The sequence below is a fragment of the Nocardiopsis salina YIM 90010 genome (assembly GCF_000341025.1).
GTDB lineage: Bacteria > Actinomycetota > Actinomycetes > Streptosporangiales > Streptosporangiaceae > Nocardiopsis > Nocardiopsis salina.
Genome location: NZ_ANBF01000181.1, coordinates 1 through 56575, shown reverse-complemented (window position 1 = coordinate 56575; position 56575 = coordinate 1). Strand labels below are relative to the sequence as shown.

Annotated in this window: 60 protein-coding genes and 3 tRNA genes (1 of these 63 cut by a window edge); 6 read left to right on the top strand and 57 right to left on the bottom strand. The window is 68.6% G+C overall.

The annotated features are described in order from the left end of the window. Nucleotides 1–169, bottom strand: the 5' portion of a protein-coding gene (gene rplM / locus D474_RS0120720; protein ID WP_017615411.1) for a 50S ribosomal protein L13. The gene continues 281 nt to the left of window position 1, outside the view; 169 of the gene's 450 nt are visible here — the first part of the coding sequence; it begins with the start codon at nucleotides 167–169; its stop codon lies beyond the left edge, outside the window. 2022 nt (nucleotides 170–2191) lie between these two features. Between rplM and D474_RS0120710 the strand changes: the two genes are divergently transcribed. The 3 genes from D474_RS0120710 (at nucleotide 2192) to D474_RS0120700 (ending at nucleotide 4434) form a co-directional block, all read left to right on the top strand. After that, nucleotides 2192–3022: a hypothetical protein gene (locus tag D474_RS0120710; RefSeq protein WP_026118666.1), complete on the top strand. Its 831-nt coding sequence runs from the start codon at nucleotides 2192–2194 to the stop codon at nucleotides 3020–3022. A 240-nt stretch (nucleotides 3023–3262) separates the two neighbouring features. Further along, nucleotides 3263–3583 (top strand): transposase, encoded by a 321-nt coding sequence (locus tag D474_RS33580; RefSeq protein WP_017615409.1) that lies wholly within the window; start codon nucleotides 3263–3265, stop codon nucleotides 3581–3583. Nucleotides 3584–3594: 11 nt separating this feature from the next. After that, nucleotides 3595–4434 (top strand): IS3 family transposase, encoded by an 840-nt coding sequence (locus D474_RS0120700; RefSeq protein ID WP_017615408.1) that lies wholly within the window; start codon nucleotides 3595–3597, stop codon nucleotides 4432–4434. Nucleotides 4435–4518: 84 nt separating this feature from the next. Here D474_RS0120700 and D474_RS29475 read toward each other — a convergent pair whose 3' ends face one another. From D474_RS29475 to D474_RS30565, 38 genes are all read right to left on the bottom strand, one after another. Further along, nucleotides 4519–5505, bottom strand: a complete 987-nt coding sequence (locus D474_RS29475) for a phosphotransferase (protein ID WP_017615407.1) — start codon at nucleotides 5503–5505, stop codon at nucleotides 4519–4521. A gap of 86 nt (nucleotides 5506–5591) precedes the next feature. After that, nucleotides 5592–6437: a tRNA pseudouridine(38-40) synthase TruA gene (gene truA, locus D474_RS0120690; RefSeq protein WP_017615406.1), complete on the bottom strand. Its 846-nt coding sequence runs from the start codon at nucleotides 6435–6437 to the stop codon at nucleotides 5592–5594. Nucleotides 6438–6539: 102 nt separating this feature from the next. Further along, nucleotides 6540–7025 (bottom strand): 50S ribosomal protein L17, encoded by a 486-nt coding sequence (gene rplQ, locus D474_RS0120685; protein WP_026118665.1) that lies wholly within the window; start codon nucleotides 7023–7025, stop codon nucleotides 6540–6542. Between the two features lie 66 nt (nucleotides 7026–7091). Then, nucleotides 7092–8114 (bottom strand): DNA-directed RNA polymerase subunit alpha, encoded by a 1023-nt coding sequence (locus D474_RS0120680; protein WP_017615404.1) that lies wholly within the window; start codon nucleotides 8112–8114, stop codon nucleotides 7092–7094. Between the two features lie 175 nt (nucleotides 8115–8289). Continuing rightward, nucleotides 8290–8694 carry a 30S ribosomal protein S11 gene (gene rpsK, locus D474_RS0120675; protein ID WP_017615403.1) on the bottom strand — a complete coding sequence of 135 codons (405 nt, stop codon included), beginning with the start codon at nucleotides 8692–8694 and terminating at the stop codon, nucleotides 8290–8292. 66 nt (nucleotides 8695–8760) lie between these two features. Further along, nucleotides 8761–9141, bottom strand: a complete 381-nt coding sequence (rpsM, locus tag D474_RS0120670) for a 30S ribosomal protein S13 (protein ID WP_017615402.1) — start codon at nucleotides 9139–9141, stop codon at nucleotides 8761–8763. 221 nt (nucleotides 9142–9362) lie between these two features. Further along, nucleotides 9363–9476 carry a 50S ribosomal protein L36 gene (rpmJ, locus tag D474_RS0120665; RefSeq protein WP_013156136.1) on the bottom strand — a complete coding sequence of 38 codons (114 nt, stop codon included), beginning with the start codon at nucleotides 9474–9476 and terminating at the stop codon, nucleotides 9363–9365. A 51-nt stretch (nucleotides 9477–9527) separates the two neighbouring features. Continuing rightward, nucleotides 9528–9749 (bottom strand): translation initiation factor IF-1, encoded by a 222-nt coding sequence (gene infA / locus D474_RS0120660; RefSeq protein WP_013156135.1) that lies wholly within the window; start codon nucleotides 9747–9749, stop codon nucleotides 9528–9530. A gap of 359 nt (nucleotides 9750–10108) precedes the next feature. Next, complete coding sequence (locus tag D474_RS0120655) at nucleotides 10109–10573, bottom strand: DUF1707 domain-containing protein (RefSeq protein ID WP_017615401.1); 465 nt, start codon at nucleotides 10571–10573, stop codon at nucleotides 10109–10111. Nucleotides 10574–10649: 76 nt separating this feature from the next. Then, the gene (gene map / locus D474_RS0120650) at nucleotides 10650–11447 is read right to left on the bottom strand and encodes a type I methionyl aminopeptidase (RefSeq protein WP_017615400.1); all 798 of its coding nucleotides are present in this window, start codon (nucleotides 11445–11447) and stop codon (nucleotides 10650–10652) included. After that, complete coding sequence (locus tag D474_RS0120645) at nucleotides 11447–12103, bottom strand: adenylate kinase (RefSeq protein ID WP_193374033.1); 657 nt, start codon at nucleotides 12101–12103, stop codon at nucleotides 11447–11449. Before D474_RS0120645 ends, map begins: the two co-directional genes overlap by 1 nt. Further along, entirely contained in the window at nucleotides 12104–13417 is a 1314-nt protein-coding gene (gene secY / locus D474_RS0120640) for a preprotein translocase subunit SecY (protein ID WP_017615398.1), read from the bottom strand. 294 nt (nucleotides 13418–13711) lie between these two features. After that, a complete protein-coding gene (gene rplO / locus D474_RS0120635; protein ID WP_017615397.1) occupies nucleotides 13712–14176 on the bottom strand; it encodes a 50S ribosomal protein L15 in 465 nt (154 codons plus the stop codon). Further along, nucleotides 14173–14358, bottom strand: coding sequence for a 50S ribosomal protein L30 (rpmD, locus tag D474_RS0120630; RefSeq protein WP_017615396.1), 186 nt, complete (start codon nucleotides 14356–14358; stop codon nucleotides 14173–14175). The genes rplO and rpmD overlap by 4 nt, the downstream gene beginning before the upstream one ends. 1 nt (nucleotide 14359) lies before the next feature. Continuing rightward, nucleotides 14360–14962: a 30S ribosomal protein S5 gene (gene rpsE, locus D474_RS0120625; RefSeq protein WP_017615395.1), complete on the bottom strand. Its 603-nt coding sequence runs from the start codon at nucleotides 14960–14962 to the stop codon at nucleotides 14360–14362. Between the two features lie 45 nt (nucleotides 14963–15007). Beyond that, a complete protein-coding gene (gene rplR / locus D474_RS0120620; RefSeq protein WP_017615394.1) occupies nucleotides 15008–15388 on the bottom strand; it encodes a 50S ribosomal protein L18 in 381 nt (126 codons plus the stop codon). A 2-nt stretch (nucleotides 15389–15390) separates the two neighbouring features. Further along, on the bottom strand, nucleotides 15391–15930 hold the full coding sequence (gene rplF, locus D474_RS0120615; RefSeq protein WP_017615393.1) for a 50S ribosomal protein L6: 540 nt from the start codon (nucleotides 15928–15930) through the stop codon (nucleotides 15391–15393). Nucleotides 15931–15948: 18 nt separating this feature from the next. Further along, nucleotides 15949–16347 (bottom strand): 30S ribosomal protein S8, encoded by a 399-nt coding sequence (gene rpsH / locus D474_RS0120610; RefSeq protein WP_017615392.1) that lies wholly within the window; start codon nucleotides 16345–16347, stop codon nucleotides 15949–15951. Between the two features lie 297 nt (nucleotides 16348–16644). Next, complete coding sequence (locus D474_RS0120605; RefSeq protein ID WP_017615391.1) at nucleotides 16645–16830, bottom strand: type Z 30S ribosomal protein S14; 186 nt, start codon at nucleotides 16828–16830, stop codon at nucleotides 16645–16647. Nucleotides 16831–16840: 10 nt separating this feature from the next. After that, on the bottom strand, nucleotides 16841–17416 hold the full coding sequence (gene rplE, locus D474_RS0120600) for a 50S ribosomal protein L5 (RefSeq protein WP_017615390.1): 576 nt from the start codon (nucleotides 17414–17416) through the stop codon (nucleotides 16841–16843). Further along, entirely contained in the window at nucleotides 17416–17730 is a 315-nt protein-coding gene (rplX, locus tag D474_RS0120595) for a 50S ribosomal protein L24 (RefSeq protein ID WP_017615389.1), read from the bottom strand. Before rplX ends, rplE begins: the two co-directional genes overlap by 1 nt. Nucleotides 17731–17733: 3 nt before the next feature. Continuing rightward, the gene (rplN, locus tag D474_RS0120590; protein WP_017615388.1) at nucleotides 17734–18102 is read right to left on the bottom strand and encodes a 50S ribosomal protein L14; all 369 of its coding nucleotides are present in this window, start codon (nucleotides 18100–18102) and stop codon (nucleotides 17734–17736) included. Nucleotides 18103–18207: 105 nt separating this feature from the next. Next, nucleotides 18208–18486, bottom strand: a complete 279-nt coding sequence (rpsQ, locus tag D474_RS0120585) for a 30S ribosomal protein S17 (protein ID WP_017615387.1) — start codon at nucleotides 18484–18486, stop codon at nucleotides 18208–18210. Next, on the bottom strand, nucleotides 18483–18737 hold the full coding sequence (rpmC, locus tag D474_RS0120580) for a 50S ribosomal protein L29 (protein ID WP_017615386.1): 255 nt from the start codon (nucleotides 18735–18737) through the stop codon (nucleotides 18483–18485). Before rpmC ends, rpsQ begins: the two co-directional genes overlap by 4 nt. After that, on the bottom strand, nucleotides 18737–19156 hold the full coding sequence (gene rplP, locus D474_RS0120575; RefSeq protein WP_017615385.1) for a 50S ribosomal protein L16: 420 nt from the start codon (nucleotides 19154–19156) through the stop codon (nucleotides 18737–18739). The genes rpmC and rplP overlap by 1 nt, the downstream gene beginning before the upstream one ends. A 3-nt stretch (nucleotides 19157–19159) precedes the next feature. Next, the gene (gene rpsC / locus D474_RS0120570; protein ID WP_017615384.1) at nucleotides 19160–19933 is read right to left on the bottom strand and encodes a 30S ribosomal protein S3; all 774 of its coding nucleotides are present in this window, start codon (nucleotides 19931–19933) and stop codon (nucleotides 19160–19162) included. Continuing rightward, nucleotides 19933–20301, bottom strand: a complete 369-nt coding sequence (gene rplV, locus D474_RS0120565) for a 50S ribosomal protein L22 (RefSeq protein ID WP_017615383.1) — start codon at nucleotides 20299–20301, stop codon at nucleotides 19933–19935. Before rplV ends, rpsC begins: the two co-directional genes overlap by 1 nt. Before the next feature lie 74 nt (nucleotides 20302–20375). Next, the gene (gene rpsS, locus D474_RS0120560; RefSeq protein WP_017615382.1) at nucleotides 20376–20654 is read right to left on the bottom strand and encodes a 30S ribosomal protein S19; all 279 of its coding nucleotides are present in this window, start codon (nucleotides 20652–20654) and stop codon (nucleotides 20376–20378) included. A 12-nt stretch (nucleotides 20655–20666) separates the two neighbouring features. Further along, nucleotides 20667–21506: a 50S ribosomal protein L2 gene (rplB, locus tag D474_RS0120555; RefSeq protein ID WP_026118664.1), complete on the bottom strand. Its 840-nt coding sequence runs from the start codon at nucleotides 21504–21506 to the stop codon at nucleotides 20667–20669. 59 nt (nucleotides 21507–21565) lie between these two features. Further along, a complete protein-coding gene (gene rplW / locus D474_RS0120550) occupies nucleotides 21566–21856 on the bottom strand; it encodes a 50S ribosomal protein L23 (protein WP_017615380.1) in 291 nt (96 codons plus the stop codon). Next, nucleotides 21853–22524: a 50S ribosomal protein L4 gene (gene rplD / locus D474_RS0120545; protein ID WP_017615379.1), complete on the bottom strand. Its 672-nt coding sequence runs from the start codon at nucleotides 22522–22524 to the stop codon at nucleotides 21853–21855. The genes rplW and rplD overlap by 4 nt, the downstream gene beginning before the upstream one ends. Before the next feature lie 3 nt (nucleotides 22525–22527). Next, nucleotides 22528–23178, bottom strand: a complete 651-nt coding sequence (gene rplC / locus D474_RS0120540; protein WP_017615378.1) for a 50S ribosomal protein L3 — start codon at nucleotides 23176–23178, stop codon at nucleotides 22528–22530. A 12-nt stretch (nucleotides 23179–23190) separates the two neighbouring features. Further along, nucleotides 23191–23499: a 30S ribosomal protein S10 gene (gene rpsJ, locus D474_RS0120535; RefSeq protein ID WP_014908366.1), complete on the bottom strand. Its 309-nt coding sequence runs from the start codon at nucleotides 23497–23499 to the stop codon at nucleotides 23191–23193. A 259-nt stretch (nucleotides 23500–23758) separates the two neighbouring features. After that, nucleotides 23759–24952, bottom strand: coding sequence for an elongation factor Tu (gene tuf, locus D474_RS0120530; RefSeq protein ID WP_017615377.1), 1194 nt, complete (start codon nucleotides 24950–24952; stop codon nucleotides 23759–23761). Nucleotides 24953–25035: 83 nt separating this feature from the next. After that, nucleotides 25036–27150 carry an elongation factor G gene (fusA, locus tag D474_RS0120525; protein ID WP_040704081.1) on the bottom strand — a complete coding sequence of 705 codons (2115 nt, stop codon included), beginning with the start codon at nucleotides 27148–27150 and terminating at the stop codon, nucleotides 25036–25038. Nucleotides 27151–27184: 34 nt separating this feature from the next. Continuing rightward, on the bottom strand, nucleotides 27185–27655 hold the full coding sequence (gene rpsG, locus D474_RS0120520) for a 30S ribosomal protein S7 (protein WP_017615375.1): 471 nt from the start codon (nucleotides 27653–27655) through the stop codon (nucleotides 27185–27187). Between the two features lie 2 nt (nucleotides 27656–27657). Continuing rightward, complete coding sequence (gene rpsL / locus D474_RS0120515) at nucleotides 27658–28029, bottom strand: 30S ribosomal protein S12 (RefSeq protein ID WP_017538026.1); 372 nt, start codon at nucleotides 28027–28029, stop codon at nucleotides 27658–27660. Nucleotides 28030–28598: 569 nt separating this feature from the next. Beyond that, nucleotides 28599–29804 carry a hypothetical protein gene (locus D474_RS30565; protein ID WP_152476953.1) on the bottom strand — a complete coding sequence of 402 codons (1206 nt, stop codon included), beginning with the start codon at nucleotides 29802–29804 and terminating at the stop codon, nucleotides 28599–28601. A gap of 160 nt (nucleotides 29805–29964) precedes the next feature. On the opposite strand from D474_RS30565, the gene D474_RS0120505 reads away from it, so the two are divergent. Further along, nucleotides 29965–31356, top strand: a complete 1392-nt coding sequence (locus D474_RS0120505; RefSeq protein ID WP_152476951.1) for a hypothetical protein — start codon at nucleotides 29965–29967, stop codon at nucleotides 31354–31356. Between the two features lie 339 nt (nucleotides 31357–31695). Here the strand turns inward: D474_RS0120505 and D474_RS0120500 are convergent, their stop codons facing one another. The 9 genes from D474_RS0120500 to D474_RS0120460 form a co-directional block, all read right to left on the bottom strand. Then, entirely contained in the window at nucleotides 31696–35574 is a 3879-nt protein-coding gene (locus D474_RS0120500; RefSeq protein ID WP_017615373.1) for a DNA-directed RNA polymerase subunit beta', read from the bottom strand. Nucleotides 35575–35608: 34 nt separating this feature from the next. Next, nucleotides 35609–39076 (bottom strand): DNA-directed RNA polymerase subunit beta, encoded by a 3468-nt coding sequence (rpoB, locus tag D474_RS0120495; protein ID WP_017615372.1) that lies wholly within the window; start codon nucleotides 39074–39076, stop codon nucleotides 35609–35611. Nucleotides 39077–39829: 753 nt separating this feature from the next. Beyond that, the gene (gene rplL, locus D474_RS0120490; protein ID WP_017615371.1) at nucleotides 39830–40219 is read right to left on the bottom strand and encodes a 50S ribosomal protein L7/L12; all 390 of its coding nucleotides are present in this window, start codon (nucleotides 40217–40219) and stop codon (nucleotides 39830–39832) included. Nucleotides 40220–40313: 94 nt separating this feature from the next. Beyond that, nucleotides 40314–40841 carry a 50S ribosomal protein L10 gene (gene rplJ, locus D474_RS0120485; RefSeq protein ID WP_017615370.1) on the bottom strand — a complete coding sequence of 176 codons (528 nt, stop codon included), beginning with the start codon at nucleotides 40839–40841 and terminating at the stop codon, nucleotides 40314–40316. A gap of 417 nt (nucleotides 40842–41258) precedes the next feature. Continuing rightward, on the bottom strand, nucleotides 41259–41936 hold the full coding sequence (rplA, locus tag D474_RS0120480; protein WP_017615369.1) for a 50S ribosomal protein L1: 678 nt from the start codon (nucleotides 41934–41936) through the stop codon (nucleotides 41259–41261). Between the two features lie 119 nt (nucleotides 41937–42055). Continuing rightward, complete coding sequence (gene rplK / locus D474_RS0120475; protein WP_017615368.1) at nucleotides 42056–42487, bottom strand: 50S ribosomal protein L11; 432 nt, start codon at nucleotides 42485–42487, stop codon at nucleotides 42056–42058. Nucleotides 42488–42747: 260 nt separating this feature from the next. After that, nucleotides 42748–43566, bottom strand: a complete 819-nt coding sequence (nusG, locus tag D474_RS0120470) for a transcription termination/antitermination protein NusG (RefSeq protein WP_017615367.1) — start codon at nucleotides 43564–43566, stop codon at nucleotides 42748–42750. 151 nt (nucleotides 43567–43717) lie between these two features. Continuing rightward, nucleotides 43718–43999 (bottom strand): preprotein translocase subunit SecE, encoded by a 282-nt coding sequence (gene secE, locus D474_RS0120465; protein ID WP_017615366.1) that lies wholly within the window; start codon nucleotides 43997–43999, stop codon nucleotides 43718–43720. Between the two features lie 99 nt (nucleotides 44000–44098). After that, nucleotides 44099–44171 (bottom strand) — tRNA-Trp (locus tag D474_RS0120460). 224 nt (nucleotides 44172–44395) lie between these two features. Between D474_RS0120460 and D474_RS0120455 the strand changes: the two genes are divergently transcribed. Both D474_RS0120455 and D474_RS0120450 read left to right on the top strand, forming a co-directional pair. Next, a complete protein-coding gene (locus D474_RS0120455) occupies nucleotides 44396–45604 on the top strand; it encodes a pyridoxal phosphate-dependent aminotransferase (protein WP_017615365.1) in 1209 nt (402 codons plus the stop codon). A 112-nt stretch (nucleotides 45605–45716) separates the two neighbouring features. Next, nucleotides 45717–46727: an adenosine deaminase gene (locus D474_RS0120450; RefSeq protein ID WP_017615364.1), complete on the top strand. Its 1011-nt coding sequence runs from the start codon at nucleotides 45717–45719 to the stop codon at nucleotides 46725–46727. Between the two features lie 10 nt (nucleotides 46728–46737). Here the strand turns inward: D474_RS0120450 and D474_RS0120445 are convergent, their stop codons facing one another. The 9 genes from D474_RS0120445 to D474_RS0120405 all read right to left on the bottom strand — a co-directional run. Further along, entirely contained in the window at nucleotides 46738–47328 is a 591-nt protein-coding gene (locus D474_RS0120445) for a TMEM165/GDT1 family protein (RefSeq protein ID WP_026118662.1), read from the bottom strand. Between the two features lie 328 nt (nucleotides 47329–47656). Next, on the bottom strand, nucleotides 47657–48745 hold the full coding sequence (locus tag D474_RS0120440) for a UDP-N-acetylmuramate dehydrogenase (protein ID WP_017615362.1): 1089 nt from the start codon (nucleotides 48743–48745) through the stop codon (nucleotides 47657–47659). 23 nt (nucleotides 48746–48768) lie between these two features. Continuing rightward, on the bottom strand, nucleotides 48769–49197 hold the full coding sequence (locus D474_RS0120435; protein ID WP_017615361.1) for a MaoC family dehydratase: 429 nt from the start codon (nucleotides 49195–49197) through the stop codon (nucleotides 48769–48771). A gap of 44 nt (nucleotides 49198–49241) precedes the next feature. Then, a complete protein-coding gene (locus tag D474_RS0120430) occupies nucleotides 49242–49685 on the bottom strand; it encodes a MaoC family dehydratase N-terminal domain-containing protein (protein ID WP_026118661.1) in 444 nt (147 codons plus the stop codon). Nucleotides 49686–49880: 195 nt separating this feature from the next. Further along, nucleotides 49881–50045 (bottom strand): 50S ribosomal protein L33, encoded by a 165-nt coding sequence (gene rpmG / locus D474_RS0120425; protein ID WP_017615359.1) that lies wholly within the window; start codon nucleotides 50043–50045, stop codon nucleotides 49881–49883. Nucleotides 50046–50154: 109 nt separating this feature from the next. Beyond that, nucleotides 50155–50227 (bottom strand) — tRNA-Met (locus tag D474_RS0120420). A gap of 100 nt (nucleotides 50228–50327) precedes the next feature. Next, nucleotides 50328–50403: transfer RNA gene (locus D474_RS0120415), tRNA-Thr, on the bottom strand. A 245-nt stretch (nucleotides 50404–50648) separates the two neighbouring features. Then, a complete protein-coding gene (locus D474_RS0120410) occupies nucleotides 50649–52745 on the bottom strand; it encodes an AAA family ATPase (protein WP_017615358.1) in 2097 nt (698 codons plus the stop codon). A 144-nt stretch (nucleotides 52746–52889) separates the two neighbouring features. Then, nucleotides 52890–56575, bottom strand: a 3686-nt coding sequence (locus D474_RS0120405; protein ID WP_017615357.1) for a TIGR02680 family protein, incomplete at its 5' end; no start/stop codon positions are given.

Below are 56575 nucleotides of genomic sequence, written 5' to 3'. Positions count from 1 at the left end.
CGACGATCACGAAGTCGCCGGTGTCGATGTGGGGCGCGTAGTAGGGCTTGTGCTTGCCCCGAAGCAGCGTGGCAACCTGGCTGGCCATACGCCCGAGCACGAGATCGGTAGCGTCGACAACGTGCCACTGACGCTGGACATCGCTAGTTTTGGGGCTGTATGTGCGCACGATCGTTTGCCTTCGCTCTTCAGTCGGCTGCCCCATCCCCGTGAAGGGATGGTGGACTCGTTTACGGAACACCCCCGCGGGCGCGGGGCCGGGAACTCCCCGCGGTTGCGGGGCCGTCACTGGGCCGGATGTCCCATGCCATTTCAGGACGACCCGGTAATGAGTGCGCAGACGGTGGTGCGTGGATCGGCTCCCTGTGACGCAATGTCTGGGGCCCACGGCAACTCAACGCACAACGACGGAACATCCTACCCGGCTACCCGGATGCCGGTCAAAGCGGATCCAGGTGTCCCAGGCAGGACCACGTCCGCACTCCATGGTACGGACTCGGAGCCACGTCCGTGACCTCTCCGCCTTTTATTATGCCTGTCGTCAGAAGTGCTTCGTCCTGTCCCCGCCCGTGCGTTGGTTACCCTTGCACCGCAAGGCCGGTCTCCGCCCCGTTCGACGGGCGCTGACATCCCTTCGGAGACACCCGTCACGATCGCGCCCCTCGCCTGCGGTCGGACCGCACAGGCGCCTTCCGTCCCACCCTCGGAGACTTCGGAGACTCTCATCAGTACGCATCCGCAATCGCCGCGAAACGGTCCGGACGGACAGGACGACGGTGACGGCCGGGACCTGCTGGGCCCGGGACCCGAGTCACCGGTGGAGACCCCTGACGGGGACCCGCACCAGGATCGCACGGCCGACGGCCCCGGTGCATGGGGTTTCGGAACTCCGGACGCCGGCGGCCATGGAGAGCCCGGTCACAGCGGAACCGCGGCGGGCGGCCCCGAGGCCCACGGTCAGCAGACGGGCGCCCCGACCACCGGGGCCCCGGAGCACGTCGCAGGTTCGGAAGAGGGCCGGGACGGAGGACCGTTCGCACCTTCCGAGCACGCGCCATCGCGTGAGGAACGGTCAGAGCCGTACGGCGGCCCGCATGCACCGGGCCCGGACACCTACGGCGCACCCCGGCCCCCGTGGGCCGATGCCCCGCAGAGCCTCTCACCCGAGGCGCGCGGGCCGAGCGGGCCGCAGGCTCCGTGGGGCGGCGGTCAGGACGCGTCCCGGACGTCCGTGAGCCCTCACGGGGGCCCCTCCGGCACCGGTGGACACTCAGGTTCCGGTGAACCGCCCCGACCGGCCGGGCCCGGGGTCCCTGACCCCGCAGGCACCCCGGGTGGCCCCATCGCCGCCGACGACTCCGCCGGGCCCGCGGGCCACGACGCTCCGGCCGGTCCCGCCGACGCATCCGGAGCCCCCTATGGACGCATGTCTTCCGGGGGACACAATGGCCCCGGCAACCCCCACACCCCGAGCGGATCCCACCAACCCATGAACCCCAACGGCCCCACGGGCCCCGAGGGCCACGACGGCCCCAGCGGCCCGCACACCCCGCACGGCCCGAACGCTCCGACCCCGGACGGGCCCAACACCCCCGTTCCCCCGGGCGCGCCCAACGGCACAGAAGGTCCGTATCCCCCGAGCGGCCCCCAGCAACCCCCGGTGCCGCCGCACGGCGCCCCGAGCGGACCACACCGACCGACGCCCCCCAGTAGCCCCCAGGGACCCCCTGGACCGCAGGGCCCCGTCGGCCCGAACGGCCCCACGGGCCCCGGTGGCCCGCAAGGCGCCCCCGGACCGCACGCGCCCAATGGCCCCCAGCAGCCGCCGCACGCCGGCCCGCCCCCGGGACGTCCCCCCATGGGCCAGAGCGGTGGAGCCCCGCCCGGTCCCCCGCAGGGTCCCGGTGGCCCCGGAGGGCCCGGCGGACCGAACCACCCCATGGGCCCCGGAGGCCCGCGGGGGCCCGGCCGTCCCGGAGGCCCGCAGGTGCCGCCCGGAGCGCCCATGCCTCCGGGTGCCCCCCAGGGCCCGCCCCCCGGTGCTCCCGGCGGGCCGCCGCCCGTGCCCCACGGCGGGCCCCAAGGTGTGGGCCCTCCCGGCGGTCCCCCTCCTCAGGGTCCCCCCGGCCCCCAGGGGCCGCACGCTCCGGGTGAAAAGCCCCCCGAGGAACCGACGTTCCCTCCCGACGCCATGGGCTCCACCCACAGCCTCGCCGCCGTTCCGCCGGCAGGGCGCGGCGACGACCGTCCGCTCTTCCGGGACGAGGTGCCCGAGGACGCGGGTGCGGACACGGCCCAGTTCGACGTCCAGAGCATGGACGACTACGCGGACGAGGACCACGACAGCTACGACCCCGGAGCCCGCAAGCGCAAGGCCCTGCTGATCTCCGGGTTCGTGGTTCTGCTCATCGCGGCCTCCGGCGGCGCGTACTTCATCGCCTCCGACGGATCGATACCCGGCGGTGACGCACAGGCCGCGACCGTCGGGCACGAGGACGACGACCCCGACCCGCTCGACCCCGAGGCGCTCTTCCCGGAGTCGGTGTCGCTGGGCACCGAGGACTACGATGGAGACTTCGCCCGGGTGGCCGTCGACGACACCGAGCAGTGCGCCGACGGTGCGCACGGTGAGTACGGCGAGGTGCTGGCGGGCAACGACTGCCGGCAGCTGGTGCGCGCCTCGTACCTGAACGAGGACGACGGGCGCGCTGTGACCGTCGGAGTGGCCGCGATGCCCTCGGAGGAGCAGGCCGAAACCGTGCTGGAGGAGCAGGACCTGGTCGCCGCTCAGTGGTTCGCCGGGCTGGCCGGTGACGAGGGCACCCCGGCCGAGGGGCTCGGCCACGCAGGCGGGTTCGGCAACAGCGCCACGTGGGGGCGGTACGTGCTGTTCTCGCTCGGCACCGACGGCGCCGACGGCGCCGAGGCGGAGGACGGCTCGGAGGACGCGACGGAGCTGCGCAGCGTGAGCGACGGGTTCCTGGAAGAACTCCACGCGTCGATCCCCGAGGAGCGGTCCTAGCCAAGGGCCCGCTCCATCCTGAACTGCTCCCTGGAAGTTGGACTGGAAATCCAGTTCCATCGACCAGGGAGCAGTCCTATGAGAGCGAACAGCTCGCTCACCCCTGACCAACGCTGCGAGGCGATAGCGTTGTTCGAGCAAGGCAGGGCCGACAGCGCGGTGGCATGTTCACTGGGGGTGTCCCGGTGGCCGGTCCGGCGCTTGTATCAACGGTGGCGGATCCATGGCCCGGGAGCGCTGGTGGCCCAACAAGCGAAGAAGTCCTACTCCTTCGAGTTCAAGGTCGAGGCGGTGCACCGTCTCCTGGCAGGCGAGCCCAAGAGCGAACTGGCCGAGGAACTGGAACTGTCCTCACCCAAGCTGCTGGAATCCTGGGCACGCACCTACCGCGACCAGGGCTCGCAAGGGCTACGCCCCAAGCAGCGGGGACGCCCGCCCAAGAGCGCACCGTCAGGCTCGGAGTCGGAGTTGGAGCGACTGCGCCGCGAGAACGAGTACCTGCGTGCCCAGAACGCCTACCTGGGAAAATTGCGGGACTTGAGGGAGCAGGGGCACCAGTAAGAGCCGAAGCTGTGGCCACCCTCAAGGACCAGCACCCCCTGGCCGTGCTGTTGCAGGTCGCGGGCTTGGCCCGATCGACGTTCTTCTACCACCAGGTGCGGCTCCACGCCCCTGACCCCCACGCCGCGCTCAAGGCCGACATCGCCCAGCTCTTCGAGGCCAACAGGGGTCGTTACGGGCATCGCCGGATCCATGACCAGCTCGGTAAGAAGGGGTGGCGGGTGGCGAAGAAGACCGTGCTCAAGCTCATGAACCAGTTGGGACTGGTCTGCCGGGTACGCCGGAAGAAGCCCTACAGCTCCTACCGGGGCCAGGCAGGCGAGGTGGCGCCGAACCTGCTGGAGCGTGACTTCACCGCCCAGGGGCCGAACCAGAAATGGGTGACCGACGTGAGCGAGTTCGCCGTCGCCGGGCACAAGGTCTACCTGTCACCGGTGATGGACTTGTTCGATCGGCAGATCATCTCCTACACGGCGGGTGTGTCACCGAACCTGGAGTTGACCAACACCTCCTTGCGGGAGGCGTTGAAGGCTCTGGATCCCGGGCAGAGCCCGCTGATCCACTCCGACCAGGGGTTTCAGTACCAGCACGTGTCCTGGCGGCGTCTGATCGCGGGGGCCGGCGGCGTCCAGTCGATGTCGCGCAAGGGCAACTGCTTGGACAACGCGGTGATCGAGAGCTTCTTCGGTCACTTGAAGCAGGAGTTCTTTGCCCACTGCGAGTTCGAGAGCGTCGAGGCCTTCACCACGGAGCTGGAGGACTACATCGCCTGGTTCAACCACGAACGTGTCCATAGCTACCTTGAGGGCCTGAGCCCGGTGCAGTACCGAGCTCAGGCCCTGGCGGCCTAACCTTTAGTTAGCCGGTCCAACTATCGGGTACCAGTTCATCCCGAGCACGGCCGCGTGCGAGTGCCAGGGATGGAGCGGGGCCCGTCAGACCGCCGCACCCGGCGACGCCCCACGGCCTCGGTCCCACTGAATCGAGGCGAGGCGTTCGGCAGTGCCCAAGTACTGCCGGGCCATTTCATCGGCGCCGAGTTCCAACAGGTACAACCCGCTGGACACCCGTTCGATGAAGCCCCACTGCCAGATCGCGGCCGCGTCGAGGCCGGAACGGGACGCCAGCAGCCGGCAGTACCCACGGGCCTTCGCAACCGCATCAGCAGGGCTTCCCGACAGGAGTTCGGGGCACCACCCCCGAAGCACCACCCCCAGGTCGTAGGCGGGATCCGCGAGGAAACCGTCCGGGTCGACGAAGACGTGGCCCGCTCGCGCACCCGGGCGCGCAACCGGCACCTGCAGCGCGTTGTCGGGGTGCGGGTCGCCGTGGACCACGACCGCCCCCTCGAGCGTGGTGCCGGCTCGGCGCTGTTCGGCGTACTCCAGGGCAAGGCCCACCACGTGCTCCGAGCACGGCCGGTTCTGCCGGTCCCAGAGCGACGACACGAGTCCGCCCAGTTCCACCGCCTTCTGTTGGGCCTGATCCCGCGTGGCTGAGGCCGCACGGGGCACCTGCCAGGCCTGGGCCAGCAGGTCGCAGAGCACTTCCATCTGCCGCTCGGGGACCAGGCCCGCCCCGCTCAGAGGGCCGCCCAGCCCTTCGAGCAGGAGAGCGCGGTGCTGCACGTCATCGGCGAGCAACCGTACGTAGCCGCGCCCGCAGGCCGCGCGGAGGACGCGCACACGGTCGGACGTGCCCAGTTCAGGGTCGGGAGGATCGATCTTGAGGACGACGTCCCGACCCGCGGCGTCCCTGGCCCGGGCCACGTAGGCCGCCGATCCGCCTGCCATGGGCGGCCCCACCGTGATCGACCACCGCTGTTCGAGCTCGGCCACCAGGTCCTCGAGGCCGCTCAGCCAGGCTGTACCAGCGGCACCGAGCCGAGCCGCACGCCGGCGTACGAGATCCGGAAGGTTCATCCGGTCAGCATGCCTGGACGCCCAGCAGCGGTCCAAGCGATTTTCCCCCGATGGACCCGTGCGGGTGAGGGCGGCGCGAGACCCTCCTACGGCAGCTCCCGCACGCGACGGGTCGCCGACGCCCGCGACTCCAGTTCCTCGTCCGCCGGGTAGCGGACCTCCTCGAGGCTCAGCCCCTGAGGACCGACCACGTGCACCGAGGAATCGCGCACACCGGCCCGCAGCACCTCTCCGGGCCACTCGGTGCCGCGCCGGCCGTCCCCGACCGCGAGGAGCGCACCCACGAGCGCGCGCACCATGTTGTGGCAGAACGCGTCCGCCTGGATCGTCCCGTGCACCAGATCCCGGTCCACGCGCTCCCACGACAGGTGCAACAGCTCCCGGATCGTCGTCGCTCCGTCCCGCTTCTTGCAGTACGCCGCGAAGTCGTGCTCCCCCCGCAGGTGGTCCGCGGCGGCGTTCATCCGGTCCACGTCCAACGGGTGCCGGTGCCACAGCACGTCGCGCCGCCACAGCGGGTCCACGCCGTAGGGCGCATCGCTCACCCGGTACAGGTACCGCCGGAACAGGGGCGAGAACCGCGCGTCGAACCCCGGCGGCGCCACACGCGCATCGCTCACCCGCACGTCCTTGGGCAGCACCCCCGCGAGTCGGCGCAGCACCCGCTCGCCCTCGTTCTCCCACGTCTCCAGCGGTACATCGGCCTGGGCGACCTGACCACGCGCGTGCACACCCGAGTCCGTACGCCCGGCGCAGGTCAACGACACCGACGGCAGGCGCAGCACCTTGGCCAGCGCCTCCTCCAACACACCCTGGACCGTCCGCTGTGTCGGCTGCCTCGCCCACCCGGAGAAGTCGGTGCCGTCGTAGGCGATGTCGAAGCGCACCCGCACCAACTCGGGGCCCCCGACCGTCATCTCGTTCACGTCCATCGCACGATCCCCGTCCCGGATACGACGAGTGCCCGACCCCCGCGGGGATCGGGCACTCGCTGTGCGGTCCGTGTCCGGGCAGGCCCGGGCACGGCCTGACCACTACTTGCTGTCGGAGTCCTCGGCCTTGGCCTCGGTGGTCTCCTCGGCGGCGGCCTCCTCAGCGGGAGCCTCCTCCGCCTTCTCCTGGGCGGCGGGCTCGGCCGGAGCCGCCGGGGCGGCCGGCGCGGCCATGGCCTCGACCAGCTCGATCACGGCCATCGGGGCGTTGTCGCCCTTGCGCGGACCGATCTTGGTGATACGCGTGTAACCGCCGGGACGGTTCTCGAAGCGCGGGCCGATCTCCGTGAACAGCTCGTGCACGACGGCCTTGTCGGTGATCTTGGCGAGCACCTGGCGGCGGGCGTGCAGGTCACCGCGCTTGGCGAAGCTGATCAGCTTCTCCGCGTAGGGACGCAGGCGCTTGGCCTTGGTCTCAGTGGTGCGGATACGGCCGTGGGTGAACAGCGACGCGGCGAGGTTCGCCAGCATGTGCCGCTCGTGAGTGGGCCCGGAACCCAGACGGGCGCCCTTCGTAGGCGTGGGCATGGTGTCGTTCTCCTAGTGATGCGGTCCACGGCCGCACTCGGCCGGGGACCATTGGGCGACGAAGGTCTAGTACTGCTCCGTCTCGACGAAGGCGTCGCCCTCGTCGTCCTCGGAGCCGTAGGAATCGGCCGCGGAGCTGGGGTCGAATCCGGGAGGGGAGTCCTTCAGGGACAGACCCATGTCGACGAGCTTCTGCTTGACCTCGTCGATGGACTTGGCACCGAAGTTGCGGATGTCCAACAGGTCCTGCTCGGAGCGGGCAACCAGCTCACCGACGCTGTGGATGCCCTCCCTCTTGAGGCAGTTGTAGGACCGGACCGTGAGGTTGAGGTCCTCGATCGGCAGCGCCAGGTCGGCCGCCAGAGCGGCGTCCGTCGGCGACGGGCCCATGTCGATGCCCTCGGCGTCGACGTTGAGCTCGCGCGCCAGACCGAACAGCTCGACCAGGGTCTTGCCCGCGCTGGCCACGGCGTCACGGGGACGGATGGCCGGCTTGGTCTCGATGTCGACGATCAGGCGGTCGAAGTCGGTGCGCTGCTCGACACGAGTGGCCTCGACCTTGTACGTCACACGCAGCACCGGGGAGTAGATCGAGTCGATCGGGATGCGCCCGATCTCCTGACCCTGCTGCTTGTTCTGCGTCGCCGAGACGTAACCGCGGCCGCGCTCGACCGTCAGCTCCATCTCGAGCTTGCCCTTGCCGTTGAGCGTGGCGATGTGCAGGTCGGGGTTGTGAACCTCGACACCGGCCGGCGGAGCGATGTCCGCGGCGGTCACCACACCGGGGCCCTGCTTGCGCAGGTACATCAGCACGGGCTCGTCGTGCTCGGAACTGACGACCAGGCCCTTGAGGTTGAGGATCATCTCGGTGACGTCCTCCTTGACCCCGGGCACGGTGGTGAACTCGTGCTCGACGCCCTCGATGCGGATGCTCGTGACAGCCGCACCGGGGATGGAGGACAGCAACGTACGCCGGAGCGAGTTGCCGATGGTGTAGCCGAAGCCCGGCTCCAGCGGCTCGATGACGAACTTCGAGCGCAGGTCCGAGGCGACTTCCTCGGTGAGCGTGGGACGCTGTGCGATCAACATGGTCCGTGTCTTCCCTTCCACATGGCCGCCCGCTATTTGACGACCACCTGACGGGCACCACCGGACGGGTGCCCGTTGACCGGATTCCTACCCGGCTCGCGCCCCTGTCAGAGGAGCGCGGCCAACAAGCGCGGCACGGCGCCCGCGGGGCAGGATCGCGGGCGCCGGAGCCGGATCAGACCCGGCGGCGCTTGGGCGGACGGCAGCCGTTGTGCGGAACCGGGGTGACGTCCTGGATGGAGCCGACCTCCAGGCCGGTCGCCTGCAGCGAACGGATGGCGGTCTCCCGGCCCGACCCCGGGCCCTTGACGAACACGTCCACCTTGCGGACGCCGTGCTCCTGGGCACGGCGCGCGGCGGACTCGGCGGCCATCTGCGCGGCGTACGGGGTCGACTTACGCGAACCCTTGAAGCCGACCTGACCGGAGCTGGCCCACGAGATCACGGCACCGTTCGGGTCGGTGATGGTCACGACCGTGTTGTTGAACGTGCTCTTGATGTGAGCGTGCCCGTGGACAATGTTCTTCTTTTCCTTGCGGCGCACCTTGCGCGCGGCACCCTGACGGCCCTTAGGCGGCATTGGCGAAACTCCCAGAGATCATCGGTCCGTTGACAGTTGTCGGACTCGGTGGACGGTCCGAACGGACTACTTCTTGCCGGCCTTCTTCTTGCCGGCCACGGTCTTCTTCTTGCCCTTGCGGGTGCGCGCGTTGGTCTGCGTGCGCTGGCCGCGGACAGGCAGGCCACGACGGTGACGGTAGCCCTGGTAGCTGCCGATCTCCATCTTGCGACGGATGTCGGCCTGCACCTCGCGGCGGAGGTCACCCTCGACCTGATAGGTGTTCTCGATCCACTCGCGGAGCTTGACGAGGTCTTCCTCGGCGAGGTCGTAGATGCGGGTGTTGCCGTCAACACCGGTGTTCTTCAGGGTCTCGATCGCGCGTGTGCGGCCGACACCGTAGACGTACGTGAGGGCGATCTCCACCCGCTTGTCGCGGGGGAGGTCCACGCCGGCAATACGTGCCATGTGGGCGATACTCCATCCATGCTTTGCGGAGGTCTGCACCCGTCCCACCCTCTCGTCGCCCAATCGACGAGGCCCCGGCCTCCGACCGGGGGTGGTTCCCGGACCGCCACTGCGGTCGAACGGGAATCGGAACGGGCTCTGTTGTTTCTCAACCTCCCGGGGAAACCTCCCCCGGGCCGGGTTCTCGCGGTACGTGAATCCGCGTCAAGCCCGCCGGGTGCTTAGCCCTGGCGCTGCTTGTGGCGCGGGTCCGAGCAGATGACCATGATCCGGCCGTTACGGCGGATCACGCGGCACTTCGCGCAGATCTTCTTCACGCTCGGCTTGACCTTCATGGTGACTCCGAACTCATGCCGCCCTGTGGGCCCTGCGGCCCTCCGAGCCGGCTACTTGTAGCGGTAAACGATGCGCCCGCGCGTGAGGTCGTACGGGCTCAGCTCCACGACGACGCGGTCGTCGGGGAGAATGCGGATGTAGTTCATCCGCATCTTGCCGCTGATGTGGGCAAGGACCTGGTGCCCGTTGTCGAGCTCTACCTTGAACATAGCGTTGGGTAGGGACTCGACAACGGAGCCCTCGATCTCGATGGCGCCGTCTTTCTTGGCCATGTCCTTCTACGCCTCGCTCATCGATTGGTTGATCAGGACAACCCGACGCGACCCCAGTGGACCTGGCATGACACTACGGCCCCGGCGACGACTGGTCACAACCGTCACCGGCGCCAGAACTCACTGGAAGTTCGGGCCAACTGCAGAGCGTGCGTCGTGTTGGACGCGGCAAGAGAAGGCAGACTGACCCAACAGCCCGCGTGTGGGCAGTGTCAGTCTACCCCCGTGGGGCAAGTACTCCCGCCACCGGCCCCGAGCCCGTGCAACGGGTGCCTCACCCTCGCCGGCCCCGTACGTTCCCGGGATCGCCAACGATCCGGCCAACGCCGGGGCCTGCGGTTTTCTTCCCCCGGGGCGCGTCAGCCCCGCCCCGGACCAGGATCCTCGCCGCTGCGCTGTCCCCACAGCACACCGGCCGTCACCAGCCCCATGAGGATCCCCCACGGAAACATCACCCACAGGAACCAGGGATAAGAGTGGTCGGTCGTGAGGACCAGGATCAACCAGATGGTGAAACAGAGCACGTTGACCCCGGCCCACAGGGCCCACGGGATGATGATGGCCGGATCGCGCCAGGTCAGCGGCTGGACGGCGGTCTCCTCGGCCCCCCGGTCGGCGCCCTGCAGTTCGGCGAGATCGTGTTCGGGCAGGTCCTCGGTCACCCGGGTGAGCTCGCCCTCGGTGCGTGCCTTGTAGGCCGCCGAAAGGCGTTCGGTGAACTCCTCTTGATCCAGCCGCCCCTGGGCGAAGTGCTCCTGGAGAAGCTGGGCGACCCGGTCACGTTCGGAATCGGGGATCCGCATCGGCGGAGCCTGGTCGGACACTGCGCGCACCTCACAAGGAAGGGCCGGCGCCGCCCCGGGCTCCCCGGCCCCTGTGCGTCGGACCGAAACCGGGCCGTCACCAGCTCGGCTGGACGAATCCCATGTCCACGATCTTATCGCGGTTGTCCTCGCGGGCTGTCAGAACCATCGGCCCGTCGGCGGTGATCGCCACCGAGTGCTCGAAGTGCGCAGCCCGCCCGCCGTCACGGGTGACCACGGTCCACTCGTCGTCGAGAGTGACGACGTCGTGCCGGCGCATGGTGGTCATGGGCTCGATCGCCAGGCACATGCCCTCGACGAGCTTGACGCCCTTGCCCTTGCGTCCGTAGTTGAGCACGTGCGGATCCATGTGCATCTCGGTACCGATGCCGTGCCCACCGTNGTGCTGGGCGATGTGGCTGCCGATCGCATGGCTGATGTCGCCCAGGCGGCCGCCCGGCTTCATCTGGGCGATGCCCTTCCACATCGCCTCCTCGCACACGGCCATCATGCGCAGGTCCTCGTCGCGCGGGGTCCCGGCGACGATGGTGACGGCGGAGTCACCGTGCCATCCGTCGAGGATCGCACCGCAGTCGACGGAGACGATGTCACCGTCGGAGAGCACTCGCTCCGCGCTGGGGATGCCGTGCACGACCTCCTCGTTGACGGAGGCGCAGATCGATCCGGGGAAGCCGTAGTAGCCCTTGAACGAGGGCACCGCACCGGCGTCCCGGATGACCTTCTCCGCCACGGCGTCCAGCTCCAGCGTCGAGACGCCGGGACGCACCGCGCCCCGGACGGCATCGAGGGCGCGGGCCACGATGCGGCCCGCCGCCCTCATCAGCTCGATCTGTTCCGGGGTCTTGATCTGGACCGGATCAGCTCTGCGGATCATCAGGAGGAGGCCTTCTCCCGGATGGCCGCCATGGCGCGCTCGGACACCTCACCGACCGGGCCGGTCGCGGCGATGGTGGCGAGCAGACCCTCGTTCTCGTAGAACTCCACCAGAGGCGCGGTCTGGTCGCGGTAGACCTTCAGGCGGTGCCGGATGGTCTCCTCGCGGTCGTCCTCCCGCTGGTACAGCTCCGCGTTGTCGTCGTCGCACCGGCCGGCGGTCTGCGGGGCGTCGTACTCGACGTGGTAGACGCGTCCGCACTCCGGGCAGGACCGGCGCCCCGAGAGGCGGTTGACGACCTCTTCCTCGTCGACCCGCAGCTCCAGGACCACGTCCAGCTTCGAGTCGAGGTCGGCGAGCATGGTCTTCAGGGTCTCGGCCTGGGGAACGTTGCGCGGGAACCCGTCGAGCAGGAAGCCCTCCGCAGCGTCGTCCTGTGCCAGACGGTCCTTGACCATCGCGTTGGTGACCTCGTCGGGAACGAGGTCCCCGCGGTCCATGTACTCCTTGGCCTTCTTGCCAAGCTCCGTGCCGCCACTGACGTTGGCCCGGAAGATGTCACCGGTGGACACCTTCGGGATCGACAGCTCGGTCGCGAGGATCTGGGCCTGGGTGCCTTTACCGGCCCCAGGCGGACCCACCAATACAGCGCGCATTTATCGCAGAAAACCTTCGTAGTTCCTCTGCTGGAGGTGACTCTCGATCTGCTTCACCGTGTCCAGCCCGACTCCGACCATGATCAGGATGCTCGTCCCGCCGAAGGGGAAGTTCATGTCGGCGCCGGTGGCTCCGAGCGCGACCATCGGGAGAAGAGCGATCACACCCAGGTACAGGGATCCGGGGGTCGTCAGGCGCGTGAGCACGTAGTCGAGGTACTCGGCCGTCGGACGCCCAGGTCGGATACCCGGGATGAAACCACCGTACTTCTTCATGTTGTCGGCGACCTCAGTGGGGTTGAACGTGATCGCGACGTAGAAGAACGCGAAGCCCACGATCATGACGAAGAAGGTCGCCATGTAGACGGGGTGAGTGCCCGTCAGGAAGTAGGTCTGGAAGAACTGCGCCACCGGATGGGTGGAGTCCTGGCCCATCAGCCCGACGATCAGCTGCGGCAGATAGAGCAGGGAAGAGGCGAAGATCACGGGGATGATGCCCGCCTGGTTGACCTTCAGAGGGATGTAGGTCGAGCTGCCGCCGTACATCCGGCGGCCGACCATCCGCTTGGCGTACTGCACCGGGATGCGGCGCTGGGCCTGCTCCATGAAGACCACGGCCGTGATGAGAGCCAGGCCGGCGATGCAGATGATGGTGAAGATCCAGACGGACCGCTCCTCGTACAGGCCCATGATCGAGGAGGGGAACATCGCGATGACCTGAGTGAAGATCAGCAGCGACATACCGTTGCCGACGCCGCGCTCGGTGATGAGCTCGCCGAACCACATGATGAGCGCGGTACCCGCGGTCATCGTGAAGACGATCGTCACCAGGGTGAGGATGTCCTGGTTCGGCATGTAGACCGTCGACGGGATCTGGTCCTGGAACAGAGCACCCGTGCGGGCCATCGCCACGATGCTGGTGGCCTGCAGGACGGCCAGCATCAGCGTCAGGTAGCGGGTGTACTGCGTGATCTTGGCCTGCCCGGACTGGCCTTCCTTCTTGAGGCGTTCCAGGTGGGGGATCACCACAGTGAGCAGGTTGATGATGATGCTCGCGGTGATGTACGGCATGACCCCGAGTGCGAACACCGCCAGTTGCAGCAGGGCACCGCCGCTGAACAGGTTGATGAGCGTGTACACACCCGTCTGGTCGGCGGCCGTGACCGCCTCCATCTGCTCCCGGATGGCCGCGGAGTCGATCCCCGGGGCGGGGATGACCGAGCCGAGCCGGAACAGCGTCAGGATGAACAGTGTGAACAGCAGCTTGTTGCGCAGGTCGGGCGTGCGGAATGCACGTACGAACGCACCTAGCACGTCTCCTCCTGCGCGGTTTCGGCGGCGGAACGGGTTCCAGACATCGCGGCCGATCCTGATCGTCGTAGAGCCTCAGCACGGGCTGGTCGCCCTGTGCTCGGAAGTTTTCACATTACGTCAAGCGGGAAGCTTAAACAGATGGCACTGTAACAGCCATCACGCATCCATATCAGTTCGTGAGCCATAACGATCGCCGCTCACGTCCCGGGGGCACAACAGCGCGGGGCGCCCGTCGGCCGGTCGTTCTGACCCGCCGTACGGACGCCCCACGTGGTGCATGGTCCGAGAAGATCCCTAGACCTCGGTGGTCGACCCACCGGCGGCGGCGATCTTCTCCTTCGCCGAACCGGAGAACGCCGTGGCGCTCACCTGGACTGCGACGTTGATCTCACCCTCGCCCAGGACCTTGACCGGCTCGTTCTTACGAACAGCGCCCTTGGCCACCAGGTCGTCGATGCCGACCTGGCCGCCCTGGGGGAACAGCTCCCCGATCTTGTCCAGGTTCACGACCTGGTAGGTCGTCTTGAACCGGGCGTTGCTGAAGCCCTTGAGCTTGGGCACCCGGCGGATGAGGGGCATCTGGCCACCCTCGAAACCGACGGGAACGGTGCTACGAGCCTTGGTGCCCTTGGTGCCGCGCCCGGCGGTCTTGCCCTTGGACGCCTCGCCGCGACCCTTGCGGATCTTGGCCTTGTTGGCGCCGGGGGCCGGCCGCAGGTGGTGCAGCTTGAGCGGCTCGTCGGGGTTGTAGTCGCTCACTTCGCGACCTCCTCGACACTGACGAGGTGCGACACGATGGTGATCTGCCCACGCACCTCGGGACGGTCCTCACGGACGGTGGACTTGCCGATCCGGCCCAGACCGAGGGTCTGGAGAGCAGCGGCCTGCTTCTCCTTGCCGCCGATCAGGGAACGGGTCTGCGTGATCTTCAGGTCGGCCATCTCAGGTACCTGCCTTCGCCTCGGCGCGGGCACGCAGCATGGCGGCCGGAGCGACGTCCTCGAGCGGCAGGCCGCGGCGCGCAGCGATCTCCTCGGGCTGGCTCAGCCCCCGGAGAGCGGCGACGGTGGCGTGCACGATGTTCAGCGGGTTCGAGGACCCGAGCGACTTGCTCAGGACGTCGTGGACCCCGGCGCACTCCAGGACCGCACGGACCGGACCACCGGCGATGACACCGGTACCCGGGGCGGCCGGACGCAGCATGACGATGCCGGCGGACTCTTCGCCCGTGACCTTGTGGGTGATCGTGCCCTGGACGCGGGGAACGCGGAAGAAGTTCTTCTTCGCCTCCTCGACGCCCTTGGCAATGGCGGAGGGGACCTCCTTGGCCTTGCCATAACCGACACCGACCATGCCGTTGCCGTCGCCGACGACGACCAGGGCGGTGAAGGAGAAGCGACGGCCGCCCTTGACGACCTTCGCGACCCGGTTGATGGTCACGACCTTCTCGATGTAGGAGACACCCTTGTCTGCGGCGCCGCCGCGGCGATCGTCACGGCGATCCCGCCGCTCGCCACCGGCGCCGCGCCGCGGTGCTGCAGCCATCAGTGGTTCCTCTTCTCGTGATTGATCTTGTCCGTTGTCATCGGATCAGAACTCCAGTCCGCCTTCGCGCGCCGCCTCGGCGAGCGCGGCGATGCGACCGGCGTACCGGTTGCCGCCGCGGTCGAAGACGACCTGGGTGACGCCGGCCTCCTTGGCGCGCTGCGCGACGAGCTCACCCACCTTGACGGACTTGTCGGTCTTGGTGCCCTCGGTCGCACGGAGGTCGGCCTCGACGGTGGCGGCATGGGCCAGGGTGTGGCCCTTGGTGTCGTCGATGACCTGGACGACGATGTGCTTCGAGGAGCGGAACACGGCCAAGCGCGGACGCTCGGGGGTGCCGACGATCTTCTTGCGGCCCCGGTTCTGACGGCGCAGACGCGCGGTCGTGGGCTTGGCGGTGCGCTTGCGGCTGACGGTGATGCCCATGCCTACTTACCAGCCTTTCCGGCCTTGCGGCGGATGTGCTCACCCTGGTACCGCACACCCTTGGCCTTGTAGGGGTCAGGCTTGCGCAGGCCGCGGATGTTCGCGGCGACCTGGCCCACGAGCTGCTTGTCGATGCCCTCGACGTGGAACAGCGTCGGCTTCTCCACGCGGAAGGTGATGCCCTCCGGCGGCTCCACCACGACCGGGTGGCTGTAGCCCAGAGAGAACTCGAGGTTCTCGCCGCGGGCCTGGACGCGGTAACCCACACCGTGGATCTCCAGCGTCTTCTGGTAGCCCTCGGAGACACCGTGGACGAGGTTGGCCAGCAAGGCACGGGTCAGACCGTGCAGCGAGCGGTTCTCCGGCTTGTCGTCGGGACGCACCACCGTGATCACGCCGTCCTCATCATGAGAGACGGTGATCGGCTCGGTGATGGTGTGGTTCAGTTCGCCCTTCGGCCCCTTGACAGTGACGTCTTGCCCGTTAATCGTGACTTCGACGCCCTTAGGGGCCGAGATCGGCAGTCGACCGATACGCGACATGCTTCAATCTCTCCCTGATTACCAGACGTAGGCGAGGACTTCGCCGCCAACGCCGTTCTTCTTGGCCTGCTTGTCGGTCATCAGGCCACCGGACGTCGAAATGATCGCGACGCCAAGACCACCGAGCACCCGCGGCAGGTTCTCCTTCTTGGCGTAGACCCGCAGGCCCGGCTTGGAGACGCGGCGGATCCCCGCGATCGAACGCTCACGGGTGGGGCCGTACTTCAGGTCCAGCACGAGGGTCTTGCCCACCTGGGCGTCCTCGGTGCGCCATCCCTGGATGAAGCCCTCCTGCTGGAGGATCTCGGCGATGTGCGCCTTGATCTTCGAATACGGCATCGCGACGGTGTCGTGGAAAGCCGAGTTCGCGTTACGCAGACGCGTCAGCATGTCTGCGATCGGGTCGGTCATCGTCATGGCCGACTGGCCCTTCCTCACCGCGGTTTCCGTGTGCGGGCCATTCCCAGGACCCATTCCCGTGCCGGACGCGCCGGCGCGAAGCCACCTTCGGACCTACGGCGTGGTCGTGGGCACCGCCGTCCCTCGAGGGACTACCGTGCCCTGTCTCATTGTTCTTCGTTGACTTTCCGGCCCGCCTCGGTGGAAGGCCGGATCACTCGGGGTTCGCCGCCGAGAAGCCGGGCGCCCCGGCGGGGGCCGACCCGTGCGCTCGCCCGGAGGGGGACATGAGCGCCAGGTCGGCCCCGCCGAGAACTACCAGCTCGACTTTGCGATACCGGGCAGCTCGCCGCGGTGAGCCATGTCGCGGAAGCAGATACGGCACAGGCCGAACTTCCGGAACACGGCACGCGAGCGGCCGCACCGCGAGCACCGAGTATACGCGCGAACGCCGAACTTCGGCTTCCGCTGCTGCTTTGCGATCAGGGACTTCTTAGCCATGTCCTACCCCTCAGGCTTCCTTGAACGGGAAACCGAGCCGCTTCAGCAGGCTACGGCCCTGCTCGTCGTTGACGGCCGTCGTGACGACAGTGATGTCCATCCCACGCTGCCGGTCGATCTTGTCCGGGTTCACCTCGTGGAACATGACCTGCTCGGTCAGACCGAAGGTGTAGTTCCCGTTCCCGTCGAACTGCTTCGGGGACAGGCCACGGAAGTCACGGATCCGGGGGAGGGCGAGGGAGAGCAGGCGGTCCGTGAACTCCCACATCCGGTCGCCGCGCAGCGTGACGCTGGCGCCGATCGGCATCCCCTCGCGCAGCTTGAACTGCGCGATGGACTTCTTGGCTCGGTTGATCTTGGGCTTCTGGCCGGTGATGGCCGTGAGGTCCGCCACCGCGCCCTGGATCAGCTTCGCGTCACGAGCAGCCTCGCCGACGCCCATGTTCACCACGATCTTCGTGAGACCGGGAATCTGCATGACGTTGGCGATCTCGTGCTCCTCCTTGAGGGCGGGCACGATCTCGTTGCGGTACTTCTCCTTGAGGCGCGGCATCGGCGGGGCCGTGATGTCGTTGGTAACCGTCATCAGATGTCCTTACCGGTGCGGCGGGAGACGCGGACCTTGCGGACCTCGTCGCCCTCCTCGTCGAAGCGGTAGCCGACCCGGGTGGGCTTGCCGTCCTCCGCGAGCGCAACGTTGCTCACGTGGATCGGGGCCTCCTTGGTGACGACCTCGCTCTGCTGGCCGCCGGCCGGGTTGGCCTTCCGGTGCTTCTTGATGAGGTTGACGCCCTCGACAACGACACGGTCCTCACGGGGCAGGGCCTTGACGACCTTGCCGGTGGCACCCTTGTCCTTGCCGGCGAGGACGATCACCTCGTCGCCAGATTTGATCTTCATCGCTCAGAGCACCTCCGGCGCCAGCGAAATGATGCGCATGTACTTCTTGTCACGCAGCTCGCGGCCGACGGGGCCGAAGATGCGGGTGCCTCGCGGGTCCCCACCGTCCTTGATGAGCACGGCAGCGTTCTCATCGAAGCGGATGTAGGAGCCGTCGGGCCGGCGGCGCTCCTTGGCGGTGCGCACGATAACGGCCTTGACGACGTCGCCCTTCTTGATCCCAGCGCCAGGCAGGGCGTCCTTCACCGTTGCGACGACGGTGTCGCCGACGCCGGCATAGCGCCGACCCGAGCCACCGAGAACACGGATGGTGAGGATCTCCTTGGCACCCGTGTTGTCGGCGATCTTGAGTCGCGACTCCTGCTGAATCACGTCTGCTCCTGATGTGATGCGTGCGGTCCACTGCCGCACGGCTAGGTGGTCTCACCCCTCGGTCCGGCGGCCGACACCGAAGTGTCGGCCGCCGGAAGGCCGGGGTTACTTAGCCTTCTCCAGGATCTCCACGACGCGCCAACGCTTCGTCGCGGAGAGCGGCCGGGTCTCCATCAGGAGAACCCGGTCGCCGACGCCACAGGAGTTCGCCTCGTCGTGCGCCTTGTACTTGGTCGTCCGGCGGATGACCTTGCCGTACAGGGAGTGCTTGACGCGGTCCTCGACCTCAACGACGACGGTCTTGTCCATCTTGTCGCTGACGACGTAGCCCTCGGCCGTCTTGCGGTAGTTGCGCGTCGCAGTCTGGGTCTGGTTCTCAGTCATTCGGCTGCTTCCTTCGTGTCCTCAGCCGACTCGCCAGACAGCGGCATGATGCCGAGCTCGTGCTCGCGCAGGATCGTGTAGATCCGGGCGATCTCGCGCTTGACGGTGCGCAGGCGGCTGTGGTTGTCGAGCTGGCCGGTCGCGGCCTGGAAGCGGAGGTTGAAGAGCTCTTCCTTGGCTTCCTTGAGCTTGACGACCAGGTCCTCCTGGGACTGCTCGCGCAGCTCGGTGGCAGTGACGGTCTTCGCCATTACTCCCACACCTCCCGCTTAACGATCTTGCACTTCATCGGGAGCTTGTGCATCGCACGCCGCAGGGCCTCCTTGGCCACCGGCTCGGGCACGCCACCCGACAGCTCGAACATCACACGGCCCGGCTTGACCGGCGCGACCCACCACTCGGGGGAGCCCTTACCGGAGCCCATGCGGACCTCGGCGGGCTTCTTCGTGATCGGGCGGTCCGGGAAGATGTTGATCCACACCTTGCCGCCACGCTTGATGTGCCGGGTCATGGCGATACGAGCCGACTCGATCTGGCGGTTGGTGACGTAGGCCGCCTCCAGCGCCTGGATGCCGTACTCGCCGAAGCTGACGGTGGTCCCGCCCTTGGCCCTGCCGCGAAGGTCGGGCTTGTGCTGCTTGCGGTACTTGACCTTACGAGGAATAAGCACTGGTCAGCTCCCCTCGCTCTTCGCGGTCTCGGCCGGGGCCTTCGACTCGTTGTTCTGACCGCCGCCGCGGCGACGGCGCTGCGGACGCTCACGGCGCTGGCCGCCGCCGGCGGTGCGCTCAGCGGCCTGCTTGGCCTCGCGCTCAGCGCGGGTCACAGGGGCGTCGCCCTTGTAGATCCACACCTTGACGCCGATGCGGCCGAACGTCGTACGGGCTTCGAAGAAGCCGTAGTCGATGTCGGCGCGCAGCGTGTGCAGCGGCACGCGGCCCTCGCGGTAGAACTCCGAACGGGACATCTCGGCCCCGCCCAGACGGCCACCGCACTGGATACGGATGCCCTTGGCACCGCTCTTGACGGCGCTCTGCATGGCCTTGCGCATCGCGCGGCGGAAGGCCACGCGGCTGCTCAGCTGCTCGGCGACGCCCTGGGCGACGAGCTGGGCATCGGTCTCGGGGTTCTTCACCTCGAAGACGTTCAGCTGGACCTGCTTGCCGGTCAGCTTCTCCAGGTCCGTGCGGATGCGGTCGGCCTCGACGCCGCGGCGGCCGATGACGATGCCCGGCCGGGCCGTGTAGACGTCGACGCGGACGCGGTCACGGGTGCGCTCGATCTCGACCTTGGAGATGCCCGCGCGCTCCATGCCGCGGGTCAGCATCCGTCGGATCGCGACGTCTTCCTTGACGTAGTCCTTGTAGGCCTTGTCCGCATACCAGCGGCTCTTGAAGTCGGTCGTGACACCGAGGCGGAACCCGTGCGGGTTGATCTTCTGCCCCACTATCGGGTCCTTTCCTTCGTCTTGGACGAGGCGACCGAGTTCTCAGCGACGACCACGGTGATGTGGCTCGTGCGCTTGGTGACTCGGAAAGCCCGGCCGAACCCTCGCGGTCGGATGCGCTTCAGGGTCGGACCCTCGTCCACCCAAGCGCCCTCGACCACCAGCGTCTCGCGGTCCAGCTTGTCGTTGTGCTCAGCGTTGGCGATGGCACTGGCCAGCACCTTGCCAACAGGGTCGCTCGCCGACTGGGGAGCGAACCGGAGCACCGCCTGTGCCTCGTCAGCGGGCAACCCGCGAATAAGGTCCACCACCCGGCGGGCCTTCCGGGGCGTAACACGGACGAACCGTGCCTGAGCCCTCGTTCCCATCGCTTTTCCCTCGCTCACGGAAATTCATCTCCACACACCGTGGAGAAAGTGGTTCTTATCTGCTGCAGCAACCGCTAACGGCGGCTACGGCGGTCTTCCTTGACGTGGCTGCGGAAAGTACGCGTGGGAGCGAACTCACCGAGCTTGTGGCCGACCATCGACTCCGACACGAAGACCGGGACGTGCTTGCGGCCGTCGTGGACAGCGATCGTGTGACCGAGCATGTCCGGCACGATCATCGACCGCCGGGACCACGTCTTGATGACGTTCTTGCTGCCCTTCTCGTTCTGAGCCTCAACCTTCTTGATGAGGTGCTCGTCGACGAAAGGACCCTTCTTCAGGCTACGTGGCATCAGACGTGCTCCTTACCGCTTCTTCTTGCCGCTACGCCGACGCCGCACGATGAGCTTCTGGCTGGCCTTGTTCGTGTTACGGGTCCGGCCTTCCTTGACGCCCCAGGGGCTGACCGGGTGGCGACCACCGGAGGACTTGCCCTCACCACCACCGTGCGGGTGGTCGATGGGGTTCATCACGACACCGCGGACGGTCGGGCGCTTGCCCTTCCACCGGTTGCGGCCGGCCTTACCCCAGTTGATGTTGGACTGCTCGGCGTTGCCGACCTGGCCAACGGTCGCACGGCAGGTGATCTCCACCATGCGCATCTCACCGGAGGGCATACGCAGCGTGGCGTACTTGCCTTCCTTGGCGAGGAGCTGGATCTGAGACCCAGCGGAGCGGCCCAGCTTGCCGCCGCCGCCCGGCTTCAGCTCGACCGCGTGCACGAACGTACCCGTGGGGACGTTGCGCAGCGGGAGGCAGTTGCCGGGCTTGATGTCGGACTGCGGACCGTTCTCGACCTTGTCGCCCTGCTTGAGGCCGGCGGGCGCCAGGATGTAGCGCTTCTCGCCGTCCACGTAGTGCAGCAGCGCGATGCGGGCCGTGCGGTTCGGGTCGTACTCGATGTGCGCGACCTTGGCCGGCACGCCGTCCTTGTCGTGGCGACGGAAGTCGATCACGCGGTAGGCGCGCTTGTGACCGCCACCCTGGTGGCGCGCGGTGATCCGGCCGTGGCCGTTGCGGCCGCCCTTGCTGTGCAGCGGACGCACCAGGGACTTCTCCGGCTCCGAGCGCGTGACCTCGACGAAGTCGCTCACGCTGGAACCGCGACGACCCGGCGTCGTCGGCTTGTGCTTACGAATGCCCATCTTCTTCGCGCATTCCTTTACGTCTTGCTTGGTGTGTAGCGGTCAGACCCGGCAGGGTCTCAGACACCGAAGATGTCGATCCGGTCACCGTCGGCGAGGCTGACGATCGCCCGCTTGGTGTCGGGACGCTTGCCGTAACCGAAGCGCGTGCGCTTGCGCTTGCCCTTGCGGTTGACCGTGTTCACGTTCGTGACCTTCACATCGAAGATCTTCTCGATCGCGATCTTGATCTGGGTCTTGTTGGCGTCCGGGCGGACGATGAACGTGTACTTGTTCTCGTCCATGAGCCCGTAGCTCTTCTCGGAGATCACCGGTTCGACGATGATGTCCCGGTGGTCGGCGATCCTCACTTGGCGTCCTCCTCGGACTCAGCGGCCTTGGAGGCACCGGCCGCGTGGGCCAGGAACTCGGTGTAGCCCGCCTCGGTGAAGACCACGTCGTCCGAGTAGAGGACGTCGTAGGTGTTCACCTGGTCCGCGTCGAGGATGTGCACCTCTTCGAGGTTGCGCAGGGCACGCCGGTTGTGCTCGTCCTCGCGGGCCAGGACCACGAGGACCTTGTCGGACTCGGTGACCTGGCGCAGCGCCTTCAGAGCCGTCTGCGTGAGCTTGTTCTCTGCGTCGGCGGCGACGAAGTCGCTGACGACGTGGATACGACCGTGGCGCGCCCGGTCGGAGAGGGCACCGCGCAGGGCGGCGGCCTTCATCTTCTTCGGGGTGCGCTGGCCGTAGTCGCGGGGCTGAGGGCCGTGGACCGTGCCACCACCGACGTACTGCGGAGCGCGGATCGAACCCTGGCGGGCGCGACCGGTCCCCTTCTGCCGGTACGGCTTCTTGCCACCGCCGCGGACGTCGCCGCGGGTCTTGGTGGCGTGGGTGCCCTGGCGGCCGGCGGCCAGCTGGGCGTTCACGACCTGGTGGATCAGCGGAATGCTGACCTGCTGGGCGAAGACGCTCTCCGGCAGCTCGACGCTACCGGTCGCCTTGCCCTCGGGGCTCTTGACCTCGATCTGGGCCATGGCTTACTTGTCCCCCTTCACAGCGGTGCGGACCAGCACCAGACCGCCGTTGGGACCGGGGACTGCACCCTTGACCAGGATGAGCCCCTTCTCCGAGTCGACGGAGTGAACGGTCAGGTTCTGGACGGTCTTGCGGACGTTGCCCATGCGACCGGCCATCCGCATGCCCTTGAACACGCGGCCGGGCGTGGCGCAACCCCCGATGGCGCCCGGAGAACGGTGCTTGCGCTGGGTGCCGTGCGTGGCGGAGAGGCCGTGGAAACCGTGCCGCTTCATCACACCGGCGAAGCCCTTGCCCTTGGTCTTACCGGTCACGTCGACCGCCTGGCCGTCCTCGAACGCCGAGGCATCGACCTCCTCACCGAGCTGGTACTCGGAGGCGTCGGTCGTGCGGACCTCGACGTAGTGGCGGCGAGGGGTCAGCTCGTGCGCGCGGAGGTAGTCGCCCAGGGGCTTGTTGACCTTGCGCGGGTTGATCTGCCCGTAGCCGAGCTGGATGGCGGAGTAGCCATCGGTGTCCGGAGTCCGGATGCGGCTCACGACGCACGGACCGGCCTTCAGGACGGTGACGGGCACGATCTTGCCCTCGTCGTCGAAGACCTGGGTCATGCCGAGCTTTTCGCCCAGAACTCCCTTGATCTGCTTGGTGGCCATGTCTGTGCGTCCTTAAAGCTTGATCTCGATGTCAACGCCCGCCGGCAGGTCGAGACGCATCAGCGAGTCCACCGTCTTCGGCGTGGGGTCGATGATGTCGATCAACCGCTTGTGGGTGCGCATCTCGAAGTGCTCGCGCGAATCCTTGTACTTGTGCGGCGATCGGATGACGCAGTAAACGTTCTTCTCCGTCGGCAGCGGCACCGGGCCCGCGACCTGTGCGCCAGTTCGCGTCACGGTCTCGACGATCTTCTTCGCCGAGCTGTCGATGACCTCGTGGTCATAGGCCTTTAGCCGAATGCGGATCTTCTGTCCCGCCATGTGGCCTGTTCGTCCTTCGCTTCAGTGTCCGTAACGGTGTGCATTCCGGTCACAGAAACCCAGGCCGGGCGGGGGTCCGCCGCTTGTGGCCGTGAGCCTCTATTTCCTTGAGAAACCGCAACAGGGCTTGCCCCTGCGGTGCGCCACCGTCACAGAGCCCGATGACGTCTTTGGGGTGGTGGGGCGGGCCGTGCGTGCACGGCCCGCCCACCTGCCGGGGCGGTGGCTCCCGCGAGGGGAACGTGTCCCCGGCTCGGTACTACTTGATGATCTTCGTGACGCGACCGGCGCCCACGGTCCGGCCACCCTCGCGGATGGCGAACTTGAGGCCCTCTTCCATCGCGACCGGCTGGATCAGCACGACGGACATGGCGGTGTTGTCACCGGGCATGACCATCTCGGTGCCCTCCGGCAGCGTCACGACGCCGGTGACGTCGGTGGTGCGGAAGTAGAACTGCGGGCGGTAGTTGTTGAAGAACGGCGTGTGGCGGCCACCCTCGTCCTTGGACAGGATGACGACCTGACCCTCGAACTCGGTGTGCGGCGTGGTGGTGCCGGGCTTGATGATGACCTGGCCGCGCTCGACGTCCTCGCGCTTGGTACCGCGCAGGAGCAGACCGACGTTGTCACCGGCCTGGCCCTGGTCGAGAAGCTTACGGAACATCTCGACACCGGTGACCGTGGTGGTCTGCTTCTCGTCCTTGATCCCGACGATGTCAACGGTCTCGTTGACGTTGATGATGCCGCGCTCGATGCGGCCGGTGACGACGGTGCCGCGACCGGTGATCGAGAAGACGTCCTCGATCGGCATGAGGAACGGCTTGTCGGTGTCACGCTGCGGCTCGGGGATGAAGCTGTCCACGGTGCTCATGAGCTCCAGGACGGCGTTCTTCCACTCCTCCTCGCCCTCGAGGGCCTTGAGGGCGGAGACCCGGGTGACCGGGACGTCGTCGCCGGGGAACTCGTACTCCGTGAGGAGCTCACGGACCTCGAGCTCGACGAGGTCGAAGATCTCGTCGTCGTCCACCATGTCGGCCTTGTTCAGGGCGACGACGATGGCCGGCACGCCGACCTGGCGGGCCAGGAGCACGTGCTCCTTGGTCTGCGGCATCGGGCCGTCGGTGGCCGCCACGACCAGGATGGCGCCGTCCATCTGCGCCGCACCCGTGATCATGTTCTTCACGTAGTCGGCGTGGCCGGGGCAGTCGACGTGAGCGTAGTGGCGCTCGGTCGTCTGGTACTCGACGTGAGCGACGGAAATGGTGATCCCGCGCTCGCGCTCCTCAGGAGCGTTGTCGATGTCCTCGAACGGGGTGAACGGGTTCAGCTCCGGGTACGCGTCGTGCAGGACCTTGGTGATCGCCGCGGTCAGCGTGGTCTTGCCGTGGTCGATGTGACCGATGGTGCCGATGTTGACGTGCGGCTTAGTCCGGTCGAACTTTTCCTTCGCCACTGGATGTCTCCTGACGTACAGAGCTATCTGACCCGGCCTCCGCCCGCGTGTGGGCGGGACCGGACTGGTTACGTGTCCGCGAACTACTCGCCGCGGACCTTCGCCACAATTTCTTGGGCGACGTTGGACGGAACCTCCGCGTAGGAGTCGAACACCATCGAGTAGTTGGCTCGACCCTGCGTGCGGCTGCGCAGGTCACCCACGTAGCCGAACATTTCGGAGAGGGGCACGAGGGCCTTGACCAGGCGGGTCCCGGAACGCTCCTCCATGGACTGAACCTGTCCACGGCGAGAGTTCAGGTCGCCGATCACGTCACCCATGTACTCCTCGGGGGTGGTGACCTCGACAGCCATGACCGGCTCCAGAAGAGTCGGCTTGGCCAGCTGGACGGCCTCCTTGAAGGCCATCGAACCGGCGGTCTTGAAGGCCATCTCGGAGGAGTCGACCTCGTGGTACTGGCCGTCCTGCAGGGTGACCTTGATGCCGACCAGCGGGTAGTGCGCGAGCACGCCCAGCTCGGCGGCCTCCTGGGCACCGGCGTCGACCGACGGGATGTACTCGCGCGGAACGCGGCCACCCGTGACGGCGTCGACGAACTCGTACCCGTCGGCGGTCCCGTCCTCGCTCATCAGCGGCTCGAGGTCGATCTTGACCTTGGCGAACTGACCCGAACCACCCGTCTGCTTCTTGTGGGTGAAGACGTGGCCCTCGACCTTCTTGCGAATGGTCTCGCGGTAGGCCACCTGAGGCTTACCGATGTTCGCCTCGACCTTGAACTCGTCGCGCATGCGGTTGACCAGCACCTCGAGGTGCAGCTCGCCCATGCCGGAGATCACGGTCTGGCCGGTCTCCTCGTCCGTGGCCACCTGGAAGGAGGGGTCTTCGTCGGCCAGGCGCTGGATCGCGATGCCCAGCTTCTCCTGGTCGCTCTTGGTCTTCGGCTCGATGGCCACCTGGATGACCGGAGCGGGGAAGGACATGGACTCCAGGATGATCGGCGAGCCCTGCTCACAGAGCGTCTCACCGGTCGTGGTGTCCTTGAGGCCCATGACGGCGACGATGTCGCCGGCGCCGGCCTCGGCGATCTCCTCACGCTTGTTGGAGTGCATGCGGTAGATCTTGCCGATGCGCTCCTTGCGGCCCTTGACGCTGTTGAGCACCTGGCTGCCAGTGGTCAGAACACCGGAGTAGATGCGCACGTACGTCAGCTTGCCGAGGTGCGGGTCGCTCATGATCTTGAAGATCAGAGCCGACATCGGCTCGTCGACGCTGGGCTTGCGGACGAGCGTGGACTCCTCGCTCTCGTCCTTCGGGTCGTGGCCCTCGATGGACTCGACCTCCAGGGGAGAGGGGAGGTAGGCGGTGACCGCGTCGAGCAGGGGCTGCACGCCCTTGTTCTTGAACGCGGTGCCGCACAGGATCGGCACGGCGGTGCCGGCGATCGTGGCGCGGCGGATGGCCGGGACGAGCTGCTCGATGGTGGGCTCGGTGCCCTCCAGGTAGAGCTCCATGATCTCGTCGTCGGCCTCGGCCAGCGTCTCGATGAAGGACTCGCGGGCCTCGCGGGCGGCGTCGATGTGGCTCTCGGGGATCTCGATCGTGTCGTACATCTCGCCGAGCTTGGCCTCGTCGTTCCAGACGTAGGCCTTCATGCGCACAAGGTCGATGACGCCCTTGAAGTCGCTCTCGGCACCGATGTTGAGCTGGATCGGCATGGCGTTCGCGCCGAGGCGCTCACGGAACATGTCGACACAACGCTGGAACTCGGCGCCGATCTTGTCCATCTTGTTGACGAAGCAGATCCGCGGGACGCCGTAGCGGTCGGCCTGACGCCAGACCTGCTCCGACTGGGGCTCAACGCCCTCCTTGGCGTCGAAAACCGCGACAGCACCGTCGAGAACGCGCAGCGACCGCTCGACCTCGACCGTGAAGTCGACGTGGCCGGGCGTGTCGATGATGTTGATGGTGTGGTCGTCCCAGTGGGTGGTGGTGGCGGCCGAGGTGATGGTGATACCCCTCGACTGCTCCTCCTTCATCCAGTCCATCGTGGCGGCGCCATCGTGGACCTCACCCACCTTGTGGGTCACACCGGTGTAGTAGAGGATCCGCTCAGTCGTCGTGGTTTTACCCGCGTCGATGTGGGCCATGATGCCGATGTTCCGCACCGTGGCCAGGTCAAGCACAGTCTTAGAAGCCATATGGCTCGTCGTCCCTCGGTCGATCTCGTCCGCGTTACCAGCGGTAGTGAGCGAAAGCCCGGTTCGACTCGGCCATCTTGTGCGTGTCCTCACGCTTCTTGACGGCCGCGCCGAGACCGTTGCTGGCGTCGACCAGCTCGTTCATCAGACGCTCGGTCATGGTCTTCTCACGGCGCCTGCGCGAGAAGGTGACCAGCCAACGCAGGGCCAGGGTGGTGGACCGGGAGGCGCGAACCTCGACCGGCACCTGGTAGGTCGCGCCACCGACACGGCGGCTGCGGACCTCGAGCGCGGGCTTGACGTTGTCCAGACCACGCTTCAGAACGACGAGCGGGTCCTGACCGGTCTTCTCGCGGGCGCCCTCGAGGGCGTCGTAGACAATGCCCTGGGCCTGGGAACGCTTACCGTCGAGCAGCACCTTGTTGATCAGTGCGGTGACGAGCGGCGAGCCGTAGACCGGGTCGGTGATGAGCTGGCGCTTCGGCGCCGGGCCCTTGCGCGGCATGCTTACTTCTCCTTCTTGGCGCCGTAGCGGCTACGCGCCTGCTTGCGGTTGCGGACACCCTGGGTGTCGAGCGAACCGCGGACGATTCGGTAGCGGACACCCGGCAGGTCCTTCACACGACCACCGCGGACCAGCACGATGCTGTGCTCCTGGAGGTTGTGGCCGATGCCGGGGATGTAGGCCGTCACCTCGATGCCGCTGCTCAGCTTCACACGGGCGACCTTGCGCAGCGCGGAGTTCGGCTTCTTGGGCGTAGTGGTGTAAACACGCGTGCACACACCACGACGCTGCGGACTCCCCTTCAGCGCCGGGGTCTTGTTCTTTGCGACCTTGTCCTGTCGGCCCTTACGGACCAGCTGCTGGATGGTGGGCACCGCGTCTCCGTCTTCCTCGTGACCTACGCCGGTTCTCGTAGCCGATATCGCTATTGACCTGCTGAACTTCCCGAACCTCCCCGACCCCCGCTGTCGGGCGTGTCGCTTTCGTCCCGACGCACAGCGGCGGCGGGTGAGGCACACCCGGCCGTAAGGCCGTAAAGGGAGGGGGTGCACATGCGAAGCGCGCCCTGATCAATGGATCCGCCCCAGCTACAGGGGCCGGGCGCCGCACACACACGTGTAACCCGTCGACTCACGGGCACAATCACACAGGTTACCGCTTGCCGACTGAGCGGTCAAAACGGTGTGCGACATGGCGAGAACCGGCTCAGGCCGATCCTCGCGTAGCCGTGGGTCTTCCCCAAGTCTACGCGGTTCACGGGATGCTTCGCCCCCCGATTTCGAGACCTTCCGGTGTGACCTGCGCGATGCGCCGGCCCATGAGTTGACTCACGCCACCGAGAGGGCACCTCAGCACCCGCACACCGGGGATCCCGGGGCGGCAGACAGGATGAGGGCCCGTGGCCGACGCGATGTCCGGCCACGGGCCCTCGTCGGTCAGCGGTCTAGAACACCACGAGCAGCAGCGAGACCACGCTGATCACGATGCCGACGACCGCGAAGACCGTACCCGTGGTGATGAGCCCGAGGCCGTCGAGCTCGCCCCGGGAGTCCCGGATCTCCCGCTTGGCCTTGGGGCCGGTGACCATCAGCGCCAGGAGCGCGGTGACCAGACCCACGAACGGCACCAGCGAGGCCACACCCAGCCAGAGGGTCTGGTTGGCCCCTGGCTCGGTGTCGGCGAGGAAGTCCACACCGTCGTAACCCGGGTATCCGTCGCCGGCGTCGTTGCCCAGGGTGCGGTCGTCGAACTCCGGGAAGTCCTCCTGGATGTTCATGCGGCGGCGGGAACGGCGCGGCTTCTCCGGCATCCCGTAGTCGGCCGGCGTGAAGCCGTCGTCGTAGCCCTCGTCCGCGGGAAGGTCGTCGTCGTACTCGTCGTCGTAACCGTCGTCCTCGTACTCGTCGCCGTAGCCCTCGTCGGCACGGCGGCGCCCGTAGGAGGGCACGGACCCCAGGTCGGAGGGCACACCCGCGGGCGGGCGCCCGTCGCCCTCGCCCGGACCGTCCGGGGACAGCGGGGAGAACATCTGGGTCGAGGCACCCTGGTCGTCGTCGAACCGGGGCGGGTCGAACATCTGCGTGGCACCGCCGTCGGGTGCGGGTGCACTCGGACCGTCGTCCCACCGGGACCCGGTCTGCAGATCGGCGAGGGCGGACAGTGGATCGTCCTGAGGCGGCCCGGCGTCGGGACCGGCCTGTTCGGACGTGCCCCAGTCGTCGTGGCGCACCCCGGCGTCAGGGGTCTCACGGCGGCGCTGCTCGGCCTCGCGGACCGCGTCCGGCAGGCGCGGGTCGTTGCGGTCGAAGGCCCACGTGTTCCCGCTCCCGGACCCGAGCCCGCCGCTCTGCTCGGGCTCGGACGGCCGGGGGGCGGAGAGTTCGTCGTCGTAGCGGTCGCCGGCCCACGGTTCCGTGGCGCCGGAGCCCCAGCTGTACTCGGACGGCTCGCGGTCCTGCGGGGTCCACGAGAGCGGACCTGCCGGACCGGAGAGTTCGTCGTCGTACCCGTCACCGGACACGGGGCGGTCGTCCCGACCGAGCGGGTCGGCGGCGTTCCAGCCCCCGCGGCCACCCGAGCCCAGGGGGTCGGAGGTCGGAGAACCCCACGACGGGGCGTCTCCGGACGGGCTCCACGCATCTCCGGGCACGGGTGCACCCGGATCGAGGGGATCGCTTCCGCGGGTGTCCCAGGACGCCGGACCGCCGGAGGCCGAGGTGCCCAACGGGTCGTCACCGGCGGAACCGCCCCAGGAGGGCGCGTCGTCACCCGGGTTCCAGTGCCCGCCGGCGCCGGGGGTGGGTGTACCCGTGCCGAGCGGATCGGGCCCGCCGGGAGCGTTCCACGGAGAGGACTCGGCCGGGGGCGACCACGGTTCGGGGTCCGCCGGGGTCCAGGAGGAGGGATCGGCGGAGGGTGTCCATGCCTCACCCGGATCCGACGGGGACCAGGAGGAGCGCTCACCTGTCGGGCTCCAGGCCCCGTCGGCCGCCGGGGTCTCGCCCCGGGGGTTCCACGACGGGGTCTCACCCGCAGGGCTCCACGAGGGCTCGCCCGACTGGGACCACGGTTCGCCGACCCCCGAAGGGCTCCAGGACGTGGCGTCCTCCGACGGGGACCACGGTTCTCCCGGATCCGGGGGCGACCACGAAGAGGGCTCGCCGGACCGAGTCCAGGGCTCACCGGCCGCCGGGGGCTCGCCCGCGGGGCTCCAGGAGGAGGACTCGTTCGACGGGCTCCACGAAGTGGGCTCACTCGACGGAGACCAGGACTCACCCGGCTCCGAGGCGCTCCAGGAGGAAGAAGGCTCCGCCGACGGGTCCCACGACCCACCCGGCTCCGACGGACTCCAGGACGGAGGTCCGGTCGGCGCGTCCCGGGACGCTGCCTCACCCGCGGCGTCCCACGGTTCACCCGGTTCGGAGGGGTTCCACGAGGAGGCTTCCCGGTCCGACGCGGGGACGTCGCCGCTGACCGGGTCGGTACCGGGACCACCCCACGTCGGGGCTCCCCCGCCCGGTGTCCAGGGCTCTGCCCCGGCCGCAGGCGCACCCGGGCCCAGCGGATCCGGTCCGGGGGCGTTCCGCGACGGCGGCTCGGCCGAGGGCGACCACGGCTCACCGGTCCCGTCGGTCTCCGCCGGGGGGTTCCACGACGCCATGTCGTCGGACGGCGACCAGGAAGCACCCGTCTCCGAGGGGCTCCACGCGGAGGACTCACCCGACGGGGACCACGGCTCGCTTCCCGGGGAGGACGTCTCTCCGCTGACCGGGTCGGTGCCTGGGCCGCCCCACATGGGGGCGTCCCCGGCCGGGGCCCGGCCCTCGCCGGCACCCGGCCCGTCCAACGGGTCCGGCCCCGGCACCGGCGCCCACGGTTCGAAGCCCGGGCGCTCGTTCGCGCCCGGGTATCCGCCGCCCGGATCCGAGGGCACGGTCGCCCCAGGATCGCTCTCGGGGCCGCCACCGGGGCTCCACGCCTCCGGCCCGGACCACGCACCGGCACCTGCGGGACCGGCCGGGGTTTCCGGACCGGCAGAACCGGACGCGGGCCACTCCCCTGCCGGCTGCTCACCGGGCGGCGGCGGGACGTCCGCGCTCGCCGCCACGTTCGGGTACCCGCCCGTGCGCTCGTCGGCCTCCTGCCACGGCTCCGGCGACTGCGGCTCGGCAGGACCGAACCCGCCCAACGCCTCGGGGTAGGGCTCGACCATCTCCGGACGCGCCGAGCCCAGCCCGGCGTACCCTCCGCTGTCCGGGAAGACCGCGCCCGGGTCCTCTTCCTCCCGTTGGTCGTCCAACGGGTCCTGATAATCCGACTGAGTGCGGTGACGGTCCTGACTCGGCCGGAACCACGAATCCGCGTTGTCCCGGCCGGGACTCCGTCCACCCCCGTGTTCGGTCACTGATGCCTGCCTTCCGACAGCGCCGAAGCGCCCTCTCCCCTCCACACCAGCACGTGTGGACCAACAACGACGAACGGCGGCGGTCCCCACCCCCGTGGGGGTGGGTGGCCGCCGCCGTCAGTACAGCAAACCGCGCTTAACGGTTGTACGGACCGAAGTCGTACTCCTCCAGCGGCACGGCCTCTCCCGAGCCCTGCCCGAAGGTGTACTCACTCGGCTCCTCGTAACCCGAGACGGAGTACATCGAGGCCTTGGCCTCCTCGGTGGGCTCCACCCGGACGTTGCGGTACTGCGGAATACCGGTACCGGCCGGGATGAGCTTACCGATGATGACGTTCTCCTTGAGGCCGAGCAGCGGGTCGCTCTTGCCGTGGATCGCGTTCTCGGTGAGCACGCGGGTCGTCTCCTGGAAGGAGGCCGCCGACAGCCAGGACTCCGTGGCCAGCGAGGCCTTGGTGATACCCAGCAGCACCGGACGACCGGAGGCGGGCTGGCCGCCCTCGGAGACCACACGGCGGTTGATCCGCTCGAACTTGGGCCGCTCCACCATCTCACCGGGCAGCAGCTCGGTGTCGCCCGACTCCAGGATGTTCACACGCTTGAGCATCTGGCGGACGATGATCTCGATGTGCTTGTCGTGGATGGACACACCCTGCGACTTGTAGACCTCCTGGACCTCGGACACGAGGTGCTGCTGCACCGCGCGCGGGCCCTGGATGCGAAGAACCTCGTGCGGGTTGATCGCACCCTGGATGAGCTGCTGGCCGACCTTGACGTGGTCGCCGTCGCTCAACAGGAGCTGAGCACGCATCGGGACCGGGTAGGCGATCTCGTCCGTGCCGTCGTCGGGGATGACGACGACCTTGCGGCTCTTCTCGGTGTCGTCGATCCGGATCCGGCCCTCCATCTCGGAGATCGGGGCCACACCCTTGGGGATGCGGGCCTCGAAGAGCTCCTGGACACGGGGCAGACCATGGGTGATGTCCTGACCGGCCGAACCACCCATGTGGAAAGTCCGCATCGTCAGCTGGGTACCGGGCTCACCGATGGACTGGGCCGCGATGATGCCGATCGCCTCACCGACGTCCACCGGCTTACCGGTCGCCATGGAGCGGCCGTAGCAGGTGGAGCACACTCCGATCTTGGCCTCGCAGGTCAGCGACGAGCGGATACGGACGCGGGTGATCCCGGCCTCGACCAGCTTGTCGATGTTCTGCTCGGAGGTGTCGGACATGGCCGGCAGCACGACGTTGCCGTCCGGGTCGAGCACGTCCTCGGCGATGGTGCGGCCGAAACCGGTGTTCTCGACGTTGTGCTTGCGCACGACGCTGCCCGAAGCGGTCTTCTCACCGACCTCGTGCCAGAGCGAACGGTCCGTGCCGCAGTTGAACTCCCGGACGATGACGTCCTGGGCGACGTCCACCAGACGACGGGTCAGGTAACCCGAGTCGGCGGTACGCAGCGCGGTGTCGGCCAGACCCTTGCGCTGACCGTGGGTGGAGATGAAGTACTCCAGCACCGACAGGCCCTCGCGGTAGGAGGACTTGATCGGACGCGGGATCGTCTCACCCTTGGTGTTGGAGACCAGGCCACGGATACCGGCGATCTGGCGGACCTGCATCGGGTTACCGCGGGCGCCGGACTGGACCATCATCCACACCGGGTTGTCGGTGGGGAAGTTGTCCTCCATGTTCTTGGCGACCTCACCGGTGGCCTGGGTCCAGACCTCGGTGAGCTCCTGGCGGCGCTCGTCGTCGGTGATGAGACCCCGGTCGAACTCACGCTGGATCTTGTCGGCCTTGCGCTCGTAGCCCTCGAGGATCTCGCCCTTGCGCGGAGGCGCGACGACGTCCTCGATACCGATGGTCAGGCCGGACCGGGTGGCCCAGCGGTACCCGGCGTCCTTCAGGGCGTCCAGGGTCGTTGCGACCTGGATCTTGGCGTAGTTCTCGGCGAGGTCGTTGACCAGCGTCGAGATCTGCTTCTTGCCGACCTGGAAGTTGACGTACGGGTAGTCCATCGGCGTGGTCTCGTTGAAGAGGTACCGGCCGAGCGTCGTCTCCAGCAGGTAGGGCTCCCCGGGCTCCCAGCCCTCCGGCGGCTCCCAGCCCTTGGGGGCCGGAGCACCGTCTGCGATGCGCAGGTGGATCCGGGCCTGGACGTCCAGGTCACCCAGGTCGTAGGCCATGAGGGCCTCGGCCGGCGACAGGAACGAACGGCCCTCGCCCTTGGCACCCTCCATCTGCGTCGTCAGGTAGTACAGGCCGATGACCATGTCCTGCGTGGGCATCGTCACGGGCTTGCCGTCGGACGGCTTGAGGATGTTGTTGGTGGCCAGCATCAGCAGCCGCGCCTCGGCCTGGGCCTCGGCGGACAGCGGCAGGTGCACGGCCATCTGGTCACCGTCGAAGTCCGCGTTGAACGCGGTGCACACGAGCGGGTGGATCTGGATGGCCTTGCCCTCGACCAGCTGCGGCTCGAAGGCCTGGATGCCCAGGCGGTGCAGCGTGGGCGCACGGTTGAGCATCACCGGGTGCTCGGTGATGACCTCTTCGAGGACGTCCCACACGACGGGGCGGGACCGCTCCACCATCCGCTTGGCGCTCTTGATGTTCTGCGCGTGGTTCAGGTCGACCAGGCGCTTCATCACGAACGGCTTGAACAGCTCCAGCGCCATCTGCTTGGGCAGACCGCACTGGTGCAGCTTCAGCTGGGGGCCGACGACGATGACCGAACGGCCGGAGTAGTCGACGCGCTTGCCCAGCAAGTTCTGGCGGAAACGGCCCTGCTTGCCCTTGAGCATGTCGGACAGCGACTTCAGCGGACGGTTACCGGGACCGGTGACCGGGCGACCGCGGCGGCCGTTGTCGAACAGCGCGTCGACGGCCTCCTGCAGCATCCGCTTCTCGTTGTTGACGATGATCTCGGGCGCGCCCAGGTCCAGGAGCCGCTTGAGGCGGTTGTTCCGGTTGATGACGCGGCGGTACAGGTCGTTGAGGTCGGAGGTCGCGAAGCGGCCACCGTCCAGCTGCACCATCGGACGCAGGTCCGGCGGAATGACCGGGATGCAGTCCAGCACCATGCCCATGGGGCTGTTGGTGGTGTTGAGGAACGCCGAGACGACCTTGAGCCGCTTCAGGGCGCGGGCCTTCTTCTGGCCCTTGCCGGTGCGGATGGTCTCCCGGAGCTTCTCGGCCTCGGCGTCCAGCTCGAAGTTGGACAGGCGGTCCTGGATGGCCTGAGCGCCCATGCCGCCACGGAAGTACTTCCCGAAACGGTCCCGCATCTCGCGGTAGAGCATCTCGTCGCCCTCGAGGTCCTGGACCTTGAGGTTCTTGAACCGGTTCCAGACCTCGTCCAGGCGGTCGATGCCCCGCTGGGCACGGTCCCGCAGCTGGCGCATCTCCCGCTCGGCGGACTCGCGGACCTTGCGGCGCGCGTCGCCCTTGGCGCCCTGCTCCTCGAGCTCGGCCAGGTCGGCCTCGAGCTTGCGGTGGCGCTCCTCGATGGTGGAGTCACGGCTCTGCTCGAGGTGCTGTTTCTCGACAGCGACCCGGGCCTCGAGGGACTGCAGGTCGCGCTCACGGCCCTCGGTGTCCACCCACGTGACCATGTAGGCCGCGAAGTAGATGATCTTCTCGAGGTCCTTGGGCGCCAGGTCGAGCAGGTAGCCCAGGCGCGACGGCACGCCCTTGAAGTACCAGATGTGGGTGACCGGGGCGGCAAGCTCGATATGGCCCATCCGCTCACGGCGCACCTTGGCACGGGTCACCTCGACGCCGCAGCGCTCACAGATGATGCCCTTGAACCGGACTCGCTTGTATTTGCCGCAGTAGCACTCCCAGTCCCGGGTCGGACCGAAGATCTTCTCGCAGAAGAGGCCGTCCTTCTCGGGCTTGAGGGTGCGGTAGTTGATGGTTTCGGGCTTCTTGACCTCGCCGTGCGACCACTGGCGGATGTCGTCGGCCGTGGCGAGACCGATGCGCAGCTCGTCGAAGAAGTTGACGTCGAGCACTTAATTCGTCCTCTGCTCTCGAAGAATGCGGAAGTTAGACCTCTTCGACGCTGCTCGGCTCGCGCCGACCCAGGTCGATACCCAGTTCTTCCGCCGCGCGGAAGACGTCCTCGTCACTGTCCCGCATCTCGATGGACATACCGTCACTGGACAGCACCTCCACGTTCAGACAGAGCGACTGCATCTCCTTGATGAGCACCTTGAAGGACTCAGGGATACCCGGCTCGGGGATGTTCTCGCCCTTGACGATGGCCTCGTAGACCTTGACGCGACCCACGACGTCATCGGACTTGATGGTCAGGAGCTCCTGGAGCGCGTAGGCGGCGCCGTAGGCCTCCAGGGCCCAGACCTCCATCTCACCGAAGCGCTGGCCACCGAACTGTGCCTTACCGCCCAGCGGCTGCTGGGTGATCATCGAGTACGGCCCGGTGGAGCGGGCGTGGATCTTGTCGTCCACCAGGTGGTGGAGCTTCAGGATGTACTTGTAACCGACGGAGATCGGCTCGGCGAACGGCTCACCGGTACGGCCGTCGAACAGCATGGCCTTACCGTCCTCGTTGATGAGGTGGTTGCCGTCCTGGTTCGGGTTGACCGACTGGATGATGCCGCTGAGCTCGCTGCCGCGCAGGCCGTCGAAGACCGGGGTGGCCACACGGGAGTCGGGCTCGGCGTGCGAGGCCCCGATCTCGTCCAGTGACTTCTTCCAGTCCTCGTCCAAACCTTGGACGTTCCACCCGTTCTTGGCCAACCACCCCAGATGGACCTCCAGCACCTGGCCGACGTTCATGCGGCCGGGCACACCCAGCGGGTTGAGGATGATGTCGATCGGGGTGCCGTCCTCCAGGAACGGCATGTCCTCCTGCGGGAGGATCTTGGCGATGACGCCCTTGTTGCCGTGGCGGCCGGCGAGCTTGTCGCCGTCGGTGATCTTGCGCTTCTGGGCCACGTAGACGCGGACCATCTCGTTCACGCCGGGAGCGAGCTCGTCGCCGTCCTCGCGGCTGAACACGCGCACACCGATGACCTTGCCGGTCTCACCGTGCGGCACCTTCAGGGAGGTGTCGCGGACCTCGCGGGCCTTCTCACCGAAGATCGCACGCAGCAGGCGCTCCTCCGGGGTCAGCTCGGTCTCGCCCTTGGGGGTGACCTTGCCGACGAGGATGTCGCCGTCGACGACCTCGGCGCCGATGCGGATGATGCCCCGGTCGTCGAGGTCGGCCAGGACCTCCTCGCTGACGTTGGGGATCTCGCGCGTGATCTCCTCCGGCCCCAGCTTGGTGTCACGGGCGTCGACCTCGTGCTCCTCGATGTGGATCGAGGACAGGACGTCGTCCTGCACCAGGCGCTGGGAGAGGATGATGGCGTCCTCGTAGTTGTGGCCCTCCCACGACATGTAGGCCACGAGGAGGTTCTTGCCCAGCGACATCTCGCCGTGGTCCGTGGAGGGACCGTCGGCCAGGACCCCGCGCTCCTCGACCCGGGCGCCCTCGTGGACGATCGGGCGCTGGTTGAAGCAGGTGCCCTGGTTGGAGCGCTGGAACTTGCCCATGCGGTACGTCTTGCGCGTGCCGTCGTCGGCCATCACGGTGACGTAGTCGGCGGTGACGTCCTTGACCACACCGGCCTTCTCCGCGAGCACGACCTCGCCGGCGTCGGTGGCGGCACGGTACTCCATACCGGTACCGACGAACGGGGACTCGGCGCGCAGCAGCGGCACCGCCTGGCGCTGCATGTTGGAACCCATGAGCGCACGGTTGGCGTCGTCGTGCTCGAGGAACGGGATCATGGCGGTGGCGACCGACACCATCTGGCGCGGCGACACGTCCATGTAGTCGACCTCGTCGGTGCTGACCGACTCGAACTCGCCACCGCGGCGGCGCACGAGGACGCCGCTCTCGGCGAAGGTGCCGTCGGCGTTCATCGGCGTGTTCGCCTGCGCGATGACGAAGCGGTCCTCTTCATCGGCGGTGAGGTATTCGACCTGGTCGGTGATGCGGCCGTCGACGACCTTGCGGTACGGGGTCTCGACGAACCCGAAGGAGTTCACGCGCCCGTAGGCGGCCAGCGAACCGATCAGACCGATGTTGGGGCCCTCAGGGGTCTCGATCGGGCACATGCGGCCGTAGTGCGAGGGGTGCACGTCACGGACCTCGAAGCCCGCGCGCTCACGGGACAGACCGCCCGGGCCCAGCGCCGACAGGCGGCGCTTGTGGGTCATCCCCGCGAGCGGGTTGGTCTGGTCCATGAACTGGGACAGCTGCGAGGTGCCGAAGAACTCCTTGATGGAGGCCACGACCGGGCGGATGTTGATCAGGGTCTGCGGCGTGATCGCCTCGACGTCCTGGGTGGTCATCCGTTCGCGGACCACGCGCTCCATGCGGGCCAGACCCAGGCGGACCTGGTTCTGGATGAGCTCGCCGACGGTGCGCAGACGGCGGTTGCCGAAGTGGTCGATGTCGTCGGTCTCGATGATCCGCTCGCCGAGCGGGGTCTCCTTCTCGGTCTCACCGGCGTGCAGGCGGACGAGGTAGTCAATCGTGTTGACGATGTCGTCCTCGGTCAGCGTGCCCTGCGTGTAGTCGGTGTCGAGGCCGAGCTTCTTGTTGATCTTGTATCGGCCGACCTTGGCGAGGTCGTAACGCTTCGGGTTGAAGTAGAGGTTCTCCAGAAGCGTCTGCGCCGATTCCTTCGTCGGCGGCTCGCCGGGACGCAGCTTGCGGTAGATGTCCAGCAGCGCGTCGTCGGTTCCGGCCGTCGGGTCCTTCTCCAGAGTGTTGCGGATGGACTCGTACTGGCCGAACCGCTCGAGGATCTGGTCGGTGGTCCAACCCAGCGCCTTGAGCAGGACGGTGACGCCCTGCTTGCGCTTGCGGTCGATGCGCACACCGACGAAGTCGCGCTTGTCGACCTCGAACTCCAGCCATGCACCGCGGGACGGGATGACCTTGCAGCCGAACAGGTCCTTGTCCGAGGTCTTGTCGACCGACGTGTCGAAGTACACGCCCGGGGAGCGAACCAGCTGGGACACGACGACGCGCTCGGTGCCGTTGATGATGAAGGTGCCCTTGGCGGTCATGAGCGGGAAGTCGCCCATGAACACCGTCTGGCTCTTGATCTCACCGGTGTCGTTGTTGATGAACTCCGCCGTGACGAACATCGGGGCGGAGAAGGTCATGTCCTTGTCCTTGCACTCCTCTTCGGAGTACTTGGGCGGCTCGAACCGATGGTCGCGGAAAGACAGCGACATCGTGCCCGAGAAGTCCTCGATCGGACTGATCTCCTCGAAGATCTCTTCGAGACCGGACTGCTCCGTAACGTCCTTGCGACCGGCGTTCCGGGCCGCCTCCAGCCGAGCCTGCCACTTCTCGTTGCCCAGGAGCCAGTCGAAGGACTCGGTCTGAAGGGCGAGAAGGTTCGGGACCTCGAGTGGTTCCGGGATGCGGGCGAAGGAAACGCGGTGCGGACCAAGGGCGTTAGCGGAGGCGTTGCGCGAGGCTGCCAACAGGGGTCCTTCCGAAGGCTTGTGGCGGTTGAAGCGCGCACGCCAGACGATCCGTCACGAGAAGGACCGTCACGAGGTCGAGACGGTCGCATCGAGTGGGAACGGCCTACCGAGTTCCGGTTACTACAACGGATGGCGGCAAACGTTCACCAACACAGGGATCACCAAAGGGCAGCGCAAAAGAGCAGTGTAGCCGAACACCACACCGCTGTCCACTCACGGTCCACAGCACCACTCACGACACCGGCAGGATCGCCCGGCGAGGGCGATCCGTCAACCCCGAACACCCTGCCAGAGGGTGCCCTCCCGTCGTCTTCCCCATGGGTGGACTAGCGCGCCTGCCCCTGGCCCCTGGGGGATCGGTGAGCCAACGGACATCCCGAAGGGTTCCCCTGTGTGCAACGGGTAAACACTCCGCCCGGACCCCGTCAAGAATCCCGGGACGGGAGATTATCGCGTCCAAGGGACAGTTCGCACATGCGCTCGCGGCCGCCCGGACGGACCGACCCGACCAAGCTTGGCACATCCGAACCACCGCACGGCCACGGACACGGCGGCGTTCGCGACATACGGGGCGCAAGGCCCCGCAGACGCACTGTACGAGCCGGGAGGGACAGGGCGGGCGACCCTCGAACGCCGGCCCTTCTCTGCGCCGCTGAGTCGCCTGTGAACACACGAACGCGGCCGCCCCTCCGGAAAAGGAAGGGCGGCCGCGCCAGAGCAGACCTGCGGGCCTGTGCGGCCCGCGGACGACTACTTGAGGGTGACGGTGGCGCCGGCGCCCTCGAGGGCCTCCTTGGCCTTGTCCGCGTTCTCCTTGTTGGCGCCCTCGAGGAGCGGCTTCGGAGCGTTGTCGACGAGGTCCTTGGCCTCCTTGAGACCCAGGCTCGTGAGGCCGCGGACCTCCTTGATGACCTGGATCTTCTTGTCGCCGGCGGACTCGAGGACGACGTCGAACTCGTCCTTCTCCTCCTCGGCCTCGGCCTCGGCGCCCCCGCCGGCCGGGGCGGCGACGACGGCGGCGGCCGGGGCGGCGGCCTCGACGTCGAACTTCTCCTCGAAGAGCTTCACGAACTCCGAGAGCTCGAGGAGGGTCATCTCCTCGAACGCAGCAAGCAGGTCCTCGTTGCTGAGCTTCGCCATGGTGCGATCTCTCTTTCTCTACAGGACACGCGCACCGATCGGGCACTGCGTGCGAGCCTTCGGCGGGCGGCCGCCCGCCGTGGTTCAGGGGGTTCTAGGCGGCTTCCTCGGACTTCTTCTCCTCGAGGGCCTTCGCGAGACGCGCGGCCTTGAGGGGAAGGGCCTGGAAGACGGCGGCGGCCTGGCCCTGCTTGGCCTTGAGGGCACCGGCCATCTTCGAGAGAAGCACCTCGCGGGACTCCAGGTCGGCCAGCTTGGTGACCTGCGCGGCGTCCATCGTCTTACCGTCGATGACACCGCCCTTGATCACCAGGGCGGAGTTCTGCTTCGAGAAGTCACGCAGACCCTTGGTCGCCTCGACCACGTCACCGTGGACGAAGGCGACCGCGGTGGGGCCCTCGAGGAGGTCGGAGACCTCTTCGTCGATGCCCGCGTCCTTGACCGCGATCTTGGTCAGGGTGTTCTTCACGATGCGGAATCGCGCGTTCTGACCGAGGCCACGACGGAGCTCGTTGAGCACCGCCACGGAGAGCCCCCGGTATTCGGTCAGCACGGTGCCGTTGGACTCACGGAACTCGTCCGCGAGCTCGGCGACCGCGGCTGCCTTGTCCGGCCTCGCCATGGGACTCCTTCCAACATTGTCGTCACCCCGCCCGACGGCGGAGCTGCCGACACCAGCCGGCTCCCACGGACTCGTCGCGATCGGCGTCAGCACGAGAAAAAGCCCCGAGCGCCAGGCGCACGGGGCACGACCTCGTCCTCGGGGATACACATCGGCACCCGGGACGGGAAAGCTCTGAGTGACACCTGCGCGGGCGCCCATCTTCGACGGGTCCTTAGGCCGCCCATGAGGGCGGCGACCAGCGGTCTTCGGCAATATCCAACCGTACCCCACGTCCGGGGGTGCATCGACCCGTCACCCGCACGGATCCGACGTCGTACGTGCCACACACGAGAGGGCTCCGTCCCCTTCCGAACGGAAGCGGCCGGAGCCCTCTGCGTCACAGCTGCGGCCTCAGGGCCGCGGATCCCGGGAGACTCAGATCTCGAGCGGGATGGAGGGCCCCATCGTGGTGGTGAGGGAGCCCTTCTTGATGTAGCGGCCCTTGGCGGCGGACGGCTTGAGGCGGTTCACCTCGTCGAGCGCGGCCCGGTAGTTCTCCACCAGCTTGGCGTCCTCGAAGGAGCCCTTGCCGATGATGAAGTGCAGGTTCCCGTGGCGGTCGACGCGGAACTCGATCTTGCCGCCCTTGATGTCGGCGACGGCCTTGGTCACGTCGGGCGTGACGGTGCCGGTCTTCGGGTTCGGCATCAGGCCACGCGGACCGAGCACGCGGCCCAGGCGGCCGACCTTGCCCATGAGGTCCGGGGTGGCCACGACGGCGTCGAAGTCGAGGAAGCCGTTCAGGACCTCCTGGACGAGGTCGTCGTCACCGACGTAGTCGGCGCCAGCGGCGCGAGCCTGCTCGGCACGCTCACCGGTCGCGAAGACCAGGACCCGAGCGGTCTTACCGGTGCCGTGCGGCAGATTCACGGTGCCACGGACCATCTGGTCGGCCTTGCGCGGGTCGACACCCAGGCGCAGGGCGACCTCGACGGTCGGGTCGAACTTGGCTGCGTTGGTGTCCTTGGCCAGCTTCACGGCCTCGGCGGGGCTGTAGAGCCGGTCACGGTCCACCAGCTCGCTGGCTTTGCGGTGGTTCTTGCTGCGCTTCACGCTTGTCTCCTATGCGGACGTGTGGTCGCCGGGCCAGCGCCTGGCCCTGCCACGGTCGGTTGCGGACGCGGTGCGCCCGATCGCCCCGGTGGAGATGCACCGGAGCCACCCGAGGGGTGTTACTTGATCACGACGCCCATGGAGCGGGCGGTGCCCTCGACGATCTTGGCGGCGGCCTCGATGTCGTCGGTGTTGAGGTCCGGCAGCTTGGTCTGCGCGATCTCACGCACCTGGTCGGCGGTGATCGTGGCAGCCGTGTTGCGCCCGGGGTCGGTCGCGGCCTTGTCGATGCCCGCGGCCTTGAGGATCAGCTTGGGCGCCGGCGGCGTCTTGGTGACGAAGCTGAAGGAGCGGTCCTCGTAGATGGAGATCTCTACGGGGATGACGTTCCCGCGCTGGGCTTCCGTGGCAGCGTTGTACTGCTTGCAGAAGTCCATGATGTTGACGCCGTGCGGACCGAGAGCGGTACCGACGGGCGGGGCCGGCGTGGCCTGACCGGCGGGGAGCTGCACCTTGACGAGTGCTGCCAGTTTCTTCTTCTTCGGAGGCATATCGGGTCCTTTGCCTGATGTGCGGTGTGTGTCGGTCCCGTCCCCTCGACGGCACCGAGCGGCCGGGAGCCGCAGGGCGCCGCGCGCCGAAGGGGTGGTCGGCCCGGACCCAGGGTCTCGGGCCTCGGCCCACCGGGACCGGGCGGGCCTGGCGCGGCCGACAGTACGGGCACACGCCGGTGGGCCCATCCGAAGATGGACCCACCCAGTCTATGCCGCCCGGGGAGTGGCCCGGGTCGGGTCCGGCGAGGCGGACGGGTTCAGATCTTGGAGACCTGGTTGAACGACAGCTCGACCGGCGTCTCGCGGCCGAAGATCGACACCAGGACCTTGAGCTTCTGGGTGTCGGCGTTGATCTCGCTGACCGTCGCCGGAAGGGTCGCGAACGGACCCTCCATGACGGTGACGGACTCGCCGACCTCGTAGGCCACGTCGGCGCGGGCCTCGCCGCCGCCACCGCCGGCAGCTGCCGGGGCACCGGCCTGCTGGGGCTGCTCCGGCTCCTCCTCCGGCTCGGGGGCCAAGAGCTTGGCGACCTCGGTCAGGCTGAGCGGGGCGGGCTTGTTGGACAGGCCCACGAACCCGGTCACGCCCGGTGTGTTGCGGATGGCCGACCAGGACTCGTCGGTGAGGTCCATGCGGACGAGCACGTAACCGGGCAGGACCTTCTCGGTGACCTGCTGGCGCTTGCCGCTCTTGACCTCGGTGACCTCGTGCTCGGGCACCTCCACACCGAAGATGAACTCTTCCATGTTGAGGGACTGGGTGCGGCTCTCGACGTTGGCCTTGACCCGCTTCTCGTAGCCCGCGTAGGTGTGCACGACGTACCAGTCACCGGGCAGGAGCATGAGTTCGGTCTTGAACTCCTCGACGGGGTCGAGGCGCGGGACCTCGGGCTCCGCGTTCTCCTCGGCCTCGGTCTCGATGTCTTCGGCGGCACCGCTCAGTTCCGGGCTGTCGGCCTCGGTCGACTCGACCGCGTCCTCCGTCGGCTCGCCCGCCTGGCCGGTCTCTTCCGCCGACGACTGATCCGGCTCCTCTTCGGGGAAGTCGTCAGAGGTCAGTGGGGACTCGGACACGGCTGCTCTTTCTCTCGTCGGATCGCTGTGCGGGCCGACGCACGCCAAGCGCGCCTCGTAACCCAGTCCTGACAGCTTAAGGTCTCCGCGGGCAGCACGGGACCAGCGCGCTCGTGTGAGATCGGGCGGATCGCCGTAGCGAGTGTCCGGGTCAGGGGGCTTCGACCCCGGCGCCGCCCTCGGCCCCGGCTCCGGCGCCGAAGGTGCCGTAGAGCCATGTGATGGCTTCACCGAAAGCGAAGTCGAGCAACGAGACGTAGGCCAGGACCATCACGACGAAGACCATGACGACGATGGTGTAGGTGACCAGTTCGCGACGTGTGGGCCAGCGGACCTTGCGGAGCTCACCGACGACCTGCTTGGTGAAGGTCACCGGACCAGTGCGACGCGGCCGCTCCTCGTCGGGCTTGGCGTCGGCGTCAGTCTGAGTCACCTGAGGGTCCTTAGGGTCGCGGGCCGCTGAAAATCCCGGTGAGTTCGTCCCGGTCGGTCGAACGGCGCCGGGAGCGCCGCCCGACCGCGCGAGAACCTGCAGGGCAGGAGGGACTCGAACCCCCAACCGCCGGTTTTGGAGACCGGTGCTCTGCCAATTGAGCCACTGCCCTTGGGAGGGAAACTGCGCCCCACCATAGCTGGTCCTGACGAGTGCCGCACACTGTCGCGTGCGCCACACACGGCCCGGACCTTCCGACGGGACCGAGTGTATGCCCTGAGTCTGCTCGGGGCCAAACCGCCTGGGCCCGCGGGCACGCACGTGGAGCACTCCGGCCCCGGTCACGAGTCCTTCCCGCCCGAGCGGGCCCTCCGCTCACATGACAAACTGGAGGGCATGACTGAACGACCGCGTATCTCCGCACGTATCAGCGCCATCTCCGAATCGGCGACGCTGGCCGTCGACGCCAAGGCCAAGGCCATGAAGGCCGAGGGCCGCCCCGTCATCGGCTTCGGCGCCGGGGAACCGGACTTCCCGACCCCCGACTACATCGTCGAGGCCGCTGTCGAGGCCGCCCGTCAGCCGAAGAACCACCGGTACTCCCCCGCCGGCGGGCAGCCAGAGCTGAAGAAGGCGATCGCCGAGAAGACCCTCCGCGACTCCGGGTACGAGGTCGACCCCGCGCAGATCCTCGTCACGAACGGCGGCAAGCAGGCCATCTACGAGGCCTTCGCCGCCATCGTGGACCCGGGCGACGAGGTCATCGTCGTCGCCCCGTACTGGACCACCTACCCCGAGTCCATCAAGCTCGCGGGCGGCACCCCCGTGTTCGTCACCACCGACGAGAGCACCGGCTACCTGGCCTCGGTGGAGCAGCTCGAGGCGGCGCGGACCGACAAGACCAAGGTCCTGGTCTTCGTCTCCCCCAACAACCCCACCGGCGCGGTCTACTCGCGCGAGCAGGTCCGCGCCATCGGCGAGTGGGCCGACCGGCACGGCCTGTGGGTACTCACCGACGAGATCTACGAGCACCTGATCTACGGCGACACCGAGTTCTCGTCGCTGCCCGTGGAGGTCCCGCAGATCGCCGACCGCACGCTCGTGGTCAACGGTGTGGCCAAGACCTACGCCATGACCGGTTGGCGCGTGGGCTGGATCATCGGCCCCAAGGACGTCATCAAGGCCGCGAGCAACCTGCAGTCGCACGCCACGTCCAACGTCGCCAACGTCTCGCAGGCCGCCGCGATCGCCGCCGTGGCAGGGGACCTCACCGCTGTCGCGAAGATGCGGGAGTCCTTCGACCGCCGTCGCCGCACCATCGTGCAGATGCTCAACGAGATCGACGGTGTCGTGTGCCCCGAGCCGCAGGGCGCGTTCTACGCCTACCCCTCGGTCAAGGGCGTGCTCGGCAGGACCGTGCGCGGCCGCACCCCGCAGACCTCCACCGAGCTGGCCGAACTCATCCTCGAGGAGGCCGAGGTCGCGGTCGTGCCGGGCGAGGCCTTCGGCACCCCCGGATACCTGCGCCTGTCCTACGCCCTGAGTGACGAGGACCTCACAGAGGGCGTGAGCCGGATCCAGAAGCTGCTCGCCGAGGCGAAGTAGTCCCGTTCAGGGGCCCGGGCCCCGACGCACGCACGGACGCGTCCCGGTTCCGCCGGGGCGCGTTCGTCGTTTTCGGTCCCCTCGGACCCCACNCCCCCCCCCCCCCCGCCGATTGGAGCGGCTGCCCAAAGCACACCTGCACCTGCACTTCACCGGCTCGATGCGCCACGAGACGCTGGTCGAGCTCGCCGACAAGAACGGCGTGCACCTGCCGCACTCGCTGGCCGAACAGTGGCCGCCGAAACTGCGCGCCACGGACGAGCGGGGTTGGTTCCGCTTCCAGCGCCTGTACGACATCGCGCGGTCGGCGCTGCGCACCCCCGAGGACCTGTACCGGCTGCTGCGCGAGGCCGCCGAGGATGAACGTGCCGCAGGTTCCGCGTGGCTCGAGATCCAGGTCGACCCGGGCGGGTACGCGTCCCTGTTCGACGGCCTGACCGCCACCCTGGAACTGATGTTGGACGCCGCCGCGGCCGCGCACCGGGACACCGGCGTGCACATCGGCCTGATGGTGGCCGCCAACCGCACGAAGCACCCCCTGGACGCCAAGGCCCTGGCCCGCCTGGCCCGCCAGTACGTGGGCCGGGGCGTGGTCTCCTTCGGCCTCAACAACGACGAACGGCGGGGGCGTGCCCGCGAGTTCGAAGGAGCTTTCCGTATCGCCAAGCGCGCCGGCCTGATCTCTGCGCCGCACGGTGGGGAGCTGGGCGGTCCGCGCAGCGTGCGCGAGTGCCTCGACGAGCTGGGCGCGGACCGCGTCGGCCACGGGGTTCGTGCGGTCGAGGACCCGTACCTGTTGGAGCGCATCGCCACCCAGGAGGTCACCCTCGAGGTCTGCCCGACCTCGAACGTGGGCCTGGGTGTGGTCGACGAGCTCGACGAGCTCCCTCTGCGGCACCTCTACGACGCGGGCGCTCCGATCGCGCTCGGCACGGACGACCCCCTGCTGTTCGGCCCGCGCCTGGTGGAGCAGTACGAGATCGTGCGTTCGGTCTTCGGGTTCGGCGACGCGGAGCTGGCCGAGCTCGCGCGGATGTCGATCCGGGGATCGGGAGCGCCGGACTGGCTCAAGAAGGACCTGCTGGCCGGCGTGGACACCTGGCTCGCCACAGAACCGGTCTGACCGGGCGGGGTCAGGTCAGGGCGAAGGTGCCCTGGGCGAGCATGACGGCACCGGCGACGAAGAAGAGCACGGCGGCGCCGATGCGGATCGCCTTCTCCGGCAGCTTCTTGCCGAGGACCGCGCCGAGCGCGATGGCGATCGCGTCGGCGGCGACCATGCCGACGGTGGAGCCGATCCACACCGGGAACCAGTGGTGCTGGGTGCCGACCGTGATGGTGGCGAGCATGGTCTTGTCGCCGAGCTCGGCGACGAAGAAGACGAGAGCGACCGTCATGAACCCCGATCGGATGCGTCGGGAGGAGGCACGTGCCTCGTCCTTGTCGTTCATCTCGTCGCCGTGCAGGGTCCAGGCGCCGAAGAAGAGGAACGCGAGGCCGGCCGCGAGGGTGAGCCAGTCGGTGGGGATCGCCGCCCCCAGGGCCTCGGCGATGAAGACGCTCCCGAGGTGCACCACGGCGGTCGCGGCCGTGATGCCGAGGATCACGGTGAGAGCGCGATATCGCGTGGCGAGGGACATCGCGACCAATTGGGTCTTGTCGCCCATTTCTGCAATGAAAATGGCAACGGTACTCACCACGAGACCGGCCACGAACCCTGTCATTCTTCCCCTCGATCCATTCACGGCGGGGCGAGAGACGGCGCGGACGCCTCTTCGACCCGGACGTCGTACATGCGCCGGGCCGAAGGTCTCGTCCGCCCTGCCTCGCCGGGCGAGGGCTCGCGCGACCGGGCCGTTCGCCGGGCCAGTGTGTCGACCGCACGGATTGAGGACTACTCCCCTTCGGTGAATGCCACTTTATGACAAGGGAGAGGAAAGGGGCAATTCATGGCCGTGTCGAATTGTGTCGGCAACGAGGTCAAATTTAAAAGTTCGCCGCACCCAACTCGAGAATTGGGTGCGGTGTGAAAGAGGTGTGGCCCGCGTCGCGTTACAGGGCCACGCCCACCATGACGGGCTCGTTGACCAGACGGACCCCGAAGGCGGACTCGACCCCGGCCCGTACCTCGCGCGCCAGGGCGAGCAGGTCCTCTGTGGAGGCCCCTCCGGGGTTGGTCAGCGCCAGCGTGTGCTTGCCGGAGATGCGGGCCGGACCCTCCCCGTACCCCTTGGTGAACCCGGCCTTGTCGATGAGCCAGGCCGCGGAGAGCTTGATACCGCCGTGGCCGTCCGGGTGGCCCGGGACCGGCGCGTCCGGGCCCAGGCGCTCGGCGGCACGCTCGCGCACCGCCTCGAAGGTCTCCTGCGACACCACGGGGTTGGTGAAGAACGAACCTGCGCTGCGCGTGTCGGGGTCGCCCGCCTCGACGACCATGCCCTTGCCGCGGCGCAGGCCCAGGACGGTCTCGCGGGCGCGCTCCAGCGGCACCCGTTCCCCCGCGTCCACGCCCATGGTGCGGGCGACCTCGGCGTAGGCGATCGGGCGGCTGAGTTCGGAGCGGTGCAGCGCGAAGACGACCTCGCACACCAGGTGCCGGGGCTCGCCCTTGAAGATGCTGTCCCGGTAGGTGAAACCGCACTCGGCGTTGGTCATCGTGCGCAGCTCGCCCGTTCGCCGGTCGTGGACCAGCACCTCGCGCACCGTCTGGCTCACGTCCTGGCCGTAGGCGCCCACGTTCTGGATCGGGGTGGAACCCACCCGGCCGGGGATTCCGCTCAGGAACTCCAGGCCGCTGAGGCCCTCGGCGACGACGCGCTCGACCAGCGGGTCCCACTCGACCCCTGCCTGGGCGCGCAACAGCACCACGGGCTCACCGGTCTCCGGGTCCGTACCGGCCTCCTCGAAGCCCAGACCCCGCGTGTCCGCGTGCACCACGGTGCCGGGGAACCCGGAGTCGGCCACGACGAGATTGCTGCCGCCGCCGAGGATCAGCACCGGCTCACCGGCGTCGTCGGCCGCGCGCACGGAGGAGACGAGCTCCTCGGTCGTGCCGGCCCGCACGAAGGTCTTGGCCGGCCCGCCCAGACCGAGCGTGGTGTAGTCGGCCAGCACCGGCCGGTCGTCGGAGAACGGGGACACCTCAACCACCTCTGTCGAAACTGTCAGGACGCGAGCCGGACCAGTGCCTTGGACTGCACCAGGACCTTCGCGCCACCGGAGCGGGCGGTCAGGAGCACGTTCACGGTCCCGTCGTCGTTCTTGGCCTTGACCTTGCCGCCCACAGTGATCTCGGCGCCGTCCTCGTCGTCCGGAACGACCACCGGGGCGGAGAACCGCACCGAGTAGTCGAGGAGGCAGCCCGGATCCCCGGTCCAGCCGGTGAGCACCCGCGCGGCCTCGGCCATGGTGAACATGCCGTGCGCGATCACGTCGGGAAGGCCCACGGACTTGGCGAAGCGCTCGTTCCAGTGGATGGGGTTGAAGTCCCCCGAGGCGCCCGCGTATCGGACGAGGTCCAGGCGGCGGACCGGGAAGGTCTGTTCGGGGATCTCGGTGCCGACCTCGACGTCGGCGTGGCGCAGCCTGCTCACGCTGGTCTTCCTCACGATTCGCTGGGGACGGTGGTGCGGCCGGTTCATGCTCCGCGCACGACGAGCATCATGGTGGCGGTGACCACGTGCTCGCCGTTCCGGTCCGTGGCCTCGGTCTCCAGGGTCAGCAGGTCGTTGCCGCCCAGGGTCTTGATGCCGGTGATGCGCGTGACACTGGAGAGCACGTCCCCGGCGAGCAGAGGGCGCGAGTACTGGAACCGCTGGTCGCCGTGGACCACGCGGGAGAAGTCCACACCCAGGTCGGGGTCGGCCACGGCCTGCGCCGAGCCGGCCATGCCGAGGATCACCGGGAAGGTCGGCGGTGCGACCACGTCGGCGTACCCCAGGGTGCGCGCCGACTCGCGGTCGACGTAAGCGGGGTCGGGGTCGTTGATCGCCTCGGCGAATTCCCGGATCTTGCCCCGGGTGACCTCGTAGTCCTCGGGGGCACGGTACTCCCGGCCGAGGTGGTCAGGGTTGATCGCCACGGTCTCCCTCTCCTGGTTGGGGCCGACGGGTGCCCGGCACACACGAAACAGCCCGGTGAGCGTCTCGCTCACCGGGCTGGAAGTTTAGGCCCTGCTCGGCGCGCTGCGGACAGCGCCCGCCGAGAACGCCCGGGCCGGGTCCGTGGTGTGCGGACCCGCCTCCCGTCCGCGCTTGACACGCGGCACTCGCGCGACCTAGCGGGTCTCGCGGTGCTCGTTGTGCTGACGGCAGTTCGGGCAGAACTTGCTGATCGAGAGCCGGTCGGGGGTGTTCCGACGGTTCTTGCGCGTGATGTAGTTACGGTTCTTGCACTCCTGGCAGGCCAGGGTGATCTTCGGCCTCACGTCGGTGGCAGCCACTTCGGAGTGCCTTTCTCGCTGGAAACATGACCTGACACGCAGTGGAACACTGCAGAGCACCCGCGAAGACCCCTGGCGTTCTTCTCAGTCCCAGGGGTCGGCAGGTTCGTAGCGGGGGCCGGACTTGAACCGACGACACAGCGATTATGAGCCGCTTGCTCTACCGACTGAGCTACCCCGCCCCGATCTCACAGGGGTGAGGCCCTGGAATCGGACCCTCCCCGGATCGGTCGGCGGCTTGCGCCGACCACCCACCTGAGTGGATCGGACCTCATCAAGTGGTGGAGCCCCTTTACGGAATCGAACCGTAGACCTTCTCCTTACCATGGAGACGCTCTGCCGACTGAGCTAAAGGGGCGCGCTGTATGGGGCTTCCTCTCGTCCACCCCGGGGGCGTTGCCCCCTTGCGCTGATTAGAACTATACAGGCCTCAGGGGGTGGTCTGCCAAATCGGTCGGCGCCCACCCCGGGGCAGGGCTGCGCCGAGACCACCTTCACAAGCATGAAATGCCTGTTCATGGCGGGTTTTCATGCTCGCCGGAGCCACCCGCGAAGCCCCCTGAAAAGCTCCGAATGTGACCCAGGCCGCTCACCCCGGAGCCCTCAGCGCCCCTCGTCGAGCCACACGTTGGACATGGCGTCGCGGTTGATCGTGCGGATCGAGGCGGGCCCCCCCAGCCTCTGCATGGCGTCCGGCAGACGGGTGTCGTGGGTGAAGACGATGAGCTGCCTGTAGCGTCCCGCGTCCGCCAGGACCGAGGCCAGTCCCTCGACGGTCTCGGTGTCCATCGCCTGCACCGGGTCGTCCAGGACGAGGAACCCGAACGGGTTGCCCTCCACCAGCGCCCGCGGCAGGCAGATCGACAGCGCCAGCGCCTGGAACTCGCCCTGGCTCAACAGCCCTGGCGCGCTCGTCTGGTCCTCGACGCCGTCCACCGCGACGTCGACCTCGACCCTGCGCCGGACCCCTCGGCCGATGAGGCGCATGCCCTGCAGGTCGATGTGGCGTTCCTGCCGCAGGCGGTACCAGACCTGCTCGGCCTGGGACGCGACCGGGCCGAGGCGTTCGGCGCGCAGCTCCCGCGCGCGCTCGGACAGCCACTCGAGGGCCTCCTCGGCAGGCCCCAGGAGCTCCCTCGCCCCGATGGCGTCCTGGGCGTCCTCGAGCCACTCGGAGAGGCGTCCGGCGAGCTCGGCCCACCCACCTGTGGGGTCCTCCAAGCGCTCCCCGGCGTCACGGCGCGCGCTGATCGCAGCAGTGCGGAGCTGCCGTCCGACCGTCTCGATGTGCTCGGCGAGCTCGGCGAGGTCGGTGATGGTGTTGCCCGACTCCCACAGCGCCCAGACCTGCCCGAGTTCGCTGTCGGCCGGCAGCCAGGACGGCATCGGGGAGAGCAGGAACCGGGCCTGGTCGCGGGCGGCCGAGGCCCGCTCGTGCGCGGCCTCGGCGGTGGCCGCCTGGGGACGCAGGGTCCGCACCTGGGCCTTGGCCTTGCGCACCCAGTCCGGACCGAGGGCACCGCTCGCCGAGCAGGTGGGGCAGGTGGTCTCGGTGGGGTGGCGTTCGTGGTGTTCCAGGGCCTGTTCGAGCAGGTTGACGACCCCGTACGCGTGGTCGCCCTTGGTTCCGGCGGCCATGGCCAGCTCCATGGAGGCCCCGCGCAGTTCGTTGACCACGTCGGCGATCACCACACGTTCCGGCACGCTGAGGCGGCGCAGTCGGCGCAGGACCACGTGCTGGGCGGGGTCGGCCGGACCGTCGTCGGCGGCGATGCGGCGGAGTTCGGCGAGATCGAACTGCGGTGCGGTGAGCAGCGACACGGCCCGTTCGGCGCGGGGGTCGTCGGAGGCGCGCAGGGCCTCCAGGAGCACCCGGAGGTCGCGTGAGGGCCGGTCACGGCGCTTGGCGAGCCCGTCGCAGACCCGGGCGAGGCGGCGTTCGGCCTCGGTGAGGTCGGTCAGGCCGAGGAGGGCGGTGAGGGTGTCGTAGAGCTCGGCGGCGCGCCCGGTGACCGTGCGCCCGAGTTCGTCGTAGGAGAGGAAGGGGCGGTAGCGCACCAGGTCCTCGCCCCAGTCGAGGGAGCGCAGCCGGGAGACCTCGCCGTCGGGGCGCACGCCCTCGCCGCGGGCCGACCTCACACTCTCGCCGGTCCAGCGGCGGGTGATACGTGTCGGTGCGCTGTCACCCGCGAAGTGGATGTCGACGCTGGCCTCGGTGCGGTCGTCGAAGTGCAGGTTGCGCCATCCGTCGCGCCACCCGGTCGGCATAGCGTCCCAGCGCGGGTTGCGGCCGGTCAGCGCCGCTTCGGCCGCCTCGGCGAAGCTGGACTTGCCCGACCCGTTGCGTCCGACGATCACGTGGAGCCCGGGACCGGTGGGGAAAATGAGCTCGGCGGGACGGCCGATACCGCGGAACCCCTGGACCCGGATCCCGGTCAGTTGCGAGTGCGGTGCCCCGCCTTGCTGCCGGGGTGCCGAGCTCGGTGCGGGTTCGGGCATCTCGCGGCCGTCCAGGACCGCGGAGACGGCTTCGTCGCCCCACAGCGCCGCCCGCACCCAGTCGCGTGTGCGACGGGACAGACCCGACCGCTCCAGCGCCTCCAACAGCACTTCCGCGGTGGGGTCCTCGACCGGCGGGGTCCCGTCGCCGTCCTGTCCGTCCCGGTCGAACGTCTCGGGCCTCCGAGCCACCTTCGCCACCCCAGATCCGTTGTCGCTTCGCACAACGAGACTAGGACAGTGGTGGACGAAGAGTGCGTGGTGTCGGAGAACCCGTCCCCTCGCACCGGCGGCGCGAGCGGCACGCGCACCGCACGGTGAGGTGTCTCACGCACCGGCGGGCGATCAGACCCCGACGAGTCTGCGGCGGCTTCCGTCCCACGTGAAGTGCAGTGTCGCGATGCCGGGCACGTTCGGATCGCGCAGGCACTCGTAGATGTTCAGACTGGGCACGCTCGGGAAACAGCCCCAGACGCGTTCGGACGTGAGCACGAAGTCGAGGTCGAGCTCGACCAACAGCCCGAGCAGTCGCCCGTGTGTGGGTTCGTCGACCTTGGCGAAGGCGTCGTCGAGCAGGATCAGCCTCGGCGCCCACGGTGCCCGCGCCGCGAGGGCGTCGAAGTGGGCGGCGGCCGCGGCGAACAGCACCAGGTAAGCCACCACACGCTGCTCGCCCTGGCTCAGCGCGGTGCGGTGGCCCAGGCGGCGCTCGTCCCCGCTGCCGTCGGTGACGTGGACGGTGAAGGCGAACCAGGAACGGTAGTCCAGGGCCGCGCGCAGCTGGGCCCCGCCGATCGCGGTCGGGTCGAGGCGGCGGATCGCCTCGATGCACCTGCGCAGGGCATCGCGCAGACGGGTCGTCTGCACGCGGGTGCGCTCCTCCGGCGGGGTGGCCAGCAGCGGCACGACCGCTTCGATGTCGGCGCCGGCGTCGGGCGCCAGGCGCCAGTCGAGGCGCACCCCGAGCCCGGCGGAGGTCGTGACGTCCTTGAGCACGTCGTTCATGGTGCCGATGAGGGCGCGCGCCTCGTCGATCTGGCGGGCGAGATGGCCGGCGAGCTCCCCGAGCAGGTGGCGTTCGAAGGCCTCCTCCTCTGCGACGGCGACGGTCTCCTCCGACCGTTCGAAGGCCGCAGAGAGGCGTTCGGCGTACGCGGTGACGTCGTGGTCGCCGTCCTCGTCGTGCACGGTGATGCGCTTGAGGCCGCGGGGTTCGGTGAGCTCGGTGCGCGAGTGCGCCCACGCGGCGGAGGTGAGGCGCTCGTGGAGGCTCTCCCGGCTGTTGAGCACCGCACTGTCGTCGACCTCGGGGGCGCCTTCCTGGGCGGCGAGGTCCTCCTCCAGCAGGGCGGTGAGGCTCTCCAGGAGCTCGAGCCGGGCACGCGGGGCGGCGTCGGCCTCCTCCCCGCTCTCAGCCTCCTCGCGTGGCTTCAGGTAGGCGGCGAGCGGGGAGTCCTCGGCGGCGAGGCGGTCGAGGCCGGCGGCACCCAGCAGGACGGTGTCGGGAACCTCCGCCTGTCCCTCTCCGACCGTGGCCAGAGAGGCGGCGAGGGTGTCGCCGGCGGCCAGGGCCCGACCGATCTGTTCGTTGAGCTCGCGCCCGGCGATGTCCAGGCGGGCCTCGGCCTCGACACGGGCGTCGCGGGCGCGCTGTGCATCGCGTTCGAGGTCCGGAAGGCGCCGCTCTGCCTCCTCGGCACGCCCCTGCACCTGGGAGCGGGCCGCATCGAGCTGCTCGCCGGCGACCGAGCGGGCGCGGTCGCCGAGCTCGATCTGGCGGCGCACGGTGATCATGTCGTCGATGGCGTTGCCGCGGGCGTCCTCGGCCACCACACGGGCGTCGCGGGCGCGGCGCCAGGCGGCGACGTGGCGGTCGTGCCCAGCGAGGTCGCGGGCGAGCACGTCAAGGGACCGCAGGGCCGAGGTGAGCAGGACCCGCAGGTGGTCGAGGGCGCGCAGGGTGCTGTCGATCCCGGCGCGTTCTGTGGGCAGGCCGTGTTCTGCGGCGTCGGTGCGCAGGCGCGCGCGGGTGTCGAGGAGTTCGGCGCGCGCCTCCTCCTCGGCCTCACGGGTAGCGTCGTGAGCACCGCGGGCAGCGGCGACGTCGGCGCGGGCCACGTCGAGGGTGGTCCAGGCGCGCACGAGGCCGCTGGAGTCGGGGAGGTCGCGGGAGACGCGCAGGAGCTCGGCGTAGGAACGCTCGACCGCCCAGCGCCGTTCGCCGGCCTCCGACAGCAGCGCCTCGGCGATGGCCATGCGGCGATCGGTGTTGGCGCGCACCCGGTCGCGGCCGCGCTTGCGGGCGGCCTCGCCGATGTACTCGGGTTCGCTCTTGAAGTGGGCGCCGCTGAGCACACCCAGACGCCAGGTCCCGGTCAGGGACACGGAGCTGACGGTGGCGACGGAGGCCTCGCGGCGGTGCTTGGCCTCGGTGTCCTCCGAACCCTGGCCCGCGGACTGCAGTGACACCGACGCGAGCAGGGCGCGCACGGCGTCGGCGCTGACGCCGTGGCCGGGTGCGGGCACGGGCACGAGCACGTCGAGGAGGGTGCGCCCCTTGGCCTGGCGGGCCGGGCTCAGGACGAGGTCACGGGTGGAGGGGTCGTAAAGGTGACCGTCGGCGCGCAGCCAGGCGGTGAGCAGCCCCCCGGCCTCGAGGGCGGCCTCCAGCCCGGCCTGTTCGCGGGTGCTGAGGCCGTCGGCGAAGTCCACGGCAAGGTGGAAGGGCAAGCCCTCACCCTCCGGGCGGGGCGCGGTGGCCCAGCCGGGGCGGCCCGGAGCCGGATCGGCCTCCCCCGCCCGGCGGTCGGCGAGCTCGGCGAGTTCGTCGGACAGGCGGCCCTCCTCCCCGACGGCGACGTCGCGGCGCGAACGCAGCTCCTCGAGGAGGGGGTCGACGGTGTCGTGTGCCAGTCGTGCCACGGTCTCCGGGACATCGGGTTCCAGGACCCTCAGCGCGTCCGACAGCGGGAGTTCGACGGAGGCCTCCAGTTCGTGGATGGCCTCCCCCAGGGCGTGGGCGTGGCTGTGGTCGCGCAGGCGGGCGGTCCAGGCACGGACCCCGTCGGCGTAGGCGGCGCTCTCCTCGCGCAGGGCCTTGACGGCGTTCTGCTCTCGGGTGTGCGCGTGTTCGACGGCGGCCTCGGCGGCCTCGGCCTCGCTGGTCAGCGCCAGGACCCGGCGGTCGGTGGCGGCTTCCTCGGAGGTGAGGGCGGTGAGGTGGTCGGCCTGTTCTGCGCGGCGGACCGCGGTGGACATGGTTCCGGTGAGGTGGTCGTGGAGGCCGCCCAGGTGCTCGCGCATCGTGTCGGTGTCGAGGCCGTCGACGGGCGCGCGTTCGACAGCCTGCTCCAGACCCTGCAGGTCGACGCGGGTGGTGCTCTCTCGGGGGGCGAGAGAGGCGGTGGCGGGTTCGGGGACCCGGCCGAGCGCGTCGGTGTCCAGGCCCGCGGCCCCGGCGGCCCGGACGGCCTCGGCGTGGGTGCGGGACAGTGCTTCCAGGGCGCGTCCGGCGTTGCCGGAGTCCTCCCCGAGGCGTTCCACGGTGTGGCGTTCGGTGGTCTCGGCGTGCTCTGCGGCGGCCCACGCTGCCTCGGCGGCGCGGATGTAGGCGTTGACGGCGGCGTCGTAGGCGCGGCGCTGCTCGTCGGTGGCGGCCCCTCCCCCGCCGGCCCCGGCCAGGGTCGAGTCGTCGGCGCGTGCGGTGTCGCGGGTGCGGCGGGCCTGATCGCGTTCCTCGGCCACCTGGCTCTCGGCGGCGACGAGGCCGTCGAGTTCGCCGCGCAGGCGCTGGGCCTCCTCGGAACGGCGGGCGCAGGCCTCGAGCTGTTCGCGGACCCCGGCGGCGCGCTCGCGCAGGGCGGTGACGAGGTAGCCGTGGTATTCGCCGAGGAAGGCCTCGACCGCCTCGCGGGTCTCGGTGAGCGCCGCCTTCTCCTCGCGGGCCTGCTCGAGGTCGGCGATGTTGCGGGCGACCTCGTCCAGGACGGTCTCGTCCATGGGTGGCAGGGCCTCGGAGAGCACGCCGACGA

What these genes read in the sequence shown, in the direction of transcription:
- D474_RS0120710 (WP_026118666.1), top strand. Translation starts at nt 2,192, where the DNA reads ATGGGCTCCACCCACAGCCTCGCCGCCGTTCCGCCGGCAGGGCGCGGC.
- D474_RS29475 (WP_017615407.1), bottom strand. Translation starts at nt 5,505, where the DNA reads ATGAACCTTCCGGATCTCGTACGCCGGCGTGCGGCTCGGCTCGGTGCC.
- truA (WP_017615406.1), bottom strand. Translation starts at nt 6,437, where the DNA reads ATGGACGTGAACGAGATGACGGTCGGGGGCCCCGAGTTGGTGCGGGTG.
- rplQ (WP_026118665.1), bottom strand. Translation starts at nt 7,025, where the DNA reads ATGCCCACGCCTACGAAGGGCGCCCGTCTGGGTTCCGGGCCCACTCAC.
- D474_RS0120680 (WP_017615404.1), bottom strand. Translation starts at nt 8,114, where the DNA reads ATGTTGATCGCACAGCGTCCCACGCTCACCGAGGAAGTCGCCTCGGAC.
- rpsK (WP_017615403.1), bottom strand. Translation starts at nt 8,694, where the DNA reads ATGCCGCCTAAGGGCCGTCAGGGTGCCGCGCGCAAGGTGCGCCGCAAG.
- rpsM (WP_017615402.1), bottom strand. Translation starts at nt 9,141, where the DNA reads ATGGCACGTATTGCCGGCGTGGACCTCCCCCGCGACAAGCGGGTGGAG.
- rpmJ (WP_013156136.1), bottom strand. Translation starts at nt 9,476, where the DNA reads ATGAAGGTCAAGCCGAGCGTGAAGAAGATCTGCGCGAAGTGCCGCGTG.
- infA (WP_013156135.1), bottom strand. Translation starts at nt 9,749, where the DNA reads ATGGCCAAGAAAGACGGCGCCATCGAGATCGAGGGCTCCGTTGTCGAG.
- D474_RS0120645 (WP_193374033.1), bottom strand. Translation starts at nt 12,103, where the DNA reads ATGCGCGCTGTATTGGTGGGTCCGCCTGGGGCCGGTAAAGGCACCCAG.
- rpmD (WP_017615396.1), bottom strand. Translation starts at nt 14,358, where the DNA reads ATGGCCGACCTGAAGATCACGCAGACCCGTTCCCTGATCGGCGGCAAG.
- rpsE (WP_017615395.1), bottom strand. Translation starts at nt 14,962, where the DNA reads ATGGCTGCAGCACCGCGGCGCGGCGCCGGTGGCGAGCGGCGGGATCGC.
- rplR (WP_017615394.1), bottom strand. Translation starts at nt 15,388, where the DNA reads ATGGGCATCACCGTCAGCCGCAAGCGCACCGCCAAGCCCACGACCGCG.
- rplF (WP_017615393.1), bottom strand. Translation starts at nt 15,930, where the DNA reads ATGTCGCGTATCGGTCGACTGCCGATCTCGGCCCCTAAGGGCGTCGAA.
- rpsH (WP_017615392.1), bottom strand. Translation starts at nt 16,347, where the DNA reads ATGACGATGACCGACCCGATCGCAGACATGCTGACGCGTCTGCGTAAC.
- D474_RS0120605 (WP_017615391.1), bottom strand. Translation starts at nt 16,830, where the DNA reads ATGGCTAAGAAGTCCCTGATCGCAAAGCAGCAGCGGAAGCCGAAGTTC.
- rplE (WP_017615390.1), bottom strand. Translation starts at nt 17,416, where the DNA reads ATGACGGTTACCAACGACATCACGGCCCCGCCGATGCCGCGCCTCAAG.
- rplX (WP_017615389.1), bottom strand. Translation starts at nt 17,730, where the DNA reads ATGAAGATCAAATCTGGCGACGAGGTGATCGTCCTCGCCGGCAAGGAC.
- rpsQ (WP_017615387.1), bottom strand. Translation starts at nt 18,486, where the DNA reads ATGACTGAGAACCAGACCCAGACTGCGACGCGCAACTACCGCAAGACG.
- rpmC (WP_017615386.1), bottom strand. Translation starts at nt 18,737, where the DNA reads ATGGCGAAGACCGTCACTGCCACCGAGCTGCGCGAGCAGTCCCAGGAG.
- rplV (WP_017615383.1), bottom strand. Translation starts at nt 20,301, where the DNA reads ATGGGAACGAGGGCTCAGGCACGGTTCGTCCGTGTTACGCCCCGGAAG.
- rpsS (WP_017615382.1), bottom strand. Translation starts at nt 20,654, where the DNA reads ATGCCACGTAGCCTGAAGAAGGGTCCTTTCGTCGACGAGCACCTCATC.
- rplB (WP_026118664.1), bottom strand. Translation starts at nt 21,506, where the DNA reads ATGGGCATTCGTAAGCACAAGCCGACGACGCCGGGTCGTCGCGGTTCC.
- rplD (WP_017615379.1), bottom strand. Translation starts at nt 22,524, where the DNA reads ATGGCCCAGATCGAGGTCAAGAGCCCCGAGGGCAAGGCGACCGGTAGC.
- rplC (WP_017615378.1), bottom strand. Translation starts at nt 23,178, where the DNA reads ATGGCCACCAAGCAGATCAAGGGAGTTCTGGGCGAAAAGCTCGGCATG.
- rpsJ (WP_014908366.1), bottom strand. Translation starts at nt 23,499, where the DNA reads ATGGCGGGACAGAAGATCCGCATTCGGCTAAAGGCCTATGACCACGAG.
- fusA (WP_040704081.1), bottom strand. Translation starts at nt 27,150, where the DNA reads ATGGCTTCTAAGACTGTGCTTGACCTGGCCACGGTGCGGAACATCGGC.
- rpsG (WP_017615375.1), bottom strand. Translation starts at nt 27,655, where the DNA reads ATGCCGCGCAAGGGCCCGGCGCCGAAGCGCCAGCTCATCACCGACCCG.
- rplL (WP_017615371.1), bottom strand. Translation starts at nt 40,219, where the DNA reads ATGGCGAAGCTCAGCAACGAGGACCTGCTTGCTGCGTTCGAGGAGATG.
- rplJ (WP_017615370.1), bottom strand. Translation starts at nt 40,841, where the DNA reads ATGGCGAGGCCGGACAAGGCAGCCGCGGTCGCCGAGCTCGCGGACGAG.
- rplK (WP_017615368.1), bottom strand. Translation starts at nt 42,487, where the DNA reads ATGCCTCCGAAGAAGAAGAAACTGGCAGCACTCGTCAAGGTGCAGCTC.
- D474_RS0120455 (WP_017615365.1), top strand. Translation starts at nt 44,396, where the DNA reads ATGACTGAACGACCGCGTATCTCCGCACGTATCAGCGCCATCTCCGAA.
- D474_RS0120445 (WP_026118662.1), bottom strand. Translation starts at nt 47,328, where the DNA reads ATGACAGGGTTCGTGGCCGGTCTCGTGGTGAGTACCGTTGCCATTTTC.